At 73.3% G+C, this 48005-nt stretch carries 42 protein-coding genes and 1 pseudogene (1 of these 43 running past the window's edge); 20 read left to right on the top strand and 23 right to left on the bottom strand.

Annotation, left to right across the window (positions count from 1 at the left end; genetic code table 11):
* A protein-coding gene (locus tag ACFVNO_RS04090) for a helix-turn-helix transcriptional regulator (RefSeq protein ID WP_355262375.1) crosses the window boundary here: on the bottom strand, nt 1-232 show its start. 608 nt of this gene lie to the left of the window's left edge; only the first 232 of its 840 coding nucleotides appear in the window; its start codon is at nt 230-232; the stop codon falls past the left edge of the window.
* A 292-nt stretch (nt 233-524) separates the two neighbouring features.
* Between ACFVNO_RS04090 and ACFVNO_RS04095 the strand changes: the two genes are divergently transcribed.
* Nucleotides 525-1469 carry an SDR family oxidoreductase gene (locus tag ACFVNO_RS04095; protein WP_378889074.1) on the top strand — a complete coding sequence of 315 codons (945 nt, stop codon included), beginning with the start codon at nt 525-527 and terminating at the stop codon, nt 1467-1469.
* Between the two features lie 43 nt (nt 1470-1512).
* The gene (locus tag ACFVNO_RS04100) at nt 1513-2838 is read left to right on the top strand and encodes a hypothetical protein (protein ID WP_378889077.1); all 1326 of its coding nucleotides are present in this window, start codon (nt 1513-1515) and stop codon (nt 2836-2838) included.
* Here ACFVNO_RS04100 and ACFVNO_RS04105 read toward each other — a convergent pair.
* Both ACFVNO_RS04105 and ACFVNO_RS04110 read right to left on the bottom strand, forming a co-directional pair.
* Nucleotides 2748-3716 (bottom strand): NAD(P)-dependent alcohol dehydrogenase, encoded by a 969-nt coding sequence (locus ACFVNO_RS04105; RefSeq protein WP_378889080.1) that lies wholly within the window; start codon nt 3714-3716, stop codon nt 2748-2750. The genes ACFVNO_RS04100 and ACFVNO_RS04105 overlap by 91 nt on opposite strands.
* 172 nt (nt 3717-3888) lie before the next feature.
* On the bottom strand, nt 3889-4377 hold the full coding sequence (locus ACFVNO_RS04110) for a glutathione peroxidase (RefSeq protein ID WP_220565245.1): 489 nt from the start codon (nt 4375-4377) through the stop codon (nt 3889-3891).
* Nucleotides 4378-4693: 316 nt separating this feature from the next.
* Between ACFVNO_RS04110 and ACFVNO_RS04115 the strand changes: the two genes are divergently transcribed.
* Together ACFVNO_RS04115 and ACFVNO_RS04120 are read left to right on the top strand one after the other, a co-directional pair.
* Entirely contained in the window at nt 4694-5098 is a 405-nt protein-coding gene (locus tag ACFVNO_RS04115) for a VOC family protein (RefSeq protein WP_378889083.1), read from the top strand.
* A 208-nt stretch (nt 5099-5306) separates the two neighbouring features.
* Nucleotides 5307-6146, top strand: coding sequence for a phosphotransferase (locus ACFVNO_RS04120; RefSeq protein ID WP_378889086.1), 840 nt, complete (start codon nt 5307-5309; stop codon nt 6144-6146).
* Nucleotides 6147-6429: 283 nt separating this feature from the next.
* Here ACFVNO_RS04120 and ACFVNO_RS04125 read toward each other — a convergent pair whose 3' ends face one another.
* The 3 genes from ACFVNO_RS04125 to ACFVNO_RS04135 form a co-directional block, all read right to left on the bottom strand.
* Nucleotides 6430-7089 (bottom strand): hypothetical protein, encoded by a 660-nt coding sequence (locus ACFVNO_RS04125; RefSeq protein WP_378889089.1) that lies wholly within the window; start codon nt 7087-7089, stop codon nt 6430-6432.
* A gap of 182 nt (nt 7090-7271) precedes the next feature.
* Entirely contained in the window at nt 7272-7616 is a 345-nt protein-coding gene (locus tag ACFVNO_RS04130) for a hypothetical protein (RefSeq protein ID WP_378889092.1), read from the bottom strand.
* Nucleotides 7617-7678: 62 nt separating this feature from the next.
* Nucleotides 7679-8164 carry a hypothetical protein gene (locus ACFVNO_RS04135; protein WP_378889095.1) on the bottom strand — a complete coding sequence of 162 codons (486 nt, stop codon included), beginning with the start codon at nt 8162-8164 and terminating at the stop codon, nt 7679-7681.
* 163 nt (nt 8165-8327) lie between these two features.
* Here ACFVNO_RS04135 and ACFVNO_RS04140 point away from each other — a divergent pair, with 163 nt between their 5' ends.
* On the top strand, nt 8328-9161 hold the full coding sequence (locus ACFVNO_RS04140; RefSeq protein WP_378889098.1) for a GNAT family N-acetyltransferase: 834 nt from the start codon (nt 8328-8330) through the stop codon (nt 9159-9161).
* A gap of 93 nt (nt 9162-9254) precedes the next feature.
* Here the strand turns inward: ACFVNO_RS04140 and ACFVNO_RS04145 are convergent.
* From ACFVNO_RS04145 to ACFVNO_RS04160, 4 genes and pseudogenes are all read right to left on the bottom strand, one after another.
* Nucleotides 9255-9384 (bottom strand): annotated as a pseudogene (locus tag ACFVNO_RS04145) (IS5/IS1182 family transposase); the annotation flags it as partial.
* 202 nt (nt 9385-9586) lie between these two features.
* The gene (locus tag ACFVNO_RS04150; RefSeq protein ID WP_378889101.1) at nt 9587-9994 is read right to left on the bottom strand and encodes a hypothetical protein; all 408 of its coding nucleotides are present in this window, start codon (nt 9992-9994) and stop codon (nt 9587-9589) included.
* Nucleotides 9995-10176: 182 nt separating this feature from the next.
* Nucleotides 10177-11592, bottom strand: a complete 1416-nt coding sequence (locus ACFVNO_RS04155; RefSeq protein ID WP_378889104.1) for a DUF6177 family protein — start codon at nt 11590-11592, stop codon at nt 10177-10179.
* A 77-nt stretch (nt 11593-11669) separates the two neighbouring features.
* Complete coding sequence (locus tag ACFVNO_RS04160; RefSeq protein WP_378889107.1) at nt 11670-12575, bottom strand: aminoglycoside phosphotransferase family protein; 906 nt, start codon at nt 12573-12575, stop codon at nt 11670-11672.
* 336 nt (nt 12576-12911) lie between these two features.
* Here ACFVNO_RS04160 and ACFVNO_RS04165 point away from each other — a divergent pair, with 336 nt between their 5' ends.
* Entirely contained in the window at nt 12912-13514 is a 603-nt protein-coding gene (locus tag ACFVNO_RS04165; protein ID WP_355262342.1) for a TetR/AcrR family transcriptional regulator, read from the top strand.
* 38 nt (nt 13515-13552) lie between these two features.
* The gene (locus tag ACFVNO_RS04170; RefSeq protein ID WP_378889110.1) at nt 13553-15187 is read left to right on the top strand and encodes an amidohydrolase; all 1635 of its coding nucleotides are present in this window, start codon (nt 13553-13555) and stop codon (nt 15185-15187) included.
* A 145-nt stretch (nt 15188-15332) separates the two neighbouring features.
* Here the strand turns inward: ACFVNO_RS04170 and ACFVNO_RS04175 are convergent, their stop codons facing one another.
* On the bottom strand, nt 15333-15800 hold the full coding sequence (locus tag ACFVNO_RS04175) for an Lrp/AsnC family transcriptional regulator (protein WP_220559375.1): 468 nt from the start codon (nt 15798-15800) through the stop codon (nt 15333-15335).
* A gap of 167 nt (nt 15801-15967) precedes the next feature.
* On the opposite strand from ACFVNO_RS04175, the gene ACFVNO_RS04180 reads away from it, so the two are divergent.
* The 5 genes from ACFVNO_RS04180 (at nt 15968) to ACFVNO_RS04200 (ending at nt 22703) form a co-directional block, all read left to right on the top strand.
* Nucleotides 15968-17548: an alpha/beta fold hydrolase gene (locus tag ACFVNO_RS04180; RefSeq protein WP_355262456.1), complete on the top strand. Its 1581-nt coding sequence runs from the start codon at nt 15968-15970 to the stop codon at nt 17546-17548.
* A gap of 81 nt (nt 17549-17629) precedes the next feature.
* Entirely contained in the window at nt 17630-18469 is an 840-nt protein-coding gene (locus ACFVNO_RS04185; protein ID WP_220559376.1) for a GNAT family N-acetyltransferase, read from the top strand.
* A gap of 41 nt (nt 18470-18510) precedes the next feature.
* Nucleotides 18511-20550 (top strand): phosphate acetyltransferase, encoded by a 2040-nt coding sequence (gene pta, locus ACFVNO_RS04190; protein WP_378889115.1) that lies wholly within the window; start codon nt 18511-18513, stop codon nt 20548-20550.
* A 142-nt stretch (nt 20551-20692) separates the two neighbouring features.
* The gene (locus ACFVNO_RS04195; protein ID WP_220559378.1) at nt 20693-21913 is read left to right on the top strand and encodes a multidrug effflux MFS transporter; all 1221 of its coding nucleotides are present in this window, start codon (nt 20693-20695) and stop codon (nt 21911-21913) included.
* 265 nt (nt 21914-22178) lie between these two features.
* Entirely contained in the window at nt 22179-22703 is a 525-nt protein-coding gene (locus tag ACFVNO_RS04200; protein WP_355262329.1) for an ATP-binding protein, read from the top strand.
* Between the two features lie 68 nt (nt 22704-22771).
* Here ACFVNO_RS04200 and ACFVNO_RS04205 read toward each other — a convergent pair whose 3' ends face one another.
* The 4 genes from ACFVNO_RS04205 to hisS form a co-directional block, all read right to left on the bottom strand.
* Nucleotides 22772-23614: an AMP-binding protein gene (locus ACFVNO_RS04205; RefSeq protein WP_220559380.1), complete on the bottom strand. Its 843-nt coding sequence runs from the start codon at nt 23612-23614 to the stop codon at nt 22772-22774.
* Between the two features lie 391 nt (nt 23615-24005).
* On the bottom strand, nt 24006-26546 hold the full coding sequence (locus ACFVNO_RS04210; RefSeq protein ID WP_378889120.1) for a LuxR C-terminal-related transcriptional regulator: 2541 nt from the start codon (nt 26544-26546) through the stop codon (nt 24006-24008).
* 148 nt (nt 26547-26694) lie between these two features.
* A complete protein-coding gene (locus tag ACFVNO_RS04215; RefSeq protein ID WP_355262323.1) occupies nt 26695-29148 on the bottom strand; it encodes a LuxR C-terminal-related transcriptional regulator in 2454 nt (817 codons plus the stop codon).
* Nucleotides 29149-29327: 179 nt separating this feature from the next.
* Nucleotides 29328-30656: a histidine--tRNA ligase gene (gene hisS / locus ACFVNO_RS04220; protein ID WP_220559383.1), complete on the bottom strand. Its 1329-nt coding sequence runs from the start codon at nt 30654-30656 to the stop codon at nt 29328-29330.
* 722 nt (nt 30657-31378) lie between these two features.
* Here hisS and ACFVNO_RS04225 point away from each other — a divergent pair.
* The 3 genes from ACFVNO_RS04225 to ACFVNO_RS04235 all read left to right on the top strand — a co-directional run bounded on the left by ACFVNO_RS04225 (nt 31379) and on the right by ACFVNO_RS04235 (nt 34935).
* On the top strand, nt 31379-31999 hold the full coding sequence (locus ACFVNO_RS04225) for an ATP/GTP-binding protein (protein WP_220559385.1): 621 nt from the start codon (nt 31379-31381) through the stop codon (nt 31997-31999).
* A 108-nt stretch (nt 32000-32107) separates the two neighbouring features.
* The gene (gene secA2 / locus ACFVNO_RS04230) at nt 32108-34414 is read left to right on the top strand and encodes an accessory Sec system translocase SecA2 (protein ID WP_355262453.1); all 2307 of its coding nucleotides are present in this window, start codon (nt 32108-32110) and stop codon (nt 34412-34414) included.
* A 251-nt stretch (nt 34415-34665) separates the two neighbouring features.
* Nucleotides 34666-34935, top strand: coding sequence for a DUF6406 domain-containing protein (locus ACFVNO_RS04235; protein ID WP_220559386.1), 270 nt, complete (start codon nt 34666-34668; stop codon nt 34933-34935).
* A 667-nt stretch (nt 34936-35602) separates the two neighbouring features.
* Here the strand turns inward: ACFVNO_RS04235 and ACFVNO_RS04240 are convergent.
* From ACFVNO_RS04240 to ACFVNO_RS04265, 6 genes are all read right to left on the bottom strand, one after another.
* Nucleotides 35603-35935 (bottom strand): hypothetical protein, encoded by a 333-nt coding sequence (locus ACFVNO_RS04240; protein WP_220559387.1) that lies wholly within the window; start codon nt 35933-35935, stop codon nt 35603-35605.
* Nucleotides 35936-36371: 436 nt separating this feature from the next.
* Nucleotides 36372-37298, bottom strand: coding sequence for a cytochrome d ubiquinol oxidase subunit II (locus ACFVNO_RS04245; RefSeq protein WP_355262315.1), 927 nt, complete (start codon nt 37296-37298; stop codon nt 36372-36374).
* A gap of 14 nt (nt 37299-37312) precedes the next feature.
* The gene (locus tag ACFVNO_RS04250) at nt 37313-38575 is read right to left on the bottom strand and encodes a cytochrome ubiquinol oxidase subunit I (protein WP_378889129.1); all 1263 of its coding nucleotides are present in this window, start codon (nt 38573-38575) and stop codon (nt 37313-37315) included.
* A 147-nt stretch (nt 38576-38722) separates the two neighbouring features.
* The gene (locus tag ACFVNO_RS04255) at nt 38723-39400 is read right to left on the bottom strand and encodes a response regulator transcription factor (protein WP_355262309.1); all 678 of its coding nucleotides are present in this window, start codon (nt 39398-39400) and stop codon (nt 38723-38725) included.
* Between the two features lie 3 nt (nt 39401-39403).
* Nucleotides 39404-40570 carry a sensor histidine kinase gene (locus ACFVNO_RS04260; RefSeq protein WP_378889132.1) on the bottom strand — a complete coding sequence of 389 codons (1167 nt, stop codon included), beginning with the start codon at nt 40568-40570 and terminating at the stop codon, nt 39404-39406.
* A gap of 117 nt (nt 40571-40687) precedes the next feature.
* On the bottom strand, nt 40688-41530 hold the full coding sequence (locus ACFVNO_RS04265; protein ID WP_355262303.1) for a fused MFS/spermidine synthase: 843 nt from the start codon (nt 41528-41530) through the stop codon (nt 40688-40690).
* 178 nt (nt 41531-41708) lie between these two features.
* On the opposite strand from ACFVNO_RS04265, the gene ACFVNO_RS04270 reads away from it, so the two are divergent.
* The gene (locus ACFVNO_RS04270; protein WP_355262450.1) at nt 41709-43445 is read left to right on the top strand and encodes a proline--tRNA ligase; all 1737 of its coding nucleotides are present in this window, start codon (nt 41709-41711) and stop codon (nt 43443-43445) included.
* A 102-nt stretch (nt 43446-43547) separates the two neighbouring features.
* On the opposite strand, the gene ACFVNO_RS04275 is transcribed toward ACFVNO_RS04270, so the two are convergent.
* Together ACFVNO_RS04275 and ACFVNO_RS04280 are read right to left on the bottom strand one after the other, a co-directional pair.
* Complete coding sequence (locus tag ACFVNO_RS04275; RefSeq protein WP_355262300.1) at nt 43548-43994, bottom strand: DUF4439 domain-containing protein; 447 nt, start codon at nt 43992-43994, stop codon at nt 43548-43550.
* 43 nt (nt 43995-44037) lie between these two features.
* Nucleotides 44038-44532 carry a ferritin-like domain-containing protein gene (locus tag ACFVNO_RS04280; RefSeq protein WP_378889137.1) on the bottom strand — a complete coding sequence of 165 codons (495 nt, stop codon included), beginning with the start codon at nt 44530-44532 and terminating at the stop codon, nt 44038-44040.
* Between the two features lie 375 nt (nt 44533-44907).
* Between ACFVNO_RS04280 and rimP the strand changes: the two genes are divergently transcribed.
* The 4 genes from rimP to ACFVNO_RS04300 form a co-directional block, all read left to right on the top strand.
* Nucleotides 44908-45390, top strand: a complete 483-nt coding sequence (gene rimP / locus ACFVNO_RS04285) for a ribosome maturation factor RimP (protein ID WP_355262294.1) — start codon at nt 44908-44910, stop codon at nt 45388-45390.
* A gap of 24 nt (nt 45391-45414) precedes the next feature.
* The gene (gene nusA / locus ACFVNO_RS04290) at nt 45415-46437 is read left to right on the top strand and encodes a transcription termination factor NusA (RefSeq protein ID WP_220559396.1); all 1023 of its coding nucleotides are present in this window, start codon (nt 45415-45417) and stop codon (nt 46435-46437) included.
* A 27-nt stretch (nt 46438-46464) separates the two neighbouring features.
* On the top strand, nt 46465-46773 hold the full coding sequence (locus tag ACFVNO_RS04295) for a YlxR family protein (protein WP_220559397.1): 309 nt from the start codon (nt 46465-46467) through the stop codon (nt 46771-46773).
* A 212-nt stretch (nt 46774-46985) separates the two neighbouring features.
* The coding region (locus ACFVNO_RS04300) for a translation initiation factor IF-2 N-terminal domain-containing protein (RefSeq protein ID WP_378889142.1) at nt 46986-48005 on the top strand (1020 nt) is incomplete at its 3' end.

Below are 48005 nucleotides of genomic sequence, written 5' to 3' on the forward strand. Positions count from 1 at the left end.
ACAGGTGCAGCCCCTGGGCGATCGAGGCGAGCATCTGGTGCGACGGCTGCGGCCCGCGTTCCTGTTCGAGCCGCGAGTAGTAGTCGGTCGACATGTGGCACAGCGCCGCGACCTCCTCGCGCCGCAGCCCCTTGGCCCTCCGCCGCCGCCCGCGCAGCATGCCGACGTCCTCGGGTTGCAGCGCCTCCCGCCGGTTCCGGAGGAACTCCGCCAGTCCGGTGCGATCGATCACGGCACGCCTTCTTCCTGCCAGGGGTTCGGGGATCCGGGGCTCCGGCCTGTCGGGACCCGAGGGCCGGGACGTCGGGGACCCCGGGGATCCGCCGCCGGAACCCCGCCGTGGCCTCACCACGGCCTCACCGGGGTCTTCTCCCGTGTCTACCGTTCTCGCGCGCCTCCGACAACGGATCGCCGATCCCCCCTTACGTTCGGGGTGCGACCGCGTGAGCCCCGGATCGGGAGTCCCTGGATGAGGCCTCCGCCTTCGCCGATCGTGGAACCATCACGACCCGAGGAGCCGAACCATGCCCCGCCGAACCATCGACATCACCGTGCCCGACCTGACCGGGAAACTCGCCCTCGTCACCGGGGCGAGCGACGGCATGGGACTGGGAATGGCCGAACGCCTGGCCGCGGCCGGCGCGGAGGTCCTCCTGCCCGTCCGCAACACCCGCAAGGGCGAGGACGCCGTCGCCGGGATCCGCCGCGGCAACCCGGACGCCCGGGTCTCCCTGCGCTCCCTCGACCTGTCCTCGCTCGACTCGGTCGCCGCCCTCGGGGAGACGCTCCGCGGCGAGGGCCGGCCGATCCACATCCTCATCAACAACGCGGGCGTGATGACCCCGCCCGACCGGCAGACCACGGCGGACGGGTTCGAGCTCCAGTTCGGCACCAACCACCTCGGCCACTTCGCGCTCGTCGGCCACCTCCTCCCCCTGCTGCGCGCCGGCCGCGCCCGCGTCACCTCGCAGATCAGCGTGGCCGCACGGCGGGGCGCCATCAACTGGGACGATCTGAACTGGGAGCGCTCGTACGACGGCATGCGCGCCTACGCCCAGTCGAAGATCGCGTTCGGGCTCTTCGGCCTGGAACTGGAGCGGCGCAGCCGGATCCACGGGTGGGGCATCACCAGCAACCTGTCCCACCCCGGCGTCGCCCCGACCAGCCTGCTCGCCGCGCGCCCCGAGGTCGGCCGCGACCGGGACACCCTGGGTGTGCACCTGATCCGGTTCCTGTCCGCCCGCGGCATCCTCCTCGGCACCGTCGAGACCGCGAAGCTCCCCGCACTCATGGCCGCGACCGACCCCGCGGCCGAGCCCGCCGTGCTCTACGGCCCCAGCGGTCCCGGGAACCTCGGCGGACGGCCCGCCGCGCAGAGGCTCTACCCGCCCCTGCGCAGCCCGCAGGAGGCCGAGCGGGTCTGGAAGGTCTCCGAGCAGCTCACCCGGACCGGGATCCCGGCGGTCTGACCGCCGGCGGGAGGGGCGAGGGGCGCCCGGGGACAATGGGGGCATGGCCCCCTACCCGAACCCCCGCCGCAGCGGAGGTCACCGGTCCTCCCCCCTGGGAGAGGACGACCGGGACCCGGCGGCGAGGACACGCGCCGCCACCGCCCGCCTCATCGCCCTGGACACCCGCACCGGCGCCCGGCACCTGGTCCCGGCCGCAGTCTCGGCGGCCGCGGCCGCGCGCCGTGCGGTGCGCCTCGGGTCCGAGGCCCGGTCGGGGATCGGATCCAGGTCCGGAACCGAGCCCCGTCCCGGGTCCGACTCCGGCCCCGACCGCGGTCCCGAACCCGGCCCGAGGGCCGGATCCGGAGCCGACCGGGACCTGCTCGCCGCCGCGGCCGAGGCCCATCAGGTCGCCGGCTGGATCGCCTACGACGCCGAGCACCAGCGCTTCTCCCGGCGGATGAGCCTGGAGGCGCTGCGGCTGGCGCGCGCCGCCGGCGACCGTTCGATGGAGCACTTCGCGCTCGCCCAGCTCGCCATGCAGGACGTGCACGTCCACCGGCCGGCCGAGGCCGCGGACATCTGTGACGCGGTGACGCCGCAGACCCGGGGCAGTGTGCGCACCCTGTTCACACTGCGGGCGGCGCGGGCCGCGGGGCAGCTGGGCGAACGGATGCGCGCCCTGGACCTGATCCGCCTGACGCACAGCCGCCACCTGGACGGGCCGCGGGATGGGGACCCGGCCTGGTCCTGGTGGGTGAACGAGGCGGAGATCGCCTGGCACCACGCCATGATCCACGCGGACACCGGGGACCGGGCCGGGGCCGTCGAGCGGTTCGCCGCCGCCACCGACCGCCCGGGGTACGCGCGCGCCGTGTTCGTCGCCCACGCGAGCCTGCTGTGGGCGCTGGCCCGCGCGCGGGCCTGGAGCGAGGCTGAGGAGGTGCTGGTCCACGAGGTGCTGCCGCGCCTCGGGAACGTGGCCTCGACGCGCGTCGAACGGATGCTCGCCGAGGCGGCCCGTCGGCTGGACGGCGCCACCCGGCGGCCGAGCCTGCGCGACACCGCCCACGGCCTCGCCGCCTCCCTGCGCGAGGTCGCCCTGCGTGAGAACCCCTTGCACGAGGACCCCCTAGGCGGGGACTCCCGGCGCGAGGACTCTCCGTGCGCCCCGGAAGGGGAGGACCCGAACACCCCGGGCCCCTGGGCGTCGCCCCCGCCACCGGGGGCCGCCGGGACCCGGCTTTCCGCAACGGGCCTTTCCGCGACGGTCCCTCCCGCTACACCACGCCCCGTTCACGGCTCCACGACGTCGATCACGACGTTCCCGAGCTTGCGCCCCGTCTCCACGAACCGGTACGCCTCCACGATCCGCTCCAGCGGGTAGTGCCGGTCGATCAGCGGCCGGAACTGCCCGGTCGCCAACAGGTCCGCGAACCACCGGGCCATCTCCTGGTCCTCCGAGGGGACCGGGAACCGCACCGTCCGCCCTGGCAGCCAGGGGGTCGTCAGCGCCAGCACCGCGTTCTGCCAGTACGGGCCCACGTCGCACGAAGCAAACCGGCCCCGGGGCGTGAGCAGCCGCCGGCACCGCCCGTACGTGCTCTTGCCGACCGCGTCGAGGACGACGTCGTAGGTCCGACCGCCCGCGGTGAAGTCCTCGGTCTCGAAGTCGACGACCCGGTCCGCGCCCAGGTTCCGGACCGTGTCCACGTGCGCGGTCGGAGCCGTCGCGGTCACCTCGGCACCCAGGGCCTTCAGCAGCTGCACCGCGGCCGACCCGATCGCCCCCGTCGCCCCGTGGACGAGCACCCGCTCGCCCTCCACGACGCGGAGCCAGCGGGCCGCCGCCAGCGCGTAGTGCGCGCCCTCGGTCGCGCAGGCCGCCGTGGCGAAGGGCACCCCGTCCGGGATCTCCGCGACCATCCCCGAGGCAGGGACCGCCAGGTACTCCGCGTGAGCGCCGAAGGGCCCCTCGTTGTATCCGAAGACGCGGTTGCCGGGGGAGAAGCCGGTGACCGACGCCCCGACCTCCTCGACCACCCCCGCGTACTCCGTCCCCAGCACGCGCCGGCGCGGACGCGTCAGGCCGGTGAAGCCGCGAACGAAGAAGGGGCGGGCGGCCCGGTAGGCGCAGTCCGTCCGGTTCACCGTGGTCGCGTGCACGCGGACCAGCAGGTCGCCGTCACCGGGCTCCGGGGCGGGGACCTCCCCGAGCCGCACCACGTCGGGGGGACCGTACCGATCGTGCACCGCGGCTCTCATGGCACGACGCTACCGGGGCGTCCCCGGCGGTTCCAGGGGGCCGGGGCCGGATGCCGGAAGTGGCCACGGCTCCGGCCACGGGGCACGCCCCGGGCGGCGGTTCCGCCGTCCCGCCCGCCTCGGTTCCGGCGCCGAGACGGCGGCGGAACCGAGGCGGAGCGGGGTGCGGTGCTCAGGCGGGCAGCACGGCCTCGACGGCCTTGACGACGTCCTCGGACTCCGGCTCCGTCTGCGGAGCGAAGCGCGCGGCGACGGTGCCGTCCGGCGCGATGAGGAACTTCTCGAAGTTCCACCGGATGTCGCCGGTGTGGCCCTCGGCGTCGGCCGCGGAGACCAGCTCCCCGTACAGGGGGTGCCGCCCGTCGCCGTTCACGTCGACCTTCTCCGTCATCGGGAAGGTGACGCCGTAGGTGGTCGAACAGAACTGCGCGATCTCCTCGGAGGTGCCCGGCTCCTGGCCCATGAACTGGTTGCAGGGGACCCCGAGCACGGTGAACCCGCGCTCCCCGTACTGCTTCTGCAGGTTCTCCAGGGCCGCGTACTGCGGCGTCAGCCCGCACCGGGACGCGACGTTGACGACCAGCACGGCCCGGCCCCGGTACTGGGACAGGTCGGCGGAACCGCCGTCGAGGGCGCCGATCTCGACATCGAAAACGGACATGTCACTCCTTGCTCCGCGGGTTTCTCCGTTGTCGGACACCTTCTCACCCCGGCCCCGGCGCCTCGCCGGGGGCACGCGCCGAAGTCGGCGGGCCGCCGCTCGGATTCCCGCGTGATCTAGGACAGGAGTCGGCCTGGACGCCTCCTGGCATCGCCACCGTGAACCACGCAGACCGAAGTGAGAGGGACGCGATGCCCGAGCAGACCGGCGCCACCCCCGAGGGCTACACGACCGTTGCCCCCTGGATCGTCACCGAGGACACGGCGGCCCTCCGCGGTTCGTCACCGGGGCGTTCGGCGGCGAGGAGATCGGACGGGTGCTCACCGAGGACGGCCTGGTGGGCCACGCGGAGATCCGCGTCGGAGACACGGTCGTGCCGGCCTTCGACCGGCGCGAGGACCGGCCCGCCATGCCCGGTCTTCTGCGCGTGTTCGTGCCCGACGCGGACGAGGCCTGCGCGCGGGCCGTGGCGCTCGGCGGCCGGGTGGTCACCCCTGTGATGGACAACCCCTTCGGCCGGCGCGGATGCCGGGTCAGGGACCCCTTCGGCGATATCTGGTGGGTGACCGCCCACGTCGAGGACGTCACCGAGGAGCAGGTGTGGGAGCGCCTGGAGGACCCCGTCCACGTCGCGGGCATGCGCGAGGCACAGAAGACGCTCGACGCCGAACTCAGCGGCCGGAGCCGCGGTCGCAGCAGTGCACCGGTGAAGACCGCCTGACCGGCCGGGAGGGCCGTTGCTCCCCGGGGCCCCGCCGCGGGGGCTCCGGGGCTCGGGCCTCTGGTGCGGGTCGCACATCCGGTGGGGAAGCCGGATCGTTCGGACGTGTTCGGGGGAACCGGCCCCGGGGCGGGGCCCGAGAGGGCAGGATGGCGCGGCGGGGGAGTCAACGCCCCGTGCCACCGCCGTCCACCCGCGAAGGAGAACCGTGTCCCTGCTGATCCCGTCGCTTCCCGACCTGGACTCCCACTGGTCGCGCGTCGCCCACCACCTGGGCGCCCGCCCGGACACCGCGACCCCGTACCCGGGGTCCGGCGGGCACACCCGCAGCGGGCCGGTCACCACGGCCGACGGGGAACCCGGCTGGCTGCGGATCTGGTGCGCGCCCCGGTCGGAGGGGGCGGTGTGGGAGGGGCCGGCGCTGGCGGCGTACCTCTTCGACGAACGCGTCCCGCGCCCGGCGCTGCTGGCCGAGGCCGCCTGGGACGGGGAGGACGACGACCGGTGGGCGGTGCAGGCCCACCTGTACGAGCGGCTGCCCTCGCCGCCGCTGTCACCGGAGCCGGTGCTGCTCCAGGCCCCGGACCTGTCCGAACAGTGGTGGGCGGACCTGGCCGAGGCGGTGGCCTCGATCCGCGGGGTCCCCGCACACCCCGAGCGCACGGTCATCGACCAGGGATACGTCCACCGCGTTCCGGACATCCTGCCCGAGTTCGCGGCGGAGGACCTGACCGTCCGGCACTGGGAGACCGCCCACGGAGACCTGCACTGGGCCAACCTCACGGCCGCACCGCTGCGCATCATCGACTGGGAGGGCTGGGGCGCCGCCCCGGCAGGGTTCGACGCCGCCCTCCTGCACGCCTACGCCCTGCCGGTACCGGACCTCGCCCGCCGCGTGCGCGCGGAGTTCGCGGGGCTGCTGGACACCCCGTCCGGCCGCCTGGCGCAGCTGGCCGTCGCCGCCGAGATCGTCCAGGCCGCCGAGCACGACGACACCCACGCCCGCTTGGAGCCGTTCGTCCGCCGCCACCTCGGAACCCTCCTCTGAGCGCCGCCCGGCTCACCCCGCGACCGCGACCCGCCACCACCAATGCCCGTCGGGGGCTCCCGTGGTCCTTCGGGCCCCTTACCGGAACGCTCACAGCAAGCCCCACCCTCGGAAAACACGCGCCGGGGCTTCTCCGAGCCACCGCGTCCACGCGGAGTACGCGGGGCCGGAGAGCGGTCGGTGTTTCCGCCGCCCGCGGCCGCCCGCCTCCGCTGTGCGGAAGCGGCATCGCTCCGAGATGAACGGCTCAGGGACGAGTTCGCGGCGCAGCTCCAAAGGAGTCTTATTTCAGTCCGGCCGCGTTGAATCCTTTGCCCTCCTCGTTCGGAGGGTAGTACTTGATCCCGTACCGTTCGGGCTCTGCGTAGAACGTCGGCTCGCCCGGCTCCACCTCGACTCCGATCGAATCTTCGATCTCTTTTATGGCGGCGGCCAGTCGCGGCGCATTATTCTGATGGATCAGCGGATGGGGATCGCCCGAAAAATCATACCAGGACCAGATGTCATGAATGACGCCGAGGACTCCGGTGACACCGAATATCTGGACGTCGACCGCGAAGTCGACAAGCCTGGGCTCCCACTTCTCGCTCCCTTGCTCATCGATCCAGGCTCCCGGGCCCGTCATGTATATCCGATACGCCCTTGATTCCGGGTGGGCTCTCGGCTGGCTGTCGGCTATGCGGGCGGCCAGTTCATCCGCTTCGAGCTGCCCGCCCGGCGGAATGGATATCGTGGAGCCGAGGCCGATCGGGCCCTTGCCTTTTCGGTCCCAGGATATCTCTATGCGCCTGACCTCCATCAATTTTTTCGCGCCGAGAACCCGGGCGGCCTTCACCGCCGTGGAGACGCCGAGGGCCAGGTCCCGGCCACCCGGGGTCTCCTGAAGCCACTCCCACGAAGCGACTACTCCGCGTGCGGGTCGAAGAAGTGCCATGATGATCACTCCGGATGGATGTCGCCCTACGTTTTTTCTGGGAAGTGAGAAGTCCCTGCATGCGGTAGGTCGTGTTCCGGGGATTCGAGCCCTTGATTTGTTCGGCCACCCATTGTCCACGCGGCGGTGGCCTCCGGTGCCATCACCAGCAAGAACATGGTCCTTTCGGAATCCGGCGATCTTCGAAAAAATCATCGGGAAAGAGGTCTGTGTACTTGCGGACGGTCATCGTCATCGAACCGCGAGGCGATCTCCCAGGTCGTTCTTTCCGCCAGGAGATCGAAAAAGAACTGGACTTTCTCTGGTGCGTCGCTCCACCTGGCCTGTTCGACATCTATCACGGTGGAATAATCTTCGCTCGGATCTGCTTCGACTCCGACCGTGAGGTTTCCGACTTGTTCGTCCATCCTTTCAAAGGAGAACCGGAACTCTCCTTCGGTCACTTCTTGTTCCGAGCTCGATTCGGGGAAGTTTCGGATCGTATCCACAACTTCCTCGAGGTCGGCTGAAACCCAGATGAACTCTGTTCTTGACAATGAACCCTCTCTGGGATGGGCATCTCCAAAATGTCATGCGGGATTCCTGGGAGCCCAGGGCATCAGTCCAGTCGAGGTCTGTGGACAAGTGGGCGGTCGTTCTCGTCAAAACGGGAGGCGATCTCCCATCTTGTCCTCTTGGCAACCAGGTCGAAGATGAACTGGATTTTTTCAGGGTTGTCCGACCAGGTTGCCGAGAACACATCTATGGCCGTGCTGTACGGACCGGATGAAACCTCTTCGACGTGAACATCGACGTCTCCGACGTGTTCGTCTCCGGATGCAACGCGAAATTCAAACGTTTCAGGGGCATTGCTCCATTCTCGTACCGTTTCCGGAAACCCGCGCAACGTAGAGGCGACTTCGTTGGGGGTGGCTGAAACCTCGATGAACTCGGCTCTCGACAATATCCCTCCTAAGGGTTGTCCCGTAATCGTGTCCGACCTGTCAGAGCCGATCCGACGGGCAGCGGGGGCCGGCCGGGTGGCCGGAAGGAACGAGACGACGCTGTTCGCCGTACCTGTGTCCGGAACGGGTTGTGCGGTCACGGTGGCGTCCTGGGTGCGAGGCGCGAGGCACGGGGCTCACCCACTGGCCGCCCGACCCGGGACACCGTGTCGTCGCTGCCGACATGTCCCGTGATCCAGCGGACAGCCCGTGGGCGGCCCGTTCCCAGGTACGGAAAAAGGACCTGCGAGCACCCCGGACGCCATGCTGGGATGGATCATCATGAACCCCGTGCGCATCCCGTCCGTCAATGCCTCCGACCTTCCGCTCGCGATGGAGCTGAATCTCGCCGAGCACGCCTGCCACCTGCACCGAACCCTCAAGGGCGCGTCCGTGACCGAGACCGACGACCTGCTGATCGCCGACAGCGGTCTCGACGACGACACCTTCAACATCGTCGCGAGGGCCCGCTTCACCCCGGGCGCCGCCCCGGCCCGCGTCGCGGAGACGGCCCGGACACTGGCCGCCGCCGGTCGCCCGTTCTCCTGGTGGGTGGGCCCCGCCTCCACGCCGGGCGATCTCGCCGGGCATCTTCGGTCCGCCGGCCTGGAGGCGTCGGAAACGGAGGCGGGTATGTGGAAGGACCTGCGCGGCCCGCTCCCCGACGCGCACGCCGACGGCCTGGCGATCCGCCCGGCCACCACCCCGGAACAGTTCGCCGACTACGCCACGGTCCTCGCCGCGAACTGGGACCCGCCCGCCGCCACGGTGCGCCGGTTCTTCGCCGACACCGCCGACCGGGCGCTTGCCGACGACTGCCCCGCCCGCTACCTGGTCGGCTACGTCGACGGCAGGCCCGTCTGCTCGGCCGAGGTCTTCCTGCACGCGGGCGTCGCCGGGATCTACAACATCGCCACCCTCGCCGCCGACCGCCGCCGCGGCTATGGCGGCGCCATCACCGCGGCCGCCCTGCGCACCGCCCGCGACGCGGGCTACGGGACCGCGGTGCTGCAGGCATCCGCCGACGGGGAACCCGTCTACCACCGCCTCGGGTTCACCGTCAGCGGCCACTTCACCGAGTACGCCCTCACCCCCTGACCCGTCACGGCACCTGCTCCGCTGCCCACCAGCACCTGGTCGTCCATCGGCAACGCTTCACACCCGGGGCATCGGCCTGAAGGGCCTCCGGCCTCGACCTCGCTGCGATTCGTCCGCGGTCCCGTGGTGCACGTGGGGTACCAACTTGCCGAAGCAGTGTGGGCTCAGCCCAGTGAACGGGGGCTGTCCAGGACCGCTCCGATGCCGTGATCACACTAGCCACATCAAGAGCATCCCACTGTGATCAGCAGCAACGGGACAGTCCTTAGGTTCGAATGAAAGATAGTACGGCCGGCGCCGATGTCGGGGACCTTGATGGGGCAGGACTCGGGGAGAACACTTCTGTTGTGTTCAGGCTCCATTGCGAGTGGCATCCTGAACCTCGAAGACCAGTGGGGGTATCCTCGCGCAGGGCTCATTACGAGTTATTTGTCAAGCTCATCAAGGAGGGATTTTTCCATGGAGATCCTCGCTTTGCTCTTGGCGTATAGAAGGATGTTCCCGAGAGGAACGCCGACGAGATCCACATCGATGGTTTTCGTGGTAGACAGGGAAAATTCGCCGCCGCGTTCATACATGATAATCAGTGGTTCGAACATGTTCGGCAAATCGGGAAGAGGTGTTCCCGACTCTTCGACGGCTGCCATGTGCAGAGCCCAGGCGCACGTCTCTTTCGTGAGTCGGTCATTGTCAGGATCCCTTGTGATGGAACTGATCGCTGATAGGTCCACCTTCACGTCTGGTGCAACATAAGATGCGGCATCAAAGAAAGGCCACTTTCCTGTATTGAGCTCCAGGGACCACAGGGCGGATCTGCGCAGGTACTCGCGCATCAAGGCGACCCTGGACCGGGTGCGGTCCGGTCGATGTCCCCATTCGATTTCATTGATCCTCTTCGCCAGACGCTCAACTTTACCGATCGCTTCGCCCCTCTTGACCCAAGAACTATTTCAACAATGCCATCGAGATCGGGCAGGTTGTCGGACGACCCCCGGGACGGTCACTCGTGTTCGCTTCAGCGGGTGGCGGACTCCAGGTAGGCCAGCTGCTTCTCCGCGAGGGCCAGGGTGTCCTGGGGTGAGTCCACGTCCCCCAGCACCGGGTACCAGGCCGCCGCCCGACCGCCGGAGCCGAGGAGGGTCCCCTTGATCGGGCCCGCCTGGGCTCGGCGCCGCCCGATGCGCTCCAGCCGCTCCGCTCCGACGGCCACGCCGACCGGCAGCGCGGGCCCCGACCACACCGGCGCGTACAGCCCGTCGCCGGATCCCGGGGTGCGGCGGACGCGCAGGCCTTCCAGGGCCCCTTCCTCCGCCAGGGCCGCCACCAGGGACGGAAGCGCGTCGAACGGAACGGCCTCCTCGTCCGCGAAATCGATCATGAGGGAGATCCGCTCCATGACCTCCCTGCCCCGCCAGGAGACGCGGAGCTGCCCCGAGAACGGGTGGCCGCTCCCGTGCGGCCCCGCGAAATGGAGGATGGCCGAACGCGGGCCGCGCCGCCGCGCGAAGGCGGTCAGCCGCTCCCGGTCCCAGCGGCGGAGCGCGGGTTCGTGGGGTCCCCACCCGGCGGGGGCGGTGCGGGCCAGGTGCTCGGTCGCGATCTCGACCGCACGGCCCAGGGCCGGGGTGAACGGATCGCTGTGCACGACGGAGGCGTCCAGCACGAGTCGGGTCCCGGTGAGGGAGGACGCCCGCTCCACGAACCCCGGAACCGGGCGGACGTCCGGTTCCCCGGCGGCCCACCCCAGGCCGACCGGTTCCTTCTCGGACAGGAAACCGTGGGTGTCGTCCCAGTGCACCGGCAGGCCGGTGAGGCCGTCGTGGCAGGCGCCGGAGTCGTCGCGCACCACCCAGCGCCCCAGCGCCGAGGCCAGGAGGGTCCGTGTTGCGTAGGTCAGCCGTGAGGCGGACGGGGTGAGCACGTGGAGCGTCCGCTGCCGGGCCCAGGTGGCGACGGCGTCGGCGAGCCAGGAGGAGAACGGCACCACCGGCCGGTCCTGGACGACCAGGAGGGCGCGGTCCGCGGAGCGTTCCGCCGCCGGGTGCTCCGTCTCCTCCCACAGGCCGGCGTCGGCCCTCCCCGAGGTCCACACCGCGCCGCCGAGCCGCAGCACCAGGCCGTCGGCGAGGTCGTGCGCCGCCTTCCGTCCCGCCTCGTCGGGGCGGGAGCGGATCTCGACCCACCAGCAGGGGGCGGGCAGGTTCGCGGCGAGGTCGGAGCCGAGGAGGCGGTCGACCTCGTCCCGGTTCTCCACACGGAGCCCGGGTTCGAAGGTGGCCAGGAGGCGGCCGTCGGCGTCCTTGATCTGGAGGAGGTCGGTGTCGTCCCGGTACCGGTGCAGGAACAGCTCGGGGTCGACGCGCCGGAGGGCCCGGGCGACCGCCTGCTCGTCGGGTTCGGCGGCCACCAGGGCGACGACGTCGTAGCTCAACGGCACTCCTCGGGGCTGGGGACGGACCGGCCGTGAGGCGGGCGGGTCACCGTGCGCCGACGAGCATACTCATAACGTTACGAACCGCCCGTTCCGGGTCCGGCGGGCAGGCGGGAGAGGGCGGCTTCTCCGGCGGGACGCCAGGTGGGCTTGCCTCCGGGGAGGCCCCGGTCGCCGGCGCGGCCGATGGCGATGAGGTCGAGGGCGCGCAGCAGCGCCCACCCCCGGGCGCGGCGGACGGTGGCCGGGTCGGCGCGGGCGTACGCGGAGAAGAACGCCGCGTCCGCGCCCGCGGGCAGCAGGAGCCAGGCCGCCGAGAGGTCGGTCGCCGGGTCTCCAGCGCACATGTCGCCGAAGTCGATCACCCCCGCCAGGGTGCCGTCCGCTATGACGGTGTTGGCCGGGTGCAGGTCGCCGTGGATCCACACCGGCGGCCGGTCCCAGGCGGGGGCCGCCAGCGCGTCGTCCCACACCCGGCGGAGCCGGTCGGTGCCGCCGCCGGGGTCCATGGCGTCCAGGCCCCGCTCGGCCGCCTCGGCGAGGCACTCCAGGGGGACGCCGCGGTCGGCACCGAGCGGCGCGTCGTCGGGGGCCCGGCGGTGGAGGGCGGACAGGAAGCCGGCCAGGGCCCCGGCGGCGTGCGGGCCGCGGGTGATCGGCGACCGGTCGCCCGGGCCGCCCGGGACCCAGGCGGCGACGGACCACGTGTCGGGGAAGCGCACGGTGGGCTCGCCGACCCGGACCGGCACCGGCACCGGCAGGGGCAGGCGGGGCGCCAGCAGCGGCAGCCAGCGGTGCTCCTTCCGGAGCAGGGAGGACGCACGCGGCGTGCGCGGCAGGCGCACCGCCAGGTCCTCGCCGAGCCGCCACATCCGGTTGTCCCAGCCGCCGTCGACCAGCTCCAGCTCCAGCCCCGCCAGGTCCGGGTGCTGCTCCTTCAGCAGCCCGCGCACCAGCTCGCCGTCGAGCGTGACGTCCTCCATCGGCCTCCCCTTCGTCGTCGTTCCGCCTGCTCCGTGCGGTGGGCCGGTCGAAGGCCGCGCCCGGAGGGGGCTCTCGAGGATCCGCGTGCGGGCGGGGGCCTCCCGCCCGCCGGGTCCGGGTTCGCGGCGCCGCTCGACGAGTGCCTCGACGGCGGGGCCGCGGGGCCTCCGGGGCCGCTCATGGCGGGCCTGCGACCGGACGGGCACCGGAGCGCGGGTATCCGCATACTCCCGGTCGGCGCCCCGCGCGGCAACCCCCGGCCCGGGCGGTTCCGGGCCTTGTGAAAACGAACAGCGCTCGTTTAATGTGGCCCGACCACCCCCGAGGAGGCCGCCGTGGGACGACCGCGCACCCCCCTCCTGAGCCCCGAGCGCATCACGCACGCGGCCCTGGAGATCGTCCGCGAGCAGGGCGACTTCACCGTCGCCGGGCTCGCCGCGCACCTGGGCGTGCGGGTCTCCTCGCTCTACAACCACGTCCGCTCCAAGTCCGAGATCATCCAGGCCATCCGCCGCGACCGCCTCCTGCCCGCGCTGGAGCGGCTCCGGGACGAACCCGATCCCCGGCGCCTGCTCGAACTGCTCGTCCTCGACTACTACGACTTCCTCAGCCGGGTCCCGCAGCTCGTCCCGCTGCTCGTCTCCGAGCCGATCCGGCAGCCGGAGATGCTCGCCTACTACGACCTGATCGCCCGCTCGATCGCCCGCATGGGCGTGCCCGAGGACGAGGTCATGCCCGCCCTCGGCCTCCTGGAGGGCTACGTGCTCGGCGCCGCCGTGGACCTGGGCTCGGAGCCCTTCGACCCGCGGGACACGGACGGGGCGCCGCACCTGGGCGCGGCCCTGTCCCACCGGGACGCCGACGACCCGCGCAGGCTCCGCTCCTTCGAGGCCGGCCTCGCGATCGCGCTGCGCGGCCTGGCCGCCGGCGCCCCCTGAGCGGACCCGTCCGCCCCCACCCCCCGAGGAGACCGCACTTGACGAACATCCTGATCCGCGACGGTGTCCTGTTCTCCGGCGGACGCCTCCTGGAGGCCACCGCCCTGGCCGTCCGGGACGGCCGGATCGCCGCCGTCGGCACCGAGGAGGAGGCCCGCGCCGCGGCCGGTCCCGGCGCCGCGGTGGTCGACGCCGCCGGCGGCCTGGTGACGCCGGGCTTCGCCGACGCCCACGTCCACGCCTGCTTCGGCGGGGTGGAGGCCGCCCGCTGCGACCTCACCGGGGCCGCCACCGCCCGGGACTGCCTGGACGCGATCCGCGCCTACGCCGACGCCCACCCCGACACCCCCGGCGGCTGGGTGCTGGGCGGCGGCTGGGGCATGGCGCTGTTCAGCGGCGGCACCCCCACGCGGGACCTGCTGGACGCGGTGGTCCCCGACCGGCCCGTGTTCGTCATCAACGCCGACCACCACGGCGCCTGGGCCAACAGCCGCGCCCTCGCCCTGGCCGGGGTCGGCGCCGACACCCCCGACCCCGCCGACGGCCGCATCGAGCGGGACGCCGACGGCACCCCGTCGGGCACCCTGCACGAGGGGGCGATGGACCTGGTCGGACGGGTGGTCCCGCCCACGACGGCGGCGGAGTGCGAGGCCGGTGTGCTGGCCGCCCAGGAGTACCTGCTCTCGCTCGGGGTGACCGCCTGGCACGAGGCGATCGTCGGCGAGTACGCCGGGTACCCCGACATCGCGCCCGCCTACGCCGCCCTGGCCTCCGCAGGAAGCCTGCACGCCCGGGTGACCGGCGCGGTGTGGGTGCCGCGGGGGCTCGCCCCCGACGGCGTGGACGACTTCGTGGCCGGCCTGCGCGCCCGCCGGGACGGGCCGGGTCTGCGCCTGGACACCGCCAAGATCATGGTGGACGGGGTCGCCGAGAACCGCACCGCCGCCCTGCACGACCCCTACCTGTCGCCCTGCGCCTGCGGCGGCCCCGAACGCGGCCTCGCCTACTTCGGCCAGGACCTGCTCGACGCGCTCGTGCCCGCGCTCAACGCCGCCGGGATCGCCGCCCACTTCCACGCGATCGGCGACCGCGCCGTCACCATGGCGCTCGACGCGGTCCGGCGCGTGGCGCCCGGGCACCGCGCCCGGGTGCGCAACCACCTCGCCCACCTCCAGGTCGTCGACCCCCGCGACGTCCCCCGGTTCCGGGAGCTGGGGGTCACGGTCAACATGCAGGCCCTGTGGGCGTGCGTCGAGGAGCAGATGACCGAGCTGACGCTGCCGCTCCTGGGACCCGAACGCGCCCGCTGGCAGTACCCCTTCGGCTCGCTCGCCGCCGACGGGGCGGACCTGGCCATGGGCTCGGACTGGCCGGTGTCCACCCCCGACCCCTGGCAGGCGGTCCACGTCGCCGTGAACCGCCGTTCGCCCGGCGACACGGCGTCCCCGCCGCTGGAGGCGGGGGAGGCGCTGACCCTGGCCCTGGCGCTGGAGGCGTACACGGCCGGATCGCACCGGCTGCTCGGGTTCGCCGACTCCGGCCTCCTGGAGGCGGGAAGGGCCGCCGACCTGTGCGTCGCCGACCGGAACCCCTTCGCGGGCCCGCCGGAGGACGTCCACCTCACCCGCAACCGGCTGACCGTCCTGGACGGGCGGATCGTCCACGGCGGCTGAGCGGAGCCCCGGCCCCCGCCCCGGCCCGCCCGTACCCCGCGCCCGGCGCGGCCGGGCGCTGGCCGGGGCGCCGCGGTCGTACAGGACCCGCCGGGTACCGTCCGGGTCCGGCGGAGGATGGGCGCACCCCTCCGGGTCCCCGTGCTCAGGTCCGGTTCTCGGCGCTTCCGGCCAGGATGGGCTGGTCGACCAGCCGGGACAGCACCAGGGTGCTCTTGGTGCGGACCACGAAGGGCTCGGCGCCGATACGCTCGATGACCTCCTCCAGGTGCCGGGTGTCGCGCGCCCGCACCTGGACGATGGCGTCGGCCTCGCCGGTGACCGTGCAGGCCGAGGTGATCTCGGGGTAGGCGGACAGGCCCGTGCGGATCTCCCCGGGGGAGGTGCGCGCCCGGCAGTACAGCTCGATGAACGCCTCGGTGGTCCAGCCGACGGCCTGGGGCTCCACCACGACGGTGAACCCGCGCACCGCGCCGGACTCCACCAGGCGGTCCACCCGCCGCTTGACGGCGGACGGGCTCAGCCCCACCTGGCCGCCGATCTCCGCGAAGCTCATGCGCGCGTCCGCGCCGAGGATCGCGATGATCCGCTCATCGACACGATCAAGACGCATGGTGTCCCTTTGTCCACTTCTGATGCCGGCGGTCACATCGTACCGGCGCGTCCCCAGGTGAGCCGCCGTGTCGTTTCCTATGGTCACTGATGGTGACAAGGACAATGCATATGGTCGCAACGCCTGGGTGAGGGAGTGGACACGTGCGAGCACCGTCTCTGACCGTGATGTCGGGGGTCCTCATGGCCTCCCTGGTGGCGGCCCCGGCACCCGCCGCGGCACAGGCCCCCGCCCCGGAGCGGCCCGGGACCACGCGCATCGACCAGAAGGCCCTGCGCTGGGGGCCCTGCGAGGACCTCGACCCCGTGGGCGACGAGACCCTGGAGTGCGCGACGCTCACCGTCCCCATGGCGCACAACGGCCGCGGCCCCGGCGACCCCGTCCGGATCGCCCTGTCCCGGGTGCCCGCCACCGGCGCCGCCGAGCACACCCTGCTGGTCAACCCGGGCGGGCCGGGCAGCGCCGGGCGCCGGTGGGCCTCCTACACGCACCTGCGCATGTCGCCCGAACTGCGCGAGGTCTACGACGTCGTCGCCTTCGACCCGCGCGGCGTGGGCGCCTCCACCCCGCGGATCACCTGCGACCCGGAACACTTCACCCCGCCGCGCCCCGACGGCGTCCCCGCCGACCCCGGGGCCGAGCAGGCGCTGCGGGCCGACGCCGAGGAGTACGCCCGGTCCTGCGCGCAGAACACCGGACCGCTGCTGGACCACATGCGCACCGAGGACATCGCCCACGACATGGACGCCATCCGGGCCGCCCTGGACCTGGAGCGGATCGACTACCTCGGCTACTCCTACGGCAGCTACCTGGGCACCGTCTACTCCGCCCTGTACCCGGACCGGGTGCGCTCGCTCATCCTCGACAGCGTGGTCGACCCCGACACCCCCTGGTACGAGAGCAACCTGCGCCAGAGCCTGGCCCTGGACCGGTCCGCCCGCGACTTCTTCGGCTGGGTCGCCCGCCACGACGCCGCCTACGGCCTGGGCACCGACGCCGACGCGGTCGAGGAGGCGTACTACACGCTGCGCTCGGAGCTGGCCTCCGAGCCCGTCGACGGCGTGGTCGGGCCGACCGAGCTGGAGAGCGCCGTCATCGTCGTCGCCTACAGCGGCGCCTCCTGGCCGACCGTGGCCGCCGCCCTGTCCGACCGCATCGTCGACGGCGACCCCGCCGCCCTGAAGAAGCTCTTCGACACCTACGGGGAGCAGCCCGACGCCGACACCGACACCGGGTACGGCGGCTACCTCGCGGTCCAGTGCACGGACGCCCCCTGGCCCAAGGACTGGGACACCTGGCACCAGGACGCCGAAGGAGTGCACGCGGCCGCGCCCTTCATGGGCTGGCACAACATCTGGTACAACGCTCCGTGCGCCACCTGGGACGCCGAGGTCGAGGAGTGGTTCCAGGTCGGCGACGGCGCCTACGAGCACCCCGCCTACCGGGGCGACGCGCTCATCGTGCACGCCACCGGGGACGGGGCCACCCCCGTGGAGGGCTCCTACTCCCTGCGCGACCGGCTGCCGGGGTCGGCGCTGGTCGTCGAGGAGGGCGGACTCACCCACGGGGTGACGCTCACCGGCAACGTCTGCGTCGACGAGATCGCCCGCGACTACCTGCTGGAGGGCACCCTCCCCGAGCGGACGGGGGGCGAGGGGCCCGACGCCGTCTGCCAGGCCCGGCCCGAGCCGTCCCCGCGCACCGCGCAGAGCGAGCCTTTGGTGGATCGCCCGGGGACGTCCGGGTGAGCGTGGAATAGGCTGGAATCAGCGCGAACGGACCTGATCCCGCGGTCGCGGAGCCGACGGCGGGCGGATGGGGGAGATGCGATGCTGCGGACCTCACCGGTGAGGATTCTCGGCGAACGGGACAGGGAGGCCGTGCGCGCCCTCCTGGACATGGATCCGGTGGGGAACGTGTTCGTCACCTCCCGGCTGATGGCCGCGGGGATCTCCGCGGGCAACGGGACCGAGGTGTGGGGGCACGTCGAGCACGGCCGCCTCACCGCGCTCTGCTACTCCGGGGCCAACCTGGTCCCCGTCAACGCGGGCCCCGCGGCGATCCGCAGCTTCGCCGACCACGCCCGCTGGCGGGGCAGGCGCTGCTCGTCCATCGTCGGCCCGGTCGACGCGGTCAGCGACTTCTGGCAGCAGGTCACCCCCGCCTGGGGGCCGGCCCGCGCCATCCGCGCCAGCCAGCCCGTGCTGGAGATCTCCGGCGAGCCCGCCGTGCCCGCCGACCCGCTGGTGCGCCGGGTCCGGCGCACCGAGCTCGACATCCTCGTACCCGCCTGCGTGGCCATGTTCACCGAGGAGGTCGGCGTCCCGCCGGACTCCGGCGACGGCGGCGCCCTGTACCGCGCCCGCATCGAGGAGCTGGTGCGCACCGGCCGCGCCTTCGCCCGCATCGAGGACGGCCGGGTCGTCTTCAAGGCCGAGGTCGGCGCGGTCACCCCGCAGGCCTGCCAGATCCAGGGCGTGTGGGTACACCCCGACCTGCGCGGGCAGGGCCACTCGGTGCCGGGCATGGCCGCCGTCGTGCGCCACGCCCTGGCCGAGATCGCGCCGCGGGTCACCCTGTACGTCAACGACTTCAACACCCCGGCCCGGGCCGCCTACCGGCGGGTCGGGTTCCGACAGGTCGGAGAGGTCATGTCGGTGCTCTTCTGACCGGCGGCCGCCGACACCGCCGGGAGAAAGGGACCGCGACGGTGCACGGTGTCTACATAGCGTCCAGCGACGCCGAGGGGGACAAGCGCCCGGTCGCGCTCGGCCTGGCCGAGCTGCTGGCGGGGACCGTCGACACCCTCGGCGTGTTCCGGCCGGTGGTGGGCGCGGGCGAGCGCGACCCGCTGGTCGAGACGGTCCGCCGCAGGTTCGGGGTCGCGGCGCCCTACGAGGAGTGCACCGGCGTGGTCTACGACCGGGTCCGCGACGACCCCGAACAGGCCATGTCCGAGATCGTCGCCGCCTACGGGGCGCTGGCCGCGAAGTGCGCGGCCGTCGTCGTCATCGGCACCGACTACACCGACGTGGCCACCCCCACCGAGTTCGCGTTCAACGCCCGTGTCGCCGCCAACCTGGGCACCCCGGTGCTGCTGGTGCTCTCCGGCCGCGGCCTCTCCGAGGAGCAGGTCCGCGGCGCCGCCGCGGTCGCCGAGGCCGAACTCGCCCGCGAGCACGCCGCCCCCCTGGGCACCGTCGTGGGCCGGGTCGACCCCGACAGGGTCGCGGCGCTGCGCGCCGCCGGGCCCTGGTCGGTGCTGCCCGAGGTGCCGGGCCTCACCGTGCCCACCGTCCGCGACCTGCAACGGGCCTGCGGCGGGCGGCTGCTGTTCGGGGAGGACAAGCGCACCGGCCGCGAGGTGTCGGGCATCCTCGTCGCCGCCATGTCCCTGCCGCACATCCTGGACCGGATGCGCGACGACAGCGCCGTCATCCTCCCCGCCGACCGGGCGGGCGCGGTCCTGCCCGCGCTCATCGCCGCCCACCTGTCCCCGGACTTCCCGGCGATCGCCGGGGTCTTCCTCACCGGCGACACCGACGCCGACATGCCCGAACCCGTCTGGCGGCTGCTCGCCGGGATGCACGTGCGGGTCCCCGTCATCGCCACCGGCCTGGACACCTTCACCGCCGCCACCCTGCTCGCCGACGTCCGCGGCGGCGGCGCGCCCCTGCCCGACCACAAGATCGAGTCCGCGGTGGCCGCCTTCGACTCCGGCGTGGACGGGCCCGCCCTGCTCGAACGCCTCCAGGTGGCCCGCACCGACACCGTCACCCCGCTCATGTTCGAGTCCACCCTGCTCGGCCGGGCCCGCGCCGACCGGCGGCGCATCGTCCTGGCCGAGGGCACCGAGGAGCGGGTGCTGCGCGCCGCCGACCTGGTGCTGCGCCGCGACGTCGCCGACCTCACCCTGCTCGGGGACCCCCGCGAGATCCGGGCCCGCGCCGCGGACCTGGGCCTGGACGTGGCCGCCGCCGACCTGGTCGACCCGGAGGCGTCGCCACTGCGGGACGAGTTCGCCGCCGAGTACGCCCGGCTGCGCTCCCACAAGGGCGTCACCGAGCAGCTGGCCCGCGACACCGTCGGGGAGGTCTCCTACTTCGGCACCCTCATGGTCCACCTGGGGTACGCCGACGGCATGGTGTCCGGGGCGGTCCACACCACCGCCCAGACCATCCGCCCCTCGTTCGAGATCCTGCGCACCTCGCTGGTGTCCAGCGTGTTCTTCATGTGCCTGGCCGACCGGGTGCTCGTCTACGGCGACTGCGCCGTCGTCCCCGACCCCACCGCCGAACAGCTCGCGGAGATCGCCTCCGCCTCCGCCGACACCGCCGCCCGCTTCGGCGTGGACCCCCGGGTGGCCCTGCTGTCCTACTCCACCGGCGCCTCCGGCAGCGGCGCCGACGTGGACAAGGTGCGCACCGCCACCGACCTGGTCCGCGAACGCCGACTGGACCTGCCGGTGGAGGGCCCCATCCAGTACGACGCGGCCGTCGACCCCGGGGTGGCCCGCACCAAGCTCCCCGACAGCCGGGTGGCCGGGCGCGCCACGGTGTTCGTCGTCCCCGACCTCAACACCGGCAACACCCTGTACAAGGGCGTGCAGCGCAGCGCCGGCGCGGTCGCGGTGGGGCCGGTGCTCCAGGGGCTGCGCCGCCCGGTCAACGACCTCTCCCGGGGCGCGACCGTGCGGGACATCGTCAGCACCGTCGCCATCACCGCCGTCCAGGCCCAGGCCGGGGACTGACGGGGGCCGCCGGACGGCCGCGGAGGTTTCGCACACATCGGTGTCAGAACGGGGGCGGAGGCGGTTTCGCGGCGTCCCGCCACGGTTAGCCTGCAAAGGGCGCCGATCGCGCTTTTCGTCACCGCACCCCGAGAGAGCGCCGATGACCCTGCGCAACCCGACCGGCCGCACCCGCCTGTCCCTGGCCTTCCTCCTGGCCGCCCTGGCCGTGCTGGGGCCGCTCAACATCGACATGTACCTGCCCGCGTTCCCGGAGATCTCCGCCGACCTGGGCGCCGGGGCCTCGCAGGTCCAGCTCAGCCTCACCACCTGCCTCGTCGGGCTGGCGGCCGGCCAGTTCATCGTCGGCCCGCTCAGCGACGCGTACGGCCGCCGCGGGCCGCTGCTGGTCTCCCTGGGCCTCTTCGTGCTGGCGTCCGCCGTGTGCGCGCTGGCCCCGAACATCGCCGTGCTGGTGGCCGGCCGCTTCCTCCAGGGGCTGACCGCCTCGGCCGGGGTGGTGCTCTCCCGCGCGGTCGTGCGCGACGTGTTCGACGGGCACGAGCTCACCCGGTTCTTCGCCCTGCTCATGGTGATCAACGCGGTGGCCCCGCTGGTGGCGCCGGTGGCGGGCGGCGCCCTGCTGTGGCCGGATTTCACCGGGTGGGAGACCGTGTTCTGGGCCCTGGCGCTGCTGGGCGTCGCCATCGTCGCGGTCACCGCCCTGCGCCTGCCCGAGACCCTGCCCCGGGAGCGGCGCACCCCCGGCACGGTCCGGGGCACCCTGCGCAGCATCGGCGGGCTGCTGCGCGACCGCGTGTTCCTGGGGTACGCGCTGGTCACCGGGCTGCTGCACGGCGGCAGCTTCGCCTACGTCGCCGGGACGCCCTTCGTCTACCAGGAGCTGCACGGGGTGTCCCCGCAGGTCTTCGGGGTGCTGTTCGGCATCAACGGGATCGCGATCATCGGCGGAAGCTGGGCGGTGGGCCGGTTCTCGCCGCGCTTCGGCGAACGCCGCCTGCTGGTCACCGCCGTCTCCGTGGCCGTGCTGGCCACCGGGGTGCTGCTGGCCGCGACGGTGTTCCAGGGGCCGCTGGTCGCCCTGGTCGTCCCGATCTTCGTCTACATGACCTGCATGGGCATGATCCTCACCGGCTCGTTCGCCCTGGCCATGGAGGGGCAGGAGCGCCGGGCGGGCAGCGCCAGCGCGCTGCTGGGCGCGCTGTCCCCGCTGTTCGGCGCGGTGGTCGCGCCCCTGGTGGGGCTGGACGAGACGACGGCGGTGCCGATGGGCGCCCTGCTGTTCGGCACCTCCGCCGTCGGACTGCTGGTCCTGGTGGCGATGACCTCCCGGCGTCCCCGCGTCCCCGTCGCCGAGGCCTGAGCGGCGGTGCGGGATCCCCCGGAGGTCCGGCGGGCCTTCCGGGACCCCGTCCCGGGCATTGCCAACGTGTTGCATGTCACATGGCTCTCCCTGGGGCCCGCACTGTTTCCTTTGTCTGCATCGGGGAGGACACGTGACGGGGTTTTGTGGCCAATCCCAGGCAGGGTGAAGGCGGGTGTGCTGTTCTGGACTCGGCACACCCTTGTCTAAGGTGAGTGCAGGCGGCGCAACCCGCGCGCCCGACGCGGGTGATTGGAGTGACCGGATGGCTGAGGCGAGGCAACTCCGGGAATACGTGCCCGCGGAGGTACCCGAGAACGCGGAACCCGCCCCCATCGAGGGCGGCGACCTCACCGGCGGCGCCACCGACCACACCGTGTGGAGCTGCGCGGGCAACCTCACCGCCGTCCGCTCCGTCCGCGCCCGCGTACGCGACTTCCTCGCCCGCATGGGCCACTCCGAGACCGTCCTGGACGACGCCGAGCTCGCCGTCAGCGAACTGGCCACCAACGCCCTGCTGCACTCCCGCTCCGGACAGAGCGGCGGGGTCATGACGCTGTTCATCCGCTCCGACGGCTCCCGGCTGCGCGTCGCCATCGCGGACCAGGGGGAGCGCGCGGGGGAGGGCGGCCACACCCGCGAGGACGGCGACGACTTCGGCCGCGGCAAGCTCATCGTCGACAGCTGCGCCACCCGCAGCGGCGAGTACTGGAGCGAGGCCACCCACGTGGCCTGGTTCGAGATCGAGGACCCCCGTCCGGGCCTCCCCCTGGCGGGCGACACCGTCTGAGCCCCGCGGGCGCCGCGCACGGCCCCGGACCCCCGCCCCGAACCCCGTCGGGACGGAGGGCGGCGGCGTCAGGCGGTCAGGCCCGGGGCGGCGATCCGCTCGGGCTCGGGGGCGCAGCGCACCGTCACCCGGCGGCCCTCCGGAGCAGGGCAGTCCGCCCCCGTCATCACACAGGCCCCCGTCCACAGCGCCAGCGCCACCAGCGCGGCCCGCGTGGCCTCCTCACCGCGCTCGTCCACGGCGACCACGTCCTCGGCGGTCAGCGACAGGTGCTCGCGCAGCGCGACGAACCGCGCCATCAGGTCGCTGTGCGGGTACAGCGTCGTCAGCAGTCCCGCCCCGGTCTCCTCATAGCCCAGGATGCCGTTGTCGAACAGCCCCCGCGAAGGGCTGTACCCGGTGCCGTCCGGACTGGGCCGCAGCAGGTCCTCGAAGGGCGTCGTGCCCAGGGCGTCGCCGAACGCGATGACCTGCCGCACCCGCGAGCGCTCGGCCAGCTCCAGCGCCACGGGCGCCAGGTCGGCGCTCACCACCAGCAGGCGGGCGTCGGTCTCGGCCAGGGCCGCGCACTGCACGTCGGTATCGGAGGCGGGGGACAGGGGCAGGGCCCGGCCGCCCACCGCCATCACGGTGTAGGTGGCCAGGAACCGCTCGGGCGAGACCGGGGCCAGCACGCCGACCACGTCGCCCAGGCACAGGCCCCGCTGGCTCAGCCCCGCGGCGGCCCGCTCCACCGTGGCGGCGAAGGTCAGCGCGTCGACGCGCGCCCCCCCGCCGCGGATGCTGCCGCCCAGGCCCGGGCGCAGCCGCAGGCGCTCGCACAGCCCGCCGGTCAGCGAGCCGATGGGGTCGTCCCGGCGCGGCAGGTTGCGCCCCGGTCGTCCGGTTCCAGAAGACAGCCCTACCCCCATGCGTTCCCCCAGTTCACCCTGGTCGCGGCGGTACCGCCATCCGGGCTCGTCACGCCCCCTCCACGTGGCGAGCCCGGCGGCGCCGCACCGGCCGGTCCGAGCGAGGTCCCTCCCCAGGTTCCACCTCGCGCCGGTGCGGGTTCCCACCGGCCCCGGGAGTCCTCCCGGGGCTGACGGTCCGCCGGGATTCCGGGCAGCGCACCCGGGCCGACGGCCGTTCCCGGAGCGCCCGGACCGCGCCACCGAAGTGCCGCGATCGCGTGCGTTCCATGGCTGGAAGCCTAGCGCGTTCACGGTCGGATGCACATGCATATTGCTATGCAGATGCATATGTAGATTCAGTGCGCAGGGGCCGGTACAGGCCCCGTTCGCGGGGGTTTCGGAGGAACCGTCAGTCCCGTCCCCCGTGGCTCTGCATCCACGCCGCGATCTGCGTGCGCGAATGGAAGCCCATCTTTCTGTTGATGTTGGCGATGTGCCGGGCGGCGGTCGCCGGGCTGATGAACAGCGCCCGCGCGATCTCCGGGTTGCTCCGCCCCCTGCTCACCAGCCGGGCCACCTCCAGCTCGCGCCGGGTCAGGCGCTGCTGGGGCGGCGTCTGCGGCGGGGGAGGCGGCGGGGCCGCGGCGGTCCGCGCCGGACGGGCCGCCCGGGCGGGCGTGCGCCGGGGGGCGGGGGACGGGCTGCGCCGGGAGGGCGGCCGGCGCCCCTCCTCGGCCAGGCGCTCGGCCTCGCGCACCGCCTCGGCGGTGCTCAGCCCCCGGCCCTCCTCCCAGAGGGAGACCAGGCGCTTGCGGCGCCTGCGGGTCTTCTCCTCGTCGCCGAAGGGCCAGGGTGCCGGGGGTACGGACAGCCCCAGCCGCTCGCGCATCTGCACGGCCGCCCCGGCGATACGGCAGGCGGCGTCGCGCATGCCGACCGCGAACGCCACCCGGGCGATCGCGACCAGCGCCCGGCCGACCTCGGCCCGCTGGCCGGCGGCGTGGCTCAGCAGCAGTCCCTCGCTCAGGTAGTCGCAGGCCTGCTCGACCCGCTCCTGCGCGTACGCCACCCTGCCGATCCCGGCCAGGCAGCGGGCCTCCTCGGCGGAGGCGCCGATCATCCGCTGGGTGTCCAGCGCCTCCCGGTAGCAGCGGTCCGCCGTCACCAGGTCCCCGCCCAGCTCGGCCGCGCGGGCCTGGCCGATGAGGGTGACGCCCACGCCCCAGCGGTGGTCGATCCCGCGCAACAGGGTCAGCGCCGCGTTGTAGTGCTGGTCGGCGGTCTGGTGGTCGCCCTGCTGGGCGGCCAGCGCGCCCCGGGTGCCCAGGGCGATCGCCTCGCCCCACAGGTCGCCGGACTCCCGGCACAGCCGCAGGGCCTCCTCCACCCGCACCGCCGCCCGGTCGGGCACCCGCTCGCGCACCTCCACCAGCGCCAGCAGGTTCAGGGCGGTGCGCACGAACATCTCGTCGCCCGACTCCCGGCACAGCCGCAGCCCCTCCTCGCCCAGGGACAGCGCCAGGGCGTGGTCGCGGCGCACCCGCGCCAGCTGGGCCCGGCCCACCAGGGCGCGCGCCCGCGAGGGGGCCTTCTCGGCGTCCTCCAGGTCCAGGAGGAGGTCCATGAGGTGGGCGCCCTCGGAGTAGTCGTGGTGGCTCACCCAGTGCGCCACCAGGCTCGACGCCAGACGCAGCCCCGGCTCGGCCCGGCCCTCCCGGTGCGCCCAGCGCAGCAGCGAGCGCAGCGTGTCGAACTCGGCGAGCACCCGGCGCCGCCCGGCGTCGCGCTCGCTCCAGGGCATGGCCCGGCTCGACTCCAGCCGCAGGCCCAGGTCCTCGGCCAGCCGGGTCATCCGGTCCAGCAGCCGCTCCCGGAGCAGGCCGTCCTCGCCAGCCTCGGCCAGCCGCTCGGCGGCGAACGCCCGCACCGCCTCGGGCAGCCGGTACCGCAGCCGCCCCTCGAACTCGCCGGTGACGGTGATCAGCGACCGGTCCAGCAGCGACGCCAGCAGGTCCAGGACGTGCTCCCGGGCCAGGCCGTCGCCGGCGCACACCTGCTCGGCCGACTCCAGGTCCCAGCCGCGGAACACCGACAGCCGCCGCAGCAGGACCCGCTCCGGCTCGGGCAGGGTCCGGTAGACGAAGTCCAGGACGATCGGCAGCACCTCGCTGCGGGCCACCGCCTGGCCCGGGCCCGGCCGGAACTCGGGCGAGGCCAGGTGGGCGCGCAGCCCCTCGGCCAGGGCGTCCGGCCCGATGCCCGGAGCGCTCCCCCCGAGCACCTCGATGCCCAGCGGCACCCCGCCGGCCAGGTCGCACAGCACCGCCGCCGTCTCCAGGTCCTGCCGGGACGGGTCGAAGCGGGGGTCGCGGATCCGCGCCCGGTCCAGGAACAGCCGCACCGCCTCGGAGTCGGCGGGGTCGGGCGGCGGGCCGTTGCGCGAGGCCACCGGCAGCGCCATGGGCGTCATGCGCCACACCGTCCCGCCCGACAGCCGCACCGGCTCCAGCGCGGTGATCAGGATCGACACCCCCGGGCAGGCGGCCAGCAGGGTCTCGCCGATACCGGTGACCGCGTCCGCCACGGGGTCGCAGGCGTCCAGCACCAGCAGCAGCCGCCGGTCGCGCAGCGCCTCGACCACGGTCGTCGCCAGGGGCTGTCCCGGCTCCTCCACCACGCCCACCGCCTGCGCCACCCGGGCGTGGACCTCCAGCTCGGTGTGCGCGTCGGTGAGGTCGGCGGCCCACACCCCGTCGGGGAAGGACGCGGTGGACTGTTCGGCCACACGCAGGGCCAACCGGGTCTTGCCGATCCCCTCGGTACCGCACAGCGTCACCGAGCGGCTGGACTCGAGAAGCCGCAGCAGGCTGCTCAGGTCCCGCTCACGGCCCACGAAGCCGGTGCCCGGCCGAGGGAGGTTGTGCCGCGCGGGCGCGGTCGAAGATGCCATGGCCTTCACATGTCAGGGCGGTCGGGGAGGTCCTCACCGTGGTGGGGGTCGCTGGCAAGGGGACGACTTCGTAGAGGGGGTGGTCGGAATCTCTGTCTTAGCGCCTGTACGCGCGGTGTGCAAGTGCGGTCGGAGCGCGCCGGTCCCTTCATGTCCGATCTCGGGAGGAAGCCCAGCCGGTCAGCTGGGTCCGCGAGGAAATCGAGAGTTTTCTGAAGATGTTCGCGATGTGCCGGGCCGCCGTCGCCTGGCTGATCGTCAGCCGCTCGGCGATCTCCCTGTTGGACAGCCCCTGCTCGACCAGTTCGGCGATCTCGCGCTCGCGCGGGGTGAGGGTCACCGGCTCGGCCGGGCGGTCCGAGGAGCGGGGGAAGGCCAGGGCGCGGTCGCGCACCTGCTCCAGCGGCAGCGACCGCCAGGCGTTCCAGGCCTCGGCGGTGCGGACGGGGCCCACCCGCTCCTCGACGGCCGACCGCAGCCGCACGGTCTCGGCCGAGGGCCGGTCCAGGGCCGTCCGCAGGTCGGCGGCCACCCCCGTCAGCGCGGCGGCCCGCTCGGCCTCCTCCTCGGCCAGCGCCAGCTCGCCCAGCGCCTCCAGCGCCCGGGCCACCGCGATGCGCTGCCCGGAGGTGAAGCTCACCCGCAGACAGGAGGCCAGCGGCTCGCGGGCCTGGAGGATCAGGCCCTGCGCCAGGTAGAGCCGGCCCAGCTCCCGTGAGCAGTGCGCGGTGGCCGGGGCGGCGCCCAGCTCCTCGAACACCGCCAGGGACTCGGAGAACAGGTCGCGGGCCCGCTCGAACTCGTCCTGCTCGGCGGCGATCGACCCCAGCACGTGCAGGCAGCGCGCCACGCTCCACCGGTCGTGCAGCTTCTCGCCCAGCTCGATGCAGTGCCGCAGCAGCTCCACGGCCCTGTCCGGCTCCCCGCGCCGCCGGGCCAGCTGGGCCAGCACGCCCAGCGCGGTGGTCTCGGTGAGCGGGTCGCCGTCCTGCTCGGCCCAGGCCAGGGCGCGCTCGGCGTGCCGGCGCCCCTCGTCCAGGGCGTTGGTGCGCAGCGCCAGCGCCGCCATGGTGGCCAGCGCCGAGGCGGCGGCCCCCGCCTCCCGGCAGGCCCGTGCCGCCTCCAGGGCGCACATGGCCAGGGTGGACACCCGCGGCGCCACGTCCAGGTCCAGCCGCAGCTCGGCCTGGAGCGCCAGCGCGCGGGCCCGCAGCTGCGGCGACTGCCCGTCGGGGTCGGCGGCCAGCACCGACTCCAGGATCCGCCCTCCGGCGGCGGCCTGGTCGCGCACCAGCCAGTAGGGGCGCAGCGCCACGCACACCCGCAGGGCGTCGTCCACCCGGCCGCGCGAGAGCGCCCACCGCACCACCCGGGCGTGGTTCTCCCGGTGGTGGTCGAGCAGGCGGAAGTGGGCCAGCCGCTCCGACCAGCCCATCGGGGACCGGGAGCCCTCGGCCGCCGCCTCCAGGCGGGTGACGCAGAAGTCCAGGTACCGGGACCAGCGCTCGTCCTCGCCGCCCTCCGCGGCCAGGTGCTCGGCGGCGTAGGCGCGCACCGTCTCGGTCAGCCGGTAGTGGGCGGTGCCCTCGATCTCGGAGTCCACCATGATGAGGGACTTGTCCAGCAGCGAGAAGTGCAGCGGCAGGATGTCGGCCGGGTCCACCCCGTCGCCCGCGCACACGTCCTCGGCCGCCTCCAGGTACCAGGTTCCGAACACCGACAGGCGGTGCAGCAGCGCCCGCTCCGGCTCGTTCAGCAGGCCGTGGCTCCACTCCAGGACCGCTCGCAGCGTGCGCTGGCGCGGCGGCAGGTCGCCGGACCCGTCGCTGGTGAGCAGCTGGAACCGGTCGTCCAGGCGGCGCAGGATCTGCTGCACCGACAGCACCCGCACCCGGGCTGCGGCCAGCTCGATGGCCAGCGGCATGCCGTCGAGCAGCCGGCAGATCTCGGCGATGTGGCCGGAGTTCTCGCGGGTCATCTCGAACCCGGAGCGGGCCGCGTGCGCCCGCGTGACGAACAGCCGCACCGACTCGTAGCGCTGGGCGTCGCGCCGGGGCAGCGGCGCCGGGTCGGCGGAGTAGGGGTCGGTGGGCGTGGGCCGGGCGGGGAGGGACAGCGGCGGCACCCGCCAGATGCTCTCCTCGGGAACGTGCAGGGGCTGGCGGCTGGTGGCCAGGATGCGCACCCGCGGGCAGTCGCGCAGCACCGCGCGGCACAGCCGCCCGACCGGGTCCACCGCGTGCTCGCAGGTGTCCAGGAACAGCAGCAGGCTCTGGGTGCGCAGGGCGGTGATGACCGCCTCGGTCGTGGTGCGGCTGTCGTCCTCCACCGCCTGGAGGACCCCGGCCACCGCGCGCAGCACCTGGTCCTCGGTGGTGGCCTCGCTCAGGTCCACGAAGCGCACCCCGTCGGGGAACCGGCGCATCACGCGCTCGGCCAGGTGCAGGGCCAGCCTGGTCTTGCCGATCCCGCCGGTCCCGGTCAGCGTGACCATCCGGGCGGTGCCCAGCAGGCGGCCCAGGTCGACGATGTCGCGTTCACGGCCGACGAAGCGGATGAACTCGCCGGCGGACAGGGGCAGGTTGTGGCGAGGGGGAGACATGGCCTCGATTTGCATAGGACACCGAACGGTCCGCGGCACGGGCCCGTCCGGACCCGGGACCGCGGAGAACAGTCGCACCCAGTGTCGCACTTCTCCCCGCGCCCTGTCCCGGGAATGGCCGCTTCCGGCACGAGCGGTCGGAAACCGCCCATGCCGGTCGCGTTCGCGTCGTGGACCGGCTACTCTGTGCGGTCGCCCGGCGACCAGGACGCCGGGTCCGCCGCCGCCTGCTCGCCGCTGCCCATGTCCTTGACCTCGTGGCCGCCGTCCTCGTCGAAGGGCGGGAACCACACGAAGGGGATGCCCTTCTTCGAGGCGTACTGGATCTGCTTGCCGACCTTGGCGGTGGAGTGGAACACCTCGGTGTTGAACCCGCGCGAGCGCAGCAGCTCGCCGACGGCCAGGGCGTCGCGGCGCCGCTCGGCGCCGGGCACCACGACCATCACGTCGGTCGGGCAGATCCGGCCGCCCCCGATGCGCCCCTCGGCGACCAGCTTGGCGAAGATCCGGGTCAGGCCGATGGAGATGCCCACGCCCGGCAGCCTGCGGCGGATGAACTGCCCGGCCAGGTCCTCGTACCGGCCGCCGGCGCAGATGCTGCCGTAGCCGGGGTCGTCGTCGAAGGACGCCTCGTAGACCGTGCCGGTGTAGTAGTCCAGCCCGCGGGCGATCGACAGGTCGGCGACCACCGCGCCCTCGGGCAGGTCGGCCAGGTCGTCCAGGACGAACGACAGCTCCTCCAGGCCCTCCTCCAGCAGCGGGGAGGAGACGCCCAGCCCCCGCACCCTGTCGGGCACGTCCGCGCCGGTGCCGCGGACGCGCGCCAGGGCCAGGCAGGCGTCGGCCTGCTCGGCGCTCAGCCCGCCCCCGGTGAGGATCTCCCGGACGCCGTCGTCGCCGATCTTGTGGAGCTTGTCCACGGCCCGGATGACCATGATCGGGTCCTTGACGCCCAGCCCCTCGTAGAAGCCCTGGAGGACCTTGCGGTTGTTGACGTTGAGCGTCCAGGCCGGGATGTCCAGCCCGCTGAGCACCCGGTGCACGATGCGCGGCAGCTCGGCGTCGAAGTGCAGCGGCACGGAGTCGACGTTGATCACGTCGATGTCGCACTGGGTGAACTCGCGGTAGCGCCCCTCCTGCGGCCGCTCGCCCCGCCACACGCGCTGCATCTGGTAGCGCTTGAACGGGAACGTCAGCTCGTTGAAGTGCTGGGCGACGTACCGGGCGAACGGCACCGTCAGGTCGAAGTGCAGCCCCAGCCGGGCGTCGGAGTCGTCCTTGGGGTCGGACTGGAGGCGGTGCAGGGTGTAGACCTCCTGGGAGGTCTCGCCCTTGGCGGTCAGCACCTCCAGGTTCTCCACGGACGGGGTCTCCACCGACGCGAAGCCGAAGGACTCGAATCCGGCGCGGATATGGTCCAGCCAGCGCTGCTCCACGGACCGGACCTGGGGGGTCCACTCGGGGAAACCGCTGATCGGGGCTGGGCGGACGACGCGCTGATCGGACATGCGGAGTTCTCGGCTCCCTGGAAGTCGTACGTGGAAAGCCCCCGAACGGGGGCGTGACCATCCTACGGCCACAGGGGGTGCGGGCACGGCCGCCACCGGCCCACGTGGACGGTTGTGGGCCGGTGGGGCTCCGGCGGAGGTCGGGCGCGACGGCTCCGACGCCGAAGAGCGGGACGTCGGTTCGCCGGCCGCGCGTCCGTGAACGCCGCCGACGGCTCCCACTGTGCGGTCGGGTGCTCGTGCCAGGAGTCGGTTCCGCGACCGCGTACACCGTGCGGGGGCCCTGCCCTCCACCGTAGACGCCGTGGGCGGTGGCGGACAGGGATCGGCGCGGCCGGAAGCGGCCGAAAGCGGTCGCTCACGATGTCGTAAAGTCCGCCTCCCGGGGTAGAGTTCTGTGCTTGTCTGATCACTCTCGGTTCCCGGAGGGGAGCGGATCGCCATCGGACGCCCCGGGGGGCGCGATGGCGCTTCGCGCTGCCCGGGACCCCGCCCCCGCCGGTGTGAGAAAGCGGACCCGCGCGGCGACTGTGCCCAAAACGCCGTCCGGCACGGCCGTCCGGTGTTAGGTTCCAGGGGCGGCGACCCCGCGCGGTCGGCTGAAGGAACCCGTGAAGGTCCGCGGGGAGGCCGGACCCGGGGGCGTCGCGCCCCTCGCTAGCCCGGGCCGTGCGAGCCGCACCCGTCCGTTCGGACCCGGCACTCTCGCTAGGACTGTGACTGTGATCGATCCAGCCAACACCACGAACGACGTTCAAGCACCCGGCGCGCTGTCCACCAAGATCATCATCGCCGGGGGCTTCGGCGTGGGCAAGACCACGTTCGTCGGCGCCGTCTCGGAGATCCCGCCGGTGCGGACCGAGGCCGCGGTGACCGCCGCCAGCGCCGGGGTGGACGACCTCTCCCACACCCCGGACAAGCAGACCACGACCGTGGCCATGGACTTCGGCCGCATCTCGCTCGACACGGACCTGACCCTGTTCCTGTTCGGGACCCCCGGCCAGCAGCGCTTCTGGTTCATGTGGGACGACCTGGTGCGCGGGGCCCTGGGGGCGGTGATCCTGGCCGACACCCGCCGCCTGGAGGACACGTTCCAGGCCCTGGACTACTTCGAGCGCCAGTACCGGCTGCCGTTCGTCGTGGCCGTCAACGAGTTCGACCCCGAGGCGTCGATGTACACCGCCGACGACCTGCGCGACGCCCTCGACCTCACCCCCGACGTCCCGGTCGTGCGCTGCGACGCCCGCGACCGCAGATCGGTCGTGCGGGTGCTGGTGACCCTCGTCAAGCACGCCATGGCGGTGGAGGCCCGCCAGAGCGGGGGGAGCCGGCTCGTGGTCTGATCCCGGTGCAGACCGGCCGCCGCGTCCGCGCGGCCGGTTCTCGAACGTGCGCGTTCGGGGTCTTGTGGGGTGTGTGTCCGGCGTTACCCTGTGGTGGTGTTCGGACGAATGGCGGAAAGCGTGCGCCGTCTGCTGGGTAAGCCCGGCGCGGTGGATCTGCGGCCTTATACCAAGCTCCTGTCGGCTATCGAGGCCGAGGAGGATGGTCTGCGCGAGCTCGACGACACCGAGCTGACGGACAGGGCCATCGAACTCGGCACCGGCGACCTCCCTTACGGGCGCGACGACCTCGTGTCGCTGTGCGCGGTGGGCCGCGAGGCGGCCCGGCGCGCCCTCGACGAGCGCCCCTTCGACGTCCAGCTGCTGGGCGTCATGTCCCTGCTGGACGGGCACGTGGCCGAGATGGCCACCGGTGAGGGCAAGACCCTGACCGGTGCCCTGGCCGCCGCCGGCTTCGCCCTGCGCGGCCGGCGCGTCCACGTCATGAGCGTCAACGACTACCTGGCCCGTCGTGACGCCGAGTGGATGAAGCCGCTGTACGACATGCTCGGCGTCACCGTCGGGTGGATCACCGAGGACTCCACGACCGAGCAGCGGCGCGCGGCGTACTCCTGCGACGTCACCTACGCCCCGGTCAGCGAGCTGGGCTTCGACGTGCTGCGCGACCGCATGGTCACCGACATCGCCGACCGCGTGGTCCCCGAGCCCCACGTCGCCATCATCGACGAGGCCGACTCCGTGCTCGTCGACGAGGCCCGCGTGCCGCTGGTGCTGGCCGGCGCTGCCGAGCGGGTCGACGCCGACGTGGAGATGGCCGACATCGTGCGCACCCTCAAGCCGCGCATGCACTACGAGATCGACGGCGAGGGCCGCAACGTCCAGCTCACCGACGCCGGGATCGACGCGGTCGAGAAGGCGCTGGGCGGCGTGGACCTGTACGCCGAGGACGAGTCGTCCCTGCTGCCGCAGGTCAACCTGGCGCTGCACGCCCACGTGCTGCTCCAGCGCGACGTCCACTACGTGGTGCGCGACGGCGAGGTCCGGATCATCAACGAGTCCCGCGGCCGCATCGCCCTGCTCCAGCGCTGGCCGGACGGCCTGCAGGCGGCCGTCGAGGCCAAGGAGAAGGTCGCGGTCAGCGAGACCGGCGAGGTGCTGGACTCCATCACCGTCCAGTCGCTGATCCTGCGCTACCCGACCCGGGCCGGGATGACCGGTACCGCCATGGCGGTGGCCGAGCAGCTGCGCGAGTTCTACGAGCTCGAGGTCGCGGTCATCCCCTCCAACAAGCCGAACGTCCGCGAGGACCACGGCACCCACCTCTTCGCCACCCGCGAGGAGAAGGAGGACGCCCTCATCGAGGAGGTCGAGGAGGTGCACGCCACCGGGCGTCCCATCCTCATCGGCACCCAGGACGTCGCCGAGTCCGAGCGGCTGGCCGAGCGGCTGCGCAAGGCCGGCCTGGAGTGCGTGGTCCTCAACGCCAAGAACGACGCCGACGAGGCCGCCATCATCGCGGAGGCGGGCACCCACGGCGCCATCACGGTGTCCACCCAGATGGCCGGCCGCGGCACCGACATCCGCCTGGGCGGCAGCGACATGGCCGACCGCGACCGGGTGGTCGAGGCCGGCGGCCTGTACGTCATGGGCTACGGCCGCTACCCCAGCAGCCGCCTGGACGGCCAGCTGCGCGGCCGCGCCGGGCGCCAGGGCGACCCGGGCGACTCGGTGTTCTTCGTCAGCATGGACGACGACGTGGTGGTCAACAACGCGTCCGAGACCTCCGGGTACTCCACCGACGACCGCGGCGAGATCACCGACCCGGCCTGGCTGTCGATGGTGGACCACGCCCAGCGGGTCGCCGAGGGGCAGCTGCTGGAGGTGCACCGCAACACCTGGCGCTACAACCAGCTCATCGACGTGCAGCGGGACGTGGTCCTGGAGCACCGCGAGCTGGTCCTCACCGGCGACGAGGGCGACCGGCACATCAAGAAGGACCGTCCCGAGAAGCACGCGGAGCTGGTCGAGGAGGTGGGGGAGGAGGCGGTCGCCGACGCGGCGCGGCTCATCACCCTGTACCACCTGGACCGCGGCTGGACCGACCACAACGCGTTCCTGTCGGAGCTGCGCGAGGGCATCCACCTGCGCTTCCTGGGCCGCCGGGACCCGCTGGACGAGTTCAACCGCGACGCGGTGCCGGTGTTCAAGGGCTTCCTGGACGACGCCCGTTCGCGGGCCGCGGAGAGCTTCGAGGAGCTGGAGGTCGAGGACGGCGCCCTGGACGTCTCCGAGGTGGGCGTCAAGCGGCCGTCGATGACGTGGACGTACATGGTCCACGACCACCCGTTCAGCTCGGCCCTGGAGGCCGTGGCGGGCCGTCTCAAGGGATTGATGGGGAACAAGGGGAACAAGTAGTTTCCAGGGGCACGTGTTCCGGGGGACGCGTGTTCCGGGGAGATCTTCCGGGAACGCGTGTTCTCGGGGGTTCGTGCCCCCCGCTTTTCCCTGGTGCGGGTCGGGACTTTGGTCCCGGCCCGCACTTACTTTTGTCGGCTACTCTTCTGAAAAGCCTCCGTGGCGGGGGAATCGCCATGCGGAATTGACCGGTGCGGGTTAACATGGCTGCGTTTTCCAGAGAATCCGAGACGGTTGGGACAGAAACTGCTGTGGTCCACGAAATCGGCGCGCAGGAAAAGATCAGTTACGGACGCAATGACCGCTTCCTCGGCGGCCCCGTGGGCGGCGGCCAGTTCTGGATCGACGAGGACGGCCGGGCGGTCGCCAAGATCGGCGGCCCCAAGGAGTGGCGGCCCACGCCGATGATCGACGTCCGTGTGGGCGACGTGTTCAGTGTCGGCGGCCAGGTGTGGAGGGTCACCGATATCGTCGACGCGGAGTCCCCGTCCGCTTATCTGCTGGCCACGCGCATTAGCTGAGTTCACGCCCGCCGGCGGGCCGGCGGGCACCCCTGTTTGCTTGGGCCGGGAATCGCAACCCCGTGCAACCTTTACGGAAAGGTCGCACAGGGTGACGGTTCCCGGTTTTTCGTATGTGGCATGTTTTCTCCCGGTGAGTGTCCGGTAACGGTGAGCGCCGGTGTCGTCGCAGGTCACGGCGGGTATTTCGGTCGGCGTCGGGGGAATCGAGACGCTCCGGTTATCGGAAGGGGGGTGTCCGTGTTACCGCCGCCTCGTTAACGTCGTTCGGGCAGGGCGCGCCCCGTTCCGGGCCGCCGCGCCCGCCGCCCCGTGGCCGGTCCCAGGGGCTGTCCCCCGCCCCTGGGCCTGGCCTCCCCGCCGTCGGCGGGGGCCTTCTGCTTCCGCCTTCCCGCCCCGTTCCCGCCTCCGGGGACGGCCCTGCCCTCGCCCGGGGGAGGGCTCATAACCGGTTCCAGTGCCATGTGGCGGAAGGAAGTCGTTCCCCTGCTGGGGAAGTGCTGCCCTGTGGGGCTTGCATTAGAACGAGTTTCAGTATTACGCTCAGGCCATGCCCGGCCCGGTGAGGGCGTCCGGTGGTTCGGTCACCCGGCGCCAAGGACGGCCGGTGAGGATCGTCGCCCGCCGAGACCGGATCGCGCCCCGGGACCGGCGGGCGGCGGCCGTCTCAGGCCAGTAGGCGCGAGATCTCCTCGAAGGTGGGGCAGGGCCAGGCCAGTCCGCACCCCGCGCACGTGCCGCCCTCCTCCTCGACGGGGTGGTGCAGCCGCAGCAGTTCCGCGCACACCCCCGCCAGGGCCGCCACGTCGTTGCGCGCGTTCGCGTAGAAGGCCACGTCGTTGATCCGGGACAGCGGGCTCTCGGAGCCGCCCCGCGGTATCCCGACCGTGTCGGGCTCCCAGGGGACCGCCCGGGCCGAGCGCTCCCGGATGCCCTCGACGCACCGGAGCAGTAACGCGTGCTCGGTGGCACTCCCTTTCGTCGGCCTGGTGAACGGCATCGCCGATCTCCCCCCAACGGGTGGATGCGCAGATACATCTAGTGACTCAGCGTATACCTATCATCGCGCAATGTCGCGACACGGGGAGGAGTGCACGGGAGCGGGCTGCCCCCAAGGGGAGGGGCAGCCCGCCGGGAAGGGGGTCGGGTACGGGCTAGCCGCAGCCGCCGCCGCAGGCGCACGAACCGCCGCTCTGGCAGCCGCACCCGCAGCCCGAACCGCAGCTGCAGGCGCTCGGGGGAGTGGTCAGGGGGTGGGTCATGATCCCTCCTCGGATCGGTCCGGAGTCCGGTCCACCGCGCCGGGCGGCGCGGTTCCCGACAGATGACGTGCCCGGGGCCGGGCTTTCCCAATCCGGGACGGTGTCCTTGACGAATCCTGACCGACACGCCGGGGCCCCGGCGGCCCGTCCCCACCGGCCCGGGCGAATCCGGGCTCAGGCGAAGAAGCCCGGGGAACGGCTCGGGCGACGCGTCATTCGGTAGAGCCAAACCTGGCCGATGAGCATGACCGGAATGGCGGGGGCCAGCACCGACCACACCAGCACGGCGGTCGTGTCCGGGACCGGGGCCAGCGGCAGGTCTCCCACCACCGCCACCAGCACGCCCGGCACCGCGATCGCCACCGCGGAGGTGTGCCGGGACAGCATCGGGCCGGACAGCCCCGCGGTCGCCGCCAGGGCGGCCGCCAGCACCACCGCCGGGACCACCGCCGCCGCGCCCACTCCGGCGCCCGACAGCGGGGCGGACACGGCGGTGACCAGGGTCCCCGCCAGGGCCGCCAGGGCGATCCGGCGGGTGTCGCGGGCGGCCACGTCCGCGCTCTCGGCGTCGGACTCGCCGACCAGCCGCTCGGCCCCGAAGGCGGCACCCCGCAGCGCGAACAGCAGCACCACGGTCAGCGCGCACGGGACCGTGAACAGGGAGACCCCCGGTTCGCCGGCGACCAGCGACGCCAGGACCCAGCCCCAGGAGAGGGCCAGTGTCCAGCTGCCCGCGACGACGGCGCCGTCCCACAGGGCCGCCCACCCCGGGCCCGGCACCCGCGAGCGCAGCCACAGGCCCGCGTCGCGCACCAGCAGCCCCGCGGCCAGCGCCACCAGCACCGGCCACAGCCGCGCCACCACGTGGTGCTCCACGGACGGGAACAGCCCGGCCAGCACCCCCACCAGGGCCACCAGCCACACCTCGGTGGCCAGGAAGTAGGGGGCGATCGCGGCCACCACCCGGCGCCGCTGGTCGGGGCCGCGCGCCACGCGCGGCATCAGCATGCCCAGCCCCACGTCGGCCCCGGCCAGCACCAGGTAGCCGACGACGAACAGGGCGAGCAGAAGAGAGGACAGGGAGGAAAGGACGTCCGACATGGCACGGCTCCGGTTCAGAACGTGGGGACGGGGGTGGAGGACTCCGCCGGGGCGGCGCCGTCGTCGCGGCGCTCGGCCAGCGGGCCGCCCTCGGGGCCGCGCCGGGCGAACCGCACGAGCAGCCACCAGGTCGTCCCGGCCAGCAGCGCGAACGCCAGCGTGAACAGCCCGAAGGCGGCCGCGGCGGCCGCCGGGGACATCGGCGTCACCGCGTCGGCGGTGGTCAGGTGGTGCACGACGGTCCACGGCTGGCGGTTGGTCTCCCGGAACACCCACCCGCCGACGCTCGCCAGGTAGGGCAGGAAGGGCAGTACGGCCAGCGGGTACAGCGCCCCCCGCAGCCTCCGCGCGCTCTTGGACACACGGGCGATCACCCAGCCCAGCAGCAGCACCGGCCCCAGGAGGAACATCAGGCCCCACATGCCCATCATGAAGACCTCCGCGGCGGTCCCGACGCCGGCGTGCACCCCGCTGCCGGCCGCCTCGATGGCCTCGATCTCCGCCGCGGAGTAGGTCTGGCCGCTGGTGGGCGGGTCCTGCCCGAACAGACCGAACTGCACCCCGCCGAAGCCCGCCACCGGGATCGGCAGCAGGACCATCACCAGCGCCCCGTAGCCGATGCCGCGCGAGAACATCCGCTGCGGGTCGCTCCCGCGCCGCAGGTGGTAGGCGCTCGTCGCGATGATCACCGCCGCGCCCACCAGCAGGGCGCCGGTCACGATGTGCCCGAACGCCATCGTCGCCGCGGGGTTCGTCATCAGCGCCACCGGGTCGGTCAGGTGGGCGACGCCGTCCACCATCTCGAAGCCCACCGGGTTGCGCAGGAACCCGTTGGACACCAGCACCCACCAGGCCGACAGGTACGCCGTCGCGGTGACCACCGCGAAGCACCCCAGGTGCGCCCAGCGGCCCATCCGGTCCCACCCGAAGATCCACAGCCCCAGGAACGTGGACTCGATGAAGAACGCCGTCATCGTCTCCAGGGCCAGCGGCGCCCCGAAGGAGTAGCCGTACATCTCCTGGAGGCCGCTCCAGTTGAGCGCCAGCTGGAGTTCCATGACCAGTCCGGAGAGCACGCCCATGCCGTAGTTGACCAGGTACAGCCCGCCCCAGAAGCGGACCGCGGACATCCGCTCCCGGTCGCCGGACAGGGTCGCCCGCAGCTGGGCGGTGAGGATGTAGGGCGCCAGCCCCAGGGTCAGGGCCACGAACATGAAGTGCGTCGCCGCCGTGAACGCGAACTGGAGCCGCGCCAGGAGGAGGGGATCGTCGAACATCGCAGGGCCTCGTGATCGTCGTCGGGAATCACGAGAAGCATCCGCCGCGGGTCCGGTCCCGGGCATCGTCCGGCGGAGGGCTTTCGCCCGTCTCCCACGGGGGTAGCCGGCCCCGGGGCGCTACTCCCGGGGGGTTACGGGGGTCCCCTAGGGGTTCCGTCCGCTCCAGCCGGGGGTCACCAGCGCCGACTCGTAGGCCAGCACCACCAGCTGCGCCCGGTCCCGCACGCCCAGCTTGACCATGGCCCGGCTGACGTGGGTCTTGGCCGTGGCGGGGCTGAGCACCAGCTCCCGGGCGATCTCCTCGTTGGACAGCCCGCGGCCCACCAGCGCCACCACCTCCCGCTCCCGGTCGGTGAGGCCGTTCAGGCGCGGCGACGGCTCCGCGTTCGCGCGCGGGCGGCTGGTGTAGTCCGAGATCAGCCGCCGGGTGATCCCCGGCGACAGCAGCGCCTCGCCCCGGTGCACCACCCGCACGGCCTGCAACAGGTCGCGCGGCTCGGTGTCCTTGACCAGGAACCCGCTCACCCCCGAGCGCAGCGCCTCGAAAATGTACTCGTCCAGGTCGAACGTGGTCAGGATGATGATCCGGGTCTTCTCCAGGGCGGGCTCGGCGATGATGCGCGCGGCCGCCGCCAGGCCGTCCACCCCGGGCATGCGGATGTCCATGAGGACCACGTCGGGGCGTTCGGCGCGGGCCAGCCGCACCGCCTCCTCGCCGTCGGCGGCCTCGGCGACCACCTGGATGTCGTCCGCGCTGTCCAGGAGGGCGCGGAAGCCGGCCCGCACCAGCGCCTGGTCGTCGGCGAGCAGTACGCGGATCAACGTTCACCCCGTTCGTTCTTCGGAACCCGTGATCGGCAGCCGGGCCCGCACCCGGAATCCTCCACCCTCCAGCGGGCCCGCGTCCACCGTCCCGCCGACCAGGGCGGCCCGCTCGCGCATGCCGCTGATGCCGTTGCCCGCGGCGGGGGAGCCCAGGGTGCCCCGCCCGTTGTCGGCGACCTCCACCACCACCGCGTCGGGGAGGTAGTCGACCAGCACCGTGGCCCGGTCCGCCTCCGCGTGGCGCACCACGTTGGTGAGCGCCTCCTGCACGGTCCGGTAGGCGGCGGAGTCGGTGCCCACCGGCAGCCGCACGGGGGTGCCGGCGACCTTCACCTCCACCGCGATCCCGGCGCCCCGGGCGGCCTCGGCGACCTCGCCGATCCGGTCGACCCCGGCGACGGGGGAGCGCGGCGCGCCCTCGTCGGCCGCCCGCAGCACCCCGAGGATGGCGCGCAGCTCCACCAGCGTGTCCTTGCTGGTCTGCTTGATGGTGGCCAGCGCCTGGGAGGCCCGCTCCGGCTCGCTCTCCATCAGGTACAGGGCGGTGCCGGCCTGCACGTTGATGAGCGAGATGTTGTGCGCGACCGTGTCGTGGACGTCGCGGGCCAGCCGCAGCCGCTCCTCGGAGGCCCGCCGCAGCAGCTCCTCCTCCCGGGTGCGGCCGGCCTCGGCCTCTCGCTCCCGGTCCGCCTTGAGGTACTCCTGCCGCCAGCGCACCACCTCGCCGGCGCACAGCAGCACCAGCACCCACCCGACGATGCCCAGCGCCTCGGGGCGGAACGTCTCGTTGGCCGCCAGTTCGTAGCCGTTCACGGCCAGGAACTGCACGATCCCCAGGGTCCAGCCGAACGTGCGGTACCCCCACCGGACCAGGCTGTAGAGCATGACGGCGGTGCAGGCCATGACCACGCCGTCGGGGAAGCCCAGGGGGTAGTAGACGGTCGCCGCGCTCACCGACACCAGTCCGACGACGCAGGGGAAGGCGGTGCGCCACAGCAGGGACAGGGAGGCGACCGCGATGAGCGCGTACCCCCACGGCCAGGGGTCGCGCGCACCGGTCGCGGGATCCGTCATCTGGACCACGAACGTGCTGCCCGCCGACAGCAGGAGCAGGCTCAGGGCGATCCAGGTGTCGGTCCGTGCGGGGCGCGGGAGTAGTGCTGTCACACCCTCGACGGTACGGCCCGCACGTAGGGGTTTCCGTCCTCCCCCGGGAGGCGATCGCGGCCCCGCGCCTACTCCCCGCGGAGTACCCCGCCGCCCCGGGCGGCCGGAGGACGGCGGTCAGAAGACGCCGTCGGGCGGCGCGGGGGAGTCGACCGCGCCGGTGTCGCGCACCGGGCCGCGGCCGGAGGCGAACCGGTCCAGCTCCTCGCCGGAGAGCAGCCGGGCCATCTCCGGGTCGCGGTGGGCCCGCCGGGACAGCTCGTCCACCGGCAGAGGCCCGTGGGACGCGGTCAGCACCAGGTTGCCGAACCGGCGGCCGCGCAGCACCCCCGGCTCCGCCGACAGCGCCACGTGCGGCAGCACCTCCCGGACGGTCGCCACCTGGCCGCGGGTGTGCGCCAGCGCGCCGCCGTCGCCCACGTTCACCGCCAGCAGCCCGCCGGGGCGCAGCACCCGGGCGGCCTCGGCGTAGAACTCCACCGACGTCAGCCGGGCCGGGGTGCGGGCCCCCGCGAAGACGTCGGACACGATGAGGTCGGCGCTCGCGTCGTGCCGGGCCGCGATCCACTCCCGGGCGTCGCCGATCCCCACCCGCAGCTGCGCGCGCCGGTCCCAGGGCAGCCGCCGCCGCACCAGCTCCACCAGCGGGGCGTTCACGTCCACCGCCCGCTGGCGCGAACCCGGACGGGTGTGCGCGATGTAGCGGGCCAGGGTGAGCGCCCCGGCGCCCAGGTGCAGGGCGTCGACCGGTTCCCGGGCGGGGGCGACCAGGTCTGCGGCGTGCGCGATCCGCCGCACGTAGGAGAAGTCCAGGTGCCCGGGGTCCGACAGGTCCACGTGCGACTGGGGCGTGCCGTCCACCACCAGGAACCACGATTCGGCCCGGTCGGCGTCGGCCAGCAGCTCCATGCCCGGCGCCCCGACGACCTCGTCGTCTTCCCGTGTCCCGCGTCCGCCCATGTCCCCGTCCCGTCCGTCCCGGTGCGGCCCCCAGCGTAGCCGTCCACAGGTCGGGGAATCGCCGCGCGCTGCGCCCCCCGGTGGCGCTAGCCTGGGGTTCCCCTGATTCTTTCGAGTTGTTCCAACACCCGCGCCCCGGCCGGGGCGCGTTCACCGAGGAGTGGCCGTGCTACTGCGGATGTCGACCCTGTTCCTGCGCACCCTGCGTGAGGACCCGGCGGACGCCGAGGTGCCGAGCCACAAGCTGCTGGTCCGCGGCGGCTACGTGCGCCGCGCCGCCCCCGGCGTCTACTCCTGGCTGCCCCTGGGCAAGATCGTCCTGGAGAACGTCGCCCGCGTGGTGCGCGAGGAGATGAACGCCATGGGCGGCCAGGAGCTGCTGCTGCCCGCGCTGCTGCCCAGGGAGTACTACGAGGCGACCGGCCGCTGGGAGGAGTACGGCGACACCCTCTTCCGCCTCCAGGACCGCAAGGGCGCCGACTACCTGCTCGGCCCCACGCACGAGGAGGTCTTCACCCTCCTGGTCAAGGGCGAGTACTCCTCCTACAAGGACTTCCCGGTCATCCTGTACCAGATCCAGGAGAAGTTCCGCGACGAGGCCCGGCCCCGGGCCGGCGTGCTGCGCGGCCGCGAGTTCCACATGAAGGACTCCTACTCCTTCGACATCGACGACGCCGGGCTCCAGGAGTCCTACGACAAGCACCGGGCCGCCTACATCCGGATCTTCGACCGGCTGGGCCTGGAGTACGTCATCGTCAAGGCCACCTCCGGCGCCATGGGCGGCTCGGCCTCCGAGGAGTTCCTCGCGGTCGCGCCCACCGGCGAGGACACCTTCGTGCGCAGCACGGGGTCGGACTACGCCGCCAACGTCGAGGCGGTCACCACCCCGGCCCCCGCCGCCCTGCCGGTCGAGGGGCTGCCCGAGGCGAAGGTCCACCACACCCCGGACACCGCCACCATCCGCACCCTCGTCGACTTCCTCAACGGTCTCGACCTGGGCCGCGACTTCAGCGAGGCCGACACCCTCAAGAACGTCCTGGTCAAGACCCGCGCCCCGGGCTCGGACGAGTGGGAGCTGCTGGCCGTCGGCCTGCCGGGCGACCGCGAGGTGGACTTCAAGCGCCTGGAGGCCGCCCTGGAGCCCGCCGAGGTGGCGCTGCTGGACGAGGCGGACTTCGCCGCCAACCCGTTCCTGGCCAAGGGCTACATCGGCCCCCGCGCGCTGCTCGACAACAAGGTCCGCTACCTCGTCGACCCGCGCGTGGTCACCGGCACCGCCTGGGTGACCGGCGCCGACCGGACCGACCACCACGTCATCGACCTGGTGGCGGGGCGCGACTTCACCCCGGACGGCGTCATCGACGTCGCCGAGGTCCGCGACGGCGACCCCTCCCCGGACGGGCAGGGCACCCTGTACACCGCGCGGGGCATCGAGATCGGCCACATCTTCCAGCTGGGCCGCAAGTACACCGACGCCTTCCAGGTCGACGCCCTGGGCCCGGACGGCAAGCCCAAGCGCATCACCATGGGCTCCTACGGCATCGGCGTCTCCCGGGTGGTGGCCTCGGTCGTCGAGCAGTCCCACGACGACAAGGGCATCATCTGGCCGCGCGAGATCGCCCCGGCCGACGTGCACGTCATCGGCACCGGCAAGGGCGACCAGATCGAGGAGGCGCTGCGCATCGCCGGCGAGCTGGAGGCCCGCGGGCTGCGCGTGCTGGTGGACGACCGCAAGGGCGTCTCGCCGGGCGTGAAGTTCACCGACGCCGAGCTGCTGGGCGTGCCCACCGCCGTCATCATCGGCCGCGGCCTGGCCGACGGCGTGGTGGAGCTGCGCGACCGCGCCACCGGGGAGCGCGAGGAGGTCGCCCTGGACGCGATCGTCGAGCGCGCCGCGGCCGCCTGCCGCGCCTGACCCGCGCCGGAACGGCCCCGCCCGCAACCCCGGGCGGGGCCGTTCCGTCAGTCCGTGTCCCTGCCCGCCCGGCGCCCCGAGGGCGGGGGAGGGCGGCGGGCGCTAGGCCTCGTCGAAGCCCGGCAGGGCTCCGGGCTCCCCGCCGCGTTCGACCACCCGCACCGCCGCCTCCTGGAGGCCGCGGGCCCCCGCGGTGCGCAGGTCGGTGTCGCGGGCGGCCGACAGCCACGCGTAGGCGCGGGCCGTCGCCTCCTCCAGCCCCAGCAGGAAGGCGTCCAGGGCGGCGTCGTCGCGCGACGCCGGCAGGGGGTAGGTCGCCAGCGCGGGCGCCGGGTCCACGCCCGCGGCCACCGACAAGGCGTGCAGTTCGTCACGCAGCGCCTTGTGCACCAGCGCCGCCTCCCCGGCCCGGGTGCGGTAGTCGAGGTCGCCCCCGGCCCCGCCCGCGAACTCGTACCCGTACACCGCCGCGTGCTCGGCGGCCAGGGCCTCCGCCAGGGCCGCGGGGCCGTCGTCGGCCGCCTCGACGGACAGGTCCGCGTCACTCACCGGGCACCGCCACCTTCCATCGCTCTCTCCATCGCCCGGCCGCTCACGCGCGCGCCAGCAGGTGGGCGTGCACGGCCTCGCAGGCTCCGATACCGCTGATCAGCTGGGCCAGGCCGGGGTCGGACACCGCCGCCGCCTGGTCGATGCGGGCCGCCGCGGCCGAGGCCTCCAGCACCCGCAGCCCCTCGGCGTCGGGCGCGGTGTCCGGGGCCGGGTCGGTCGGCTCCCCGGACGGGGCCGCCGACTCCTCCGCCGCCGAGTCCTCGGGCAGCGCCGCCGTCAGCGCGTCCACGTGCTCCAGGTGGTGGGCGCGCAACCGCTCCAGCAGGTCGGACGGCCCCGAGCCGGTCTCGATCGCCGCGGCGTAGCGGGCCGCGACCAGCTCCTTCTCCCACAGCAGCGAGCGGACCACGTGCTCGTCGGGGGTCACGTCGGCCGGATACCAGTCGGCCCCGCCGCACCCGCTCAGGCCGAAGGCCCCGGCGACCGCCGCCGCCGCGCCCAGGACCGTACGGCGGCTGACCCCGACCTCGCCCACGCGCTCTCCCCTCCGTGCCCGGCCCTTTGCCCCGCACCGCCCTCGGCGCCGGACGCCCGGCCTCTTCGTTCTCGCGCTCCCATCTTTCCACGCCCGGCGCCGGAACCGGTCCCCGTCCACACCCCCTGCGGGACAGGGCCTGCGGGTCCGCCGGGACACACCCCGACGCGCCCCCGCCACGGACCGCGACCTGGAAGGGGTCCGGGTGTGGATACCCTTGCACCACGACCGCCGTCGTACGCGACGCGCGGCCGGTTCGCGTCCCCGAGCGGGAGCGGACCCACCAGTCGAAGACTTACGTACAGAGCTGGACCGCCCCGTACACCGGCCCGAAGGCCGCGCGGGCGGGATTCTCGCCTTGAAGGGGCACACCACATGGGAGCGCAGGCGCGTGAGGAGCGCATCGCCGAGCTGCTGGAACCCGTCCTGGCCGCGGCCGGGCTGGACCTGGAGGCCGTCGAGCTGACACCGGCCGGCAAGCGCCGGGTGCTGCGCGTGGTCGTGGACTCCGAGAACGGGGTGGACCTGGACACCGTCGGTGAGGTCAGCCAGGAGGTCGACACGGCCCTGGAGTCCTCCGACGTCATGGGCGAACTGCCCTACGTCCTGGAGGTCACCTCCCCCGGGGTGGACCGCCCGCTGACCCTGCCCAGGCACTGGCGCCGCTCGCGCGGGCGCCTGGTGCAGGCCACCCTCGCCGAGGGCGGCGGGATCACCGGTCGGGTCACCGAGGCCGACGACGAGGGCGTCACCCTGGACGTCGAGGGTCGTCCCCGCACCTTCACCTACGCCGAGATCGGCAAGGGCAAGGTGCAGGTGGAATTCCGCCGTGCCGCCGACACCGACGCGGCGGACTAGAGGGGGAGCCCCGTGGACATTGACATGAGCGTTCTGCGCAGCCTGGAACGCGAGAAGGACATCTCCGTCGAGCTGGTCGCCCGGGCCATCGAGGACGCGCTGCTGATCGCGTACCACCGGGAAGAGGGCCCCGACAAGAAGGCCAGGGTCGAACTCGACCGCTCCACCGGGCACGTCACCGTGTGGGTGGCCGAGCTGGACGAGGAGGGCGACGTCGTCGGCGAGTCCGACGGCACCCCCACCAACTTCGGCCGCATCGCGACCTCCACCGCCAAGCAGGTCATCCTCCAGCGCCTGCGCGACGCCGAGGACGAGCTGACCCTGGGCGAGTTCGCCGGGCGCGAGCACGACATCGTCTCCGGCATCATCCAGCAGGGCAAGGACCCCCGCAACGTGCTGGTCGACCTGGGCCGGATCGAGGCGGTGCTGCCCCCGCAGGAGCAGGTGCCCACCGAGACCTACACCCACGGCGAGCGCCTGCGCGCCTACGTGGTGCAGGTCCGCAAGGGCCACCGCGGCCCCTCGGTGACCCTCTCGCGCACCCACCCCAACCTGGTGCGCAAGCTCTTCGAGCTGGAGGTCCCCGAGATCGCCGACGGCACCGTGGAGATCGCGGCCATCGCCCGTGAGGCCGGCCACCGCACCAAGATGGCGGTCCGCTCCAACCGGGGCGGCGTCAACGCCAAGGGCGCCTGCATCGGCCCCCTGGGCAGCCGCGTGCGCAATGTCATGGCGGAGCTGCACGGAGAGAAGATCGACATCGTCGACTACTCCGACGACCCCGCGGTGTTCGTCGCCAACGCGCTGTCCCCGGCGCGGGTCAATTCCGTGGAAATCCTCGACATGGCCGCCCGGGTGGCCCGGGTGATCGTTCCCGACTACCAGCAGTCGCTGGCGATCGGCAAGGAGGGCCAGAACGCCCGCCTGGCCGCGCGTCTGACCGGATGGCGCATCGACATCCGCTCCGACGCGGAGGTCCCGCAGGACGCCGACGAGGCGGAGGACGGGACCGGTGCGGGCGGTCGCGGCGCCGCGACGGACGGTTAACGGGTCGCGGTCGTGGCTCGACGCGATATGGTTGCCGAAGACGGTCCCGACCGTCCCACGCGCACGTGTGTGGGGTGCCGGTCGCGGGCAGTCCAATCCGACCTCGTTCGGATGGTGGCCGAGGGCACGGCCGTCATCCCCGACGTTCGGGGTCGACGTCCGGGTCGCGGTGCCTACCTGCACGACGATCGGCGCTGCCTCGAGGCGGCCGAGCGCAGGCGGGTGTGGTCACGCGCCTTTCGGAGGGGACCGGGCGACGGTGGGTGGGACGTTTCACGTGTGGAGGCGCTGTTCGGTGTCACCCCGCACGACCCGCCGGCGGACCCGTCCCGATAGGGTTGGAATGTCCGGGCCGGCCTCCGGGTTGTAGTGACCGAGGTCGGCGTGCAGTGCTGCGCGCTGCACGAGTTGTGTACGGCCCATTGTTGTGTAGCGATGAGGAAGCAGGTCGAGATTGCGATGAGCGCCTGATGAGTACGCAGCGATGAGTACGAGCTAACAACGGTCCGGCACGAGCCCATGTCCCGGACCGAAGCTGAAGGAGAGTAGTGGCGAAGGTCCGGGTGTACGAACTCGCGAAGGAGTTCGGAGTAGAGAGCAAGGCCGTCCTGGCCAAGCTCAACGAGATGGGCGAATTCGTCCGTTCGGCGTCCTCGACGATAGAGGCCCCCGTCGTGCGACGCCTGCAGGAAGCTTTCAACAACGGGAACGACGGCGGCAAGAAGGGCGGGGCTCCCAAGCCCGGCCCGCGCGCCGAGTCCTCCGCGGCCCCCAAGCCGGGGCCCGCGCCCAAGCCGGGCCCCAAGCCGGGTCCGGCCGCCAAGCCCGCCCCGCAGTCCCCGGCCGCGCAGCCCCCGTCCTTCCAGGGCGAGCCCGCGCGTCCGGCGGGCCCCAAGCCGGGCCCCAAGGCCCCGCGCGGCGAGTCCGGCCAGCGTCCCGGCGGTGCTCCGCGCCCCGGACCGCAGGGCCGTCCCGAGGGCGGCGCCCCGCGCGGCGACCGTCCCGAGCGCGGTGAGCGCCCGCAGCGCGGCGACCGCGGTCCGCGTCCCGAGGGCCGCAGCCCCCGTCCGGGCCCGCGCCCGGCCGGTCCGCGCCCCGGCAACAACCCGTTCCAGACCAACGCCTCGGGCATGGGTGCCAAGCCGGCCCCGCGTCCGGGCGGCGGCGCCCCGCGTCCGGGCGGTCCCAGCGGCCAGGGCGGTCCCCGTCCCGGCCCGCGTCCGGGCCCGCAGGGCGACCAGCGCGCTCCCCGCCCCGGCGGCGGCGCTCCGCGTCCGGGTGCTCCCGGCGGCCAGGGCGGTCCCCGTCCCGGCCCGCGTCCGGGCCCGCAGGGCGACCGCGCCCCGCGTCCGGGCGGTGCCGCGGGCGTGCCGCGTCCCGGCGGCGCGGCCGGCGCCCCCCGTCCCGGTGGCGGCGCTCCGCGTCCGGGCGGTCCGCGTCCCAGCCCGATGAACATGCCCTCGTCCCGTCCCGCCCCGGCCGGCGGTGCCGGTCGCGGCGGTGCCGGCGGCGGTCGTCCCGGCCCCGGCGGCCGCGGCCGCGGCGGCGCCCCCGCGGGTGCCGGCCTG

This window comes from Nocardiopsis sp. NPDC057823 (genome assembly GCF_042797335.1).
Lineage (GTDB): Bacteria > Actinomycetota > Actinomycetes > Streptosporangiales > Streptosporangiaceae > Nocardiopsis > Nocardiopsis changdeensis.

What these genes read in the sequence shown, in the direction of transcription:
- ACFVNO_RS04095 (WP_378889074.1), top strand. Translation starts at nt 525, where the DNA reads ATGCCCCGCCGAACCATCGACATCACCGTGCCCGACCTGACCGGGAAA.
- hisS (WP_220559383.1), bottom strand. Translation starts at nt 30,656, where the DNA reads ATGTCCGATCAGCGCGTCGTCCGCCCAGCCCCGATCAGCGGTTTCCCC.
- ACFVNO_RS04205 (WP_220559380.1), bottom strand. Translation starts at nt 23,614, where the DNA reads ATGGGGGTAGGGCTGTCTTCTGGAACCGGACGACCGGGGCGCAACCTG.
- ACFVNO_RS04100 (WP_378889077.1), top strand. Translation starts at nt 1,513, where the DNA reads ATGGCCCCCTACCCGAACCCCCGCCGCAGCGGAGGTCACCGGTCCTCC.
- ACFVNO_RS04150 (WP_378889101.1), bottom strand. Translation starts at nt 9,994, where the DNA reads ATGCGCGAGTACCTGCGCAGATCCGCCCTGTGGTCCCTGGAGCTCAAT.
- nusA (WP_220559396.1), top strand. Translation starts at nt 45,415, where the DNA reads ATGAGCGTTCTGCGCAGCCTGGAACGCGAGAAGGACATCTCCGTCGAG.
- ACFVNO_RS04185 (WP_220559376.1), top strand. Translation starts at nt 17,630, where the DNA reads ATGCTGCGGACCTCACCGGTGAGGATTCTCGGCGAACGGGACAGGGAG.
- ACFVNO_RS04180 (WP_355262456.1), top strand. Translation starts at nt 15,968, where the DNA reads ATGTCGGGGGTCCTCATGGCCTCCCTGGTGGCGGCCCCGGCACCCGCC.
- secA2 (WP_355262453.1), top strand. Translation starts at nt 32,108, where the DNA reads ATGGCGGAAAGCGTGCGCCGTCTGCTGGGTAAGCCCGGCGCGGTGGAT.
- ACFVNO_RS04140 (WP_378889098.1), top strand. Translation starts at nt 8,328, where the DNA reads ATGCTGGGATGGATCATCATGAACCCCGTGCGCATCCCGTCCGTCAAT.
- rimP (WP_355262294.1), top strand. Translation starts at nt 44,908, where the DNA reads ATGGGAGCGCAGGCGCGTGAGGAGCGCATCGCCGAGCTGCTGGAACCC.
- ACFVNO_RS04250 (WP_378889129.1), bottom strand. Translation starts at nt 38,575, where the DNA reads ATGTTCGACGATCCCCTCCTCCTGGCGCGGCTCCAGTTCGCGTTCACG.
- ACFVNO_RS04200 (WP_355262329.1), top strand. Translation starts at nt 22,179, where the DNA reads ATGGCTGAGGCGAGGCAACTCCGGGAATACGTGCCCGCGGAGGTACCC.
- ACFVNO_RS04160 (WP_378889107.1), bottom strand. Translation starts at nt 12,575, where the DNA reads ATGGAGGACGTCACGCTCGACGGCGAGCTGGTGCGCGGGCTGCTGAAG.
- ACFVNO_RS04105 (WP_378889080.1), bottom strand. Translation starts at nt 3,716, where the DNA reads ATGAGAGCCGCGGTGCACGATCGGTACGGTCCCCCCGACGTGGTGCGG.
- ACFVNO_RS04175 (WP_220559375.1), bottom strand. Translation starts at nt 15,800, where the DNA reads ATGCGTCTTGATCGTGTCGATGAGCGGATCATCGCGATCCTCGGCGCG.
- ACFVNO_RS04240 (WP_220559387.1), bottom strand. Translation starts at nt 35,935, where the DNA reads ATGCCGTTCACCAGGCCGACGAAAGGGAGTGCCACCGAGCACGCGTTA.
- ACFVNO_RS04195 (WP_220559378.1), top strand. Translation starts at nt 20,693, where the DNA reads ATGACCCTGCGCAACCCGACCGGCCGCACCCGCCTGTCCCTGGCCTTC.
- ACFVNO_RS04265 (WP_355262303.1), bottom strand. Translation starts at nt 41,530, where the DNA reads ATGGGCGGACGCGGGACACGGGAAGACGACGAGGTCGTCGGGGCGCCG.
- ACFVNO_RS04295 (WP_220559397.1), top strand. Translation starts at nt 46,465, where the DNA reads ATGGTTGCCGAAGACGGTCCCGACCGTCCCACGCGCACGTGTGTGGGG.
- ACFVNO_RS04210 (WP_378889120.1), bottom strand. Translation starts at nt 26,546, where the DNA reads ATGGCATCTTCGACCGCGCCCGCGCGGCACAACCTCCCTCGGCCGGGC.
- ACFVNO_RS04110 (WP_220565245.1), bottom strand. Translation starts at nt 4,377, where the DNA reads ATGTCCGTTTTCGATGTCGAGATCGGCGCCCTCGACGGCGGTTCCGCC.
- ACFVNO_RS04215 (WP_355262323.1), bottom strand. Translation starts at nt 29,148, where the DNA reads ATGTCTCCCCCTCGCCACAACCTGCCCCTGTCCGCCGGCGAGTTCATC.
- ACFVNO_RS04245 (WP_355262315.1), bottom strand. Translation starts at nt 37,298, where the DNA reads ATGTCGGACGTCCTTTCCTCCCTGTCCTCTCTTCTGCTCGCCCTGTTC.
- ACFVNO_RS04270 (WP_355262450.1), top strand. Translation starts at nt 41,709, where the DNA reads ATGTCGACCCTGTTCCTGCGCACCCTGCGTGAGGACCCGGCGGACGCC.